The sequence below is a fragment of the Rhizobium sp. NLR8a genome, assembly GCF_019685235.1.
GTDB lineage: Bacteria > Pseudomonadota > Alphaproteobacteria > Rhizobiales > Rhizobiaceae > Rhizobium.
On sequence record NZ_JABDWI010000002.1, the window covers coordinates 451780 to 508373 of the forward strand.

Below are 56594 nucleotides of genomic sequence, written 5' to 3' on the forward strand. Positions count from 1 at the left end.
TCCGTGAAAAGCTGAACCGCTCTTTGATCGCGTGGAATTAGGCCGTTTCTGTCTTAATGAGATGTCGGCATTACAGGCGCGGCGCGGCGATTTTCATCACCCCATACCCCACCACGTCAGTTCGCCGCGCCGGGATGGTTGACCACCGCATCGATATGCCCACGCCTCCGTCGGCGGCATTTGCTCCAAAGCCGAATTGTTTCTGTCGCAGGTTACGACCATCACTTGTCTACTAATTCTCAATGCGCTAATTTATGCAATAATGAGTTGCATCCGTTTGTGCCGGGTCCCCTAGCGACGGATGGCTGCAGAGCGATACCTTCGGATGACAATATGATCTGGAACCATCGCATCACACGCATCGTCGTCGGCCTGTTGCTGCTGGCACTCGTGACCGTCCTGTCATTGCCGACGATTACCGGCTTTACGAGCCTTGATGGCACAGTCAATGCCCGGTTTGCTGTCGTTAATGCCCCAATCGACGGCACGATTGCGGAAGAACCCCTCAAGGTCGGCAGCCCGGTCAAGGCGGGGCAACCCCTCGCAGAAATCCGAAATACACGCGTCAATCGTGCAATCCTCGCTTCGCTCGAGGCAGATCGCAACACGGCACTCGACCGCGTCGCGGCACTTAAAAAGGAGCGGGAGGAGCTCTCCGCACTTCGCGAGGAATTGTCTGCCAGATTGGAAATCTACAGGCAGACCACCATTGCCAATCTCGAGCGCGAAGTCGAAATCCTGCGGAAAAAAGTCGAAGTGTCGCAAGCTCAGGATCTGGTCGCGCAGGTCGACCTGAATCGCCGGATGGAGCTCGAGTCAAAAGGCATTCTAACGCAGAAGCTGGTTGAGGTCGCGCGGGCCGCCGGAGCTGCGACTGGCGGCGAGGTCGAAATCAGCAATTTGACTGTCGATCAATTGGAACAAAGGCTCAATGCGGTCCGCCAGGGTATCTTTGTCTTCGGCGACGGACAGAATGACGTGCCTTATTCGCGACAGCGTGAAGACGAGGTTGTCGTTCGCATCAACGACTTGAACTCACGCATCGCGGAAAATGAGACACGAGCCACCGAAGTTCAAAAGCAGCTGGTCAAAGAGGCAGATCGCGTCAGCAGCCTTGAATCCGCGACCGCAATAGCGCCGTTCGACGGCGTTATTTGGACCAGGAGCATCGTCGACGGTTCCAACGTGGTGCTGAACGACGAGTTGATGCGCCTCCTCGACTGTCGAGAGCTGTTTGTGGATATCCTTGTTCCCGAGGTCAATTATGACGAGATCTATCCGGGGCTTGTTGCGCAGGTGCGCTTGTTCGGCCGCAGCGATGTCTTCCAAGGCACCGTCATTTCTGCCAGAGGCAGTTCGGCTTCGGTCGAGGCCGATTCCTTTGCCGCCAGTTTACCGCCGTCGACCGAGCGTAATGCCCGCATTCGCGTTCGCCTTGATCCATCTTTCATGAACGACGATTTTGCGAACTCCTGCCAGGTGGGGCGCACAGTGCAGGTACGGTTTTCCAAGCACGGCATCGACGTATCCAACTGGGTCAAAAGCCTGTGGTTCAGTATCTTCTAGCGCTGGTTCCGACCTTTCTCGTTATGGCCTTCTTCTTTCTGGGGCCGTTCAATTGGTCGCGGCATCACACCTGGACACGGGCGGTAACCTGCGCGTTCGTCGCAGCATTCGCCTTGCGATACATGTACTGGCGCTTGACCGAGACGGTGCTTCCCTATCCGAACGACGGTGCGAGTTTCTACTGGGTCTGGATCCTCTTTGTCGTCGAGGTTCTCGCCTGCGTCGAAGTCATCCTTTTTCTGGTATTGATGAGCCGCTATGTCGACCGGAGCGCGGAAACCGACAGGTTGGGTCGTGTTTTCTTTGCGCGCGACAAGCGTGAGCTGCCGACAGTCGATGTTTTCATTCCCACCTATAACGAGCCGCTCGATGTTCTCGAGCGAACCATCATCGGCGCCCGCTCGCTGGATTATCCTGCGGACAAATTGAATGTGTATGTGCTTGACGATCAACGCCGGGATTGGCTGAAGGCCTATTGCGAAGAAAAGAACGTCATCCACGTCACGCGCGGCGACAACAGCCATGCCAAAGCCGGCAATATGAACAATGGGCTGAAGGTCAGCTCGGGCGAGTTTATTGCGATTTTCGATGCCGATTTTGTTCCCTATCGACACTTCCTTCGCCGGACCCTGCCCTTCTTTTCCGACGAAAGCATCGGTATCGTCCAGACACCTCAACATTTCTTCAATGTCGATCCGGTGCAATCAAACCTGGGCCTGGAGAATATCTGGCCGGACGAGCAGCGTTTGTTCTTTGACGAGATCGCGCCCAGCCGAGATGCCTGGAACGTCAGTTTCTGCTGCGGGTCATGCTCGATTGCCCGCCGCCAGGCCGTCGATGCAATCGGCGGTTTTCCGACGGAGTCGATCACAGAAGACCTGCTGACAACTCTTTCGATGCTCAACAAAGGCTACAAGACGCGCTACCTGAACGAGCGGCTATCGATGGGACTGGCCGCCGAAAACCTGACCGGTTATTTCGTGCAGCGCGAACGATGGTGCCAGGGGGGTATTCAAACCCTGTACTTGTATAATGGCCCGCTGCGCGGCCCGGGATTGACGCTCTTTCAACGGATCATGTTCCTGCCGGCATCATGGCTGGTGCAGTATCTGGTCCGCTTCACTATATTGCTTGTCCCCATCGTCTATCTCTGGTTCGGCCTGCTTCCGCTCTATTTCACGGATATGGCCGATTATGTATCTCATCAGGTGCCGCTGCTGGCGGCGTATTTTCTGCTCATGCTGTGGATCACGCCGACGCGCTATCTGCCTGTGGTTTCCAGCGCCGTCGGTACCTTTGCGACATTCCGCATGTTGCCGACCGTGGTCTCCAGCCTGGTGAGACCATTTGGCAAGCCTTTCAGGGTGACGCCAAAGGGCAGTGGCAACGAGGCGAACCAGTTCGACCGCTACAGCTTCGCCTGGATCGCAAGCATGATCACGATCACCGTGGTTGGTCTGCTGGTCAACATCGTACCGGAAACGTCGCATGTACAAGGCCAGTTTTCGCCGGTCGCGGCATGGTGGTCAGGGATCAATATTGTCGTCCTGCTGATTGCGTCACTCATCTGCTTTGAGAAACCCCGGCGCCTGTTTCATGCGTTCAAGCTCGATGAACCCGCCATCGTCAACGATGTCCCCGGCCAAGTCGTCAGTCTCGCACTCGACAAGGCGGTCGTTGCAGTCCCGGACATGGCCCGATTTCAATCCAAATCGGCGATGCTGAAACTCTCTGGCTTCGCCCCGATCAAAGCGGAGCTCGGACAGATCACCCAACGACGAAGGAGCGTAAGTCGCGGCGGCGACAAGCAAGCCTATTACCTGCACTTGTATTTTGAACTCAGCGGCTCTGCTCGCGACAGCATGATTGTAAAACTCTACACCGGTCGATATTCGCGGGACGTTCGCGACATCGACAAGGTTGCCGTCTCTCTTAATCTGCTGTTGCGGTCATTCGGGCGAACGCGCACGTTGTAGCCCGGCTCGTGAGAGAGGTTGTCGCGCTTCTTCAACTTATTGCCCGGATCGTTCGTCGAGGATGGACAGCGCGTCCTGCAGTCTGAGCGCCGCCAGCGCTTCCGTTGCCTCGTCCGGAGACCATCCTGCTTCGAGCGCTGCAGAAAGAACCAGCGATTCCGTTTGAAGTTCGAGCTTCTCATAAAGCGGCTCGATGGCTTCGCGTGCGGTGACAACGTGCTGATCGGGCGGAGTGATGGGCGTCGCGGCAACCGTAGGCATGATGCTCCTCCTTTTAAACGCTAAGGTTCGAAACCCAATTGCAGGCATGCTTGTTCCGTTCACAATCGCATTTAGCCGGATCACGGCTGACGGACACTGTTCCGAAGCTCTGGCGATCGCAATTTCGCCCGTCCTCGGCATCTCTGGGCTCCCAGCGAAAATCTCCGCTGGATGTGAACGAACGGACAGGCTACCGCACAATTGCCGAAAGCGGAAGCGACTTGCGGTAATCACCGTTGCCGCAGAAGCGCGCCTAACGAGGACCGTCGCCACATCTGCCGAAATTTCCTCCATTTCAGAAGCGCCCTGATGACGAGGGCCGACGGTATCTTCTCGTGGTCGCCGACGGTCCCCTGCTTGGCGACCGGTGCGTTTGCGTAGAGGAGAAACGCGATCAGCGTGGCTGGATCCTTGGCCTCGAGGTCGAGGCGGGCATCCGACAGATGCAGTCCCTGCTCGCCGTCCATGAAGGTCTGACCATCAACGGTGATCGAGCCATGGAAGACATAGAAGTAGAGATCCCTGCCCTGCTTGCGCGGGAATTCCGACCGCGCACCCGCTTCCAGCCGGATGTCGAAGATGTCGACAGCGCTGCGGACATAAAACGGCGCGCCCTCCCCTTCCGGGCCGACCAGGTGTCGCCAGACATTCGCCGCGACCGTGGGGATCGGGCCGTATTGAATTTTGGGCTGCAGATCGACCGCACGCGGACGAATGAGGATCTGCACCATTCGCAGCGGCGGATCGGTCACCAGCGTCTCCTCGGAGTGCCAGAAGCCTTTCCCGGCATTCATCACCATCAGATGATGGCGGTCGATCAGCAGCCAGCCTGTGGCTCGGTTCTGGTGACGCATCACGCCATCAGGCACCCAGGAGACGATCTCGTCGTTTCTGTGCTCGTGCATCGCGATCAGCCGGCCAGGGTCGAGAATGGATTCGACGACCATGGCGAGAGGGCCATGGCCGTGGTCCGTCGGCTTCGGCTTCAACCATCCCGGCATATTGATGTGCGCGACAAAACCGCCAGCATCCCGCACCAGGAATGTCCGTTCGCCTTTGAGCAGCATCGCGTCCTCCATGCCTGTCAGGCTATGACGACACGTCTTGCTGAGGATGCCGATGAATGGCCTTAGTGGCAATTTGAAAAACATCCGCCGCAATCGATTCGCATACGGGATCTCCAATGACCATCGACGCCGCACGAAATCCGCATCCGATCTACTTTGCCGGCGCTTTTGCCACGGGTGGGCTCCTGACGTTCATGGTGCATCTCAATGGCGAGCTGGCACGGTACGGAAATCCGCTTTTTTCTTCCTGGACCGCTCACGGCACCGGCATCATCGCCGCCGTCATTCTTCTCCTGCTGGTTCACCGGCGGCGAATGCCAAGGCAGGAAAAGATCTTGAAGGCGCCCTTATGGGCCTATTTCGGCGGCATTTCCGGCGCGGCAACGGTCATGCTGACCTCGACCGCGGTCAACTCACCGCTCGGGCTCTCCGGCACCTTGGCTCTCGGCCTGGCAGGCCAGGTCGTCTTCAGCGTCGCGGCCGACAGCTGGGGGCTGTTCGGCCTGCAAAAGCGGCATCCCGATACTCGCGACATCGTTGCGCTCGGCCTGGTCGTTGCGGGAGCGGCGCTGATCATCCTGTTCGGGCGAGGCGCGGCATGACGCTCTTCATTCTCCTCGCTTGCCTCGGCGGCGTGCTCGTCGGCCTCAGCCGTCAGCTTAATGGGCGGCTGAGCATCTCGACGACGCCGCTGATCGCATCCTTCTGGAATCACGCGATAGGCTTTGCCGTCCTCACCTGCCTCGGTGTCGTCGTCGGCGGCCTGCTTCCTGCGGGGGCTGCCGAGGCGCCCTGGTATGCCTATCTCGGCGGTCCGCTCGGCGTTGTCTTCGTGGCGGCCGGCAGTTGGGCGATTGCGCGGATCGGCGCAGTCAACTCGGCTCTGCTGATCATCGGCGGGCAGATGGTCACGGGGGTGGCGTTTGATTATCTCAGCGCCGTGCCGGCCTCCTTCTGGGCGAATGCCGGCGGGATTGTTCTCATCATAGGCGGAATGATGGTCAGCCGGGGACGGCGCAGGGCCGGCGCTCCGAAATAACCCCGGCGTCCGGCGGGAACGCCTCCCCGCCGCCGGATCACCAAGCCGCTGCATTCTCAAGCGAGGTATTTGGTAAACCAGTCGACCGTCCGCTGCCAGGCCAGCTTGGCCGCCGCCTCGTCGTAGCGCGGCGTGGTATCATTGTGGAAGCCGTGATTGACGTCGGGGTAGATATAGGCCTCATAGGTTTTTCCCGCGGCTTTCAGCGCCGCTTCATAGGCCGGCCAGCCTTCGTTGACGCCCGTGTCCAGCCCGGCATAGTGGAGCAGCAGCGGCGCCTTGATCTTCGGCACGTCTTCGGCGCGCGGCTGCCGGCCGTAGAACGGCACGGCTGCGGCCAGTTCGGGATAGGCGACCGCCGCGGCATTGGCCACGCCGCCGCCGTAGCAGAAGCCTGTTATGCCGACCTTGCCGGTGGTGAGGTCACCCTTCATCAGGAACTCGACCGCCGCGAAGAAGTCGTTCATCAGCTTTTCCGGATCGACTTTCTGCTGGAGCTCCCGCCCCTTTTCGTCATTGCCGGGATAACCGCCGACCGAAGTGAGGCCGTCGGGCGCCAGCGCGATGAAGCCGGCCTTCGCCACGCGCCGCGCCACATCCTCGATATAGGGGTTGAGGCCCCGGTTCTCGTGCACGACCACGACGGCGGCGACCTTGCCGGTGGCGTTTTTGGGGCGGACGAGATAGCCGCGCACATCGCCATTTCCTTTCGGCGAGGGGTAGGTGATGTATTCGGCGGCGATATCCGGATCGGTGGCCTCGACCTGGGTCGCCAACGCATAATTCGGGCTCAGCGACGCCAGGATGGCGGCCGCGGTCACGCCGCCGACGGCGAATTTGCCGGCGCGGTCGAGAAACTCGCGCTTGGTGATCCTCCCATGCGCGTAGTAATCATAGAGTTCGAGCAGTTCCTGTGGGAAATCCTTGGCTGTCATGCGGGTCATGATGGCTCCTCCTGGCCTCCGGTTCCCATCCATCCTACACAGGCCAGCGTGCTCGACTTTTCAACATTTCGCGAGTTCTGCGTGAGCTTGCCGGCGAAATTGGCGTCAGTTGCAACCATTCGGCGCTTCCGCATCCGGTCGTCGACCGCATGAAAATCGAAAGCCGCCTGCCGGTTTATGAAAATTAATTTCATGGCCGTGGCGTGAGGCCCGTTTTCTATTGACGCCCTCCAATTTTTGTCTCAACTTAAAGAAAATAAATTACTTAGTTGGGAACTTGATCGGCATGAAAGTGGGCATCATCGGGCTCGGATTCCGGCTCGGCTACCTCGGCTACGTCTTCAAGGCGATCGATAGCAGCTTCGACATCGTCGGCTACGTGGATCCGGATCCCGCCGGCCTTCCCGGCTTGACGGAAAAGGGTATTTCCGCCGGCAAGGCCTATGGTACGCCGGAAGAGCTGCTCGCCTCGGAAAAGCTCGATCTGCTGATGATCGGTTCCCCCAATCACCTGCATCTCGACCACATCCGGCTCGGGCTCCAGTCCGGCCTCAAGGTGTTCTGCGAAAAGCCGATCGTCACGACCATCGCCGAGAGCATCGAGCTTGCCCATCTCCTGGCGAAGTTCGGCCACGAGCGGCTGATGGTCGGTCTCGTGCTGCGTTATTCGCCTCTTTATAAGGATCTGCGCGCCATCCAGGCCGAGGGCAAGCTCGGCCAGATCGTGTCGATCGAGGCTTCCGAACATATCGAGCCCTATCACGGCGCCTTCTTCATGCGCGACTGGCGCCGCTATGAGCGCTATTCCGGCAGCTTCGTGCTGGAGAAATGCTGCCACGACCTCGACCTTTACAATGGTGTCGTCGGTGCGCGGCCGGAGCGCGTCGCCAGTTTCGGCGGCCGCAAGAGCTTCATTCCGGCCAACGATCCGACGCGCGAGGGCATCAACGACCTCGAGCTTTTCCATCGCAAGCCGAGTGGTTGGATGGGGTCGGACAAGGTGTTCGACAGCGATGCCGATATCATCGACTATCAGGTGGCGATCGTCGAATATGCCAATGGCGTCGGCATGAACTTCCATACCAATCTGAACGTACCCGACCAGTTCCGCCGCTTCGCCATCATGGGCTCGCGCGGCATGGCCGAAGGCGATTTCGTTCGCGGCTATCTCAACGTGCACGAACAGCTGACCGGCAACAAGGTGGTCGCAAACACTTATGCTGCAACCGAACTGTCCCAGCATTACGGCGCCGACGAACAGATGGCGAGCGACCTCCTGGAAAGCGTGCGCACCGGCCTCGAGCTTCCGGTTTCGACGCTGAATGCGCTCGAGGCCGGCATCCTGGCCCTTGCCATGGACGAAGCGAGGATGAAGAAATCGGTCGTCGACCTGCGTCCCGTGTGGGACCGCTTCGACGAGGCCCTTCACGCCAGAGCGGCTTGAGGAAGGCGGCAAGATGAGTGTTCAAAGAAGCGCCTTCATCTTCGCCTGGATCCTTCTTCTTCCGGCCGTTCTTTATGTCCTCGCCATCGTCGCCTATCCCCTCGTCGATACCTTCATTCTCTCCTTCACCGATGCGTCGCTGAAGAAGACCACCAATTGGGTCGGCTGGGTCAACTATGAGAAGATCTTCAACGCCACATTTGCGGAGGTCATTCTCCGAACCTTCGTCTGGACCTTCTTCTCCGTCGCGCTGAAAATGGTGATTGGCACATTCGGCGCCTGCATGCTGAATGCCGCCGTGCCGGGCCGCTCGCTGTTCCGGCTTTTGACCATGCCGCCATGGATCGTGCCGATGGCGATCGGCATCTTCATGTGGGGCTGGATGTATAATGGCCAGTTCGGGATGATCTCGGGCCTGTTGCAGCGCTTCGGCCTCGTCGACGGCCCGGTTGCCTTCCTCGCCTATGGCAGCACCGCCTTCTGGGCGACGATCGTTACCGACGTGTGGATCGGCGTGCCGCTGGTGACGATCTATTTCCTGGCGGCGATCCAGTCCATTCCGAAGGATCTCTATGAAGCCGCCTGGACCGATGGCGCCGGCCGCTGGTACCGCTTTCGCCGCATTACCCTGCCGCTGATGGTGCCTGCCATCATCACCATGTCGATGCTGTCGCTGATCGCCACCTTCAACTCGTTCGACATCATCTGGATCCTGACGCAGGGCGGTCCGAGCGGCGAGACGACGACGATGATCATCGACACCTATCAGACCGCGATCGGCTCGAAGAAGTACGGCGAAGGGGCGGCGCGCGCCGTCCTGATCTGCATCTTCCTGTCGCTCTTCTGCTTTGCCTATTTCCGTGTCACCCGCCGCCTCAACCCGGAGAAGCGCGCATGAGCAGTGCCGCCATGATCGACCGTTACCGCTGGTGGGAAATCATCCTGATCTATTGCGGCATCGCGGTGTTCCTGTTCTTCGTGCTGGCGCCCTTCGTCGAGGGCTTCCTCGTATCGCTGAAGCCGCTTGCCCAGCTTTTCTCCTCGCCCTATCGCTTCTGGCCGGAGAACGGCTCGTTCGAAGCCTACCGGACGATGTGGATCAGCGTGCCGGGTTTCGGGCGCTATATCTTCAACTCCTTCTTCATTTCGATCATCGTCACGCTGATCGTGCTCTGCCTCGTCATTCCGGCGGCCTATGCCTTCGCCAAGTTCGAATTCAAGGGCATGGGCATCCTGCTCGGCGCCTTCCTGACGGTGAACATGTTCTCCGGCGCCGTGCTGCTCATCCCACTCTTCCGGCTGATGCGCAGCATGGGCGTGCTCAACACCTATCTCGCCATGATCGTGCCTGGCGTCGCCTTCCTGATCCCCTCGGCGATCTGGCTGCTACGCACCTATATGATCCGCATTCCCCAGGAGCTCAACGAAGCTGCCTTCATGGATGGCGCCAGCCACTTCTACACGCTGCGCCGCGTCATCCTGCCCATCGCGATGCCGGGGATCATCGTCGTCGCCATCACCACCTTCATCGGCGCCTACGCCCAGCAATTCATCTTCGCGCTGACGTTCAACTCGAAGAGCGAATACATGCCCTTGCCGGTGGGGCTCTTTGCTTACTTCGGCAAGCAGGAGGTCATCTGGAACGAACTGATGGCGGCTTCCTTCGTCGGCATCGCGCCGGCGATGGTCGTCATCTTCTTCCTTCAGCGTTACCTCGTCGGCGGTCTGACCGCCGGTGCGGTGAAACAATAAGAGCAATAATCAGTGAACAGCTAACAACCACATTGGGAGTCACAACGTGAGCATAGCAATCAAGACAGGCCTTATGGCGCTCGCCCTGCTCGGTTCGACGGCATTGACCGCGGTCACTGCCCATGCGGCCGACAAGGAAATCAGCTGGATCTATTGCGGCGACACGATCGATCCGGTCCACACCAAATACATCAAGCAGTGGGAAGAAAAGAACGCGGGCTGGAAGGTCACGCCTGAAGTCGTCGGCTGGGCGCAGTGCCAGGACAAGGCAACGACGCTCGCCGCCGCCGGCACGCCTGTTGCCATGGCCTATGTCGGCTCGCGTACGCTGAAGGAATTCGCCCAGAACGACCTCATCGTTCCGGTGCCGATGACCGACGACGAAAAGAAGGCTTATTATCCGCACATCGTCGACACGGTGACCTTCGAAGGCAACCAGTGGGGCGTTCCGATCGCCTTCTCCACCAAGGCGCTCTACTGGAACAAGGATCTCTTCAAGCAGGCCGGCCTCGATCCCGAGAAGCCGCCGAAGACTTGGGCCGAAGAAATCGAGATGGCCAAGACCATCAAGGAAAAGACCGGCATTCCGGGCTTCGGTCTCTCCGCCAAGACCTTCGACAACACCATGCACCAGTTCATGCATTGGGTTTACACCAACAACGGCGCGGTGACGGATGCCGAAGGCAAGATCACGCTCGACAGCCCGCAGATTCTCGCCGCGCTGAAGGCCTACAAGGATATCGTCCCCTACTCCGAGGAAGGCCCGACGGCCTATGAGCAGAACGAAGTCCGCGCCATCTTCCTCGACGGCAAGGTTGCGATGATCCAGGCAGGATCCGGCGCTGCCTCCCGCCTGAAGGAAACCAAGATCAACTGGGGAATCACGACGCTGCCGCTCGGTCCCGACGCCAAGGGCCCCGGCACGCTGCTGATCACCGACAGCCTGGCGATCTTCAAGGGCTCCGGCGTCGAAGACAAGGCGACGGAATTCGCCAAGTTCATCACCTCGCCGGATGTGCAATCGGAGTACGAGCTGCAGGGCGGCGCCGGCCTCACCCCGCTGCGGCCCTCGAAGAAGGTTGACGAGTTCGTCGCCAAGGATCCCTATTGGAAGCCCTTGATCGAAGGCATCGACTATGGTGGTCCGGAACCGCTCTTCACCGACTACAAGGGCTTCCAGAACTCGATGATCGAGATGATCCAGTCGGTCGTCACAGGCAAGGCCGAACCGGAGGCCGCGCTGAAGAAGGCGGCTGGCGAAATCGAAGCCTTCAAGTAAGCTTGCTTCGCGCCTTGGGATCGTGGAGGCAACAATCCGCGATCCCTCCCCTGCAGCGTCACGCGTCTTATCGGATGCGTAACGCTGCAGCACCTTGCCTGTGCAGTAATGATGATCGAACGTGCGACAAAGACCGCCGGCGGAGACAGATTTTTGGGACAGCTTCTTCTCAACAAAGTTCAGAAGTTCTACGGCGATTATGAAGTGCTGAAGGGCGTGCAGCTCGAGGTGAGGAATGGCGAGTTCGTCGTCTTCGTCGGCCCCTCCGGCTGCGGCAAGTCCACGCTGCTGCGGATGATCGCCGGTCTCGACGCGACGACGGCAGGCGACATCATCATCGACGGCGTCAGGGTCAACGACCTGCCGCCCGTCAAGCGCGGCATCGCCATGGTGTTCCAGTCCTACGCGCTCTATCCGCATATGACTGTCTTCGAGAACATCGCCTTCCCGCTGCGCGTCGAGAAGATGGATGAGGCAAAACTCAAGGCCAAGGTCGAAAACGCCGCCCGCATCCTGCACCTCGACCAGCGGCTGCAGCAAAAGCCCGGCATGCTGTCCGGCGGCCAGCGCCAGCGCGTGGCGATCGGCCGCGCCATCGTGCGCGAACCGAAGATCTTCCTGTTCGACGAGCCGCTGTCCAACCTCGACGCGGCGCTGCGCGCCGACATGCGCATCGAACTTGCCAAGCTGCACCGGGCGTTGAAGGCGACGATGATCTATGTGACGCACGACCAGGTCGAGGCCATGACCATGGCCGACCGCATCGTCGTGCTCGACGCCGGCAACATCTCCCAGACCGGCGCGCCGCTGGAGCTCTATCACAAGCCCGCCAACCAGTTCGTCGCCGGCTTCATCGGCAATCCGAAGATGAATTTCCTGCCGGTGTCCTGCAAGGGTGTCAGCGCCAACGGCGTCGAAGTGGATTACAAGGGGCAGACGGCCGTTCTGCCGGTGACGCCGCGCGACGGCATGGTCGGCAAGACCCTGACGCTCGGGATCCGGCCGGAGCACATCCAGCTCAACGGCGGTGACATCGTCTTTACCGTGACGCCGACGGTCATCGAACGCCTCGGCGCCAATACTGTCGCTTACGCCTCGCTCAACGGCGAGGCGGAAAATTTCTGCGCCATGCTGCCCGGCAGCGTCGGCATTCGTCCCGACGCACCTGTTTCGACCGGCATCAACGCCGCCGATTGCCATCTCTTCGACGAGGCGGGGATTGCGTTTGAGCGGCGGGTGGAATTGACGGAAATCGATATGAACGTGATTAATCCGACGGCGGCTTGAGCTGATCCAATACCTCGACAGTGAAGCATGCACGTTCCAGCGCCAATCCGGACGACCGACGGCCAGCTGTTCGCGAGCGGTCTGGGGTGATGAAATACATGGAGGGCGGACCGCCCGAGACAGGGTCCGACTGGCGTCGCATGGCCTACACGCTCCGCGAGCTGCATCGGTTGACACAGGGCAGCGGCCGCCTAGGGAGAAATCACAACAAGAGCCGTCGAGATTGCCTCGCCTTCCCGGCGGTAACTGTGCGGAACGCTTGAGTCAAAATACATAGCGTCGCCCGCATCCAGCGCTGTCTCCTTGCCGTCCACAATGACGACAAGCCGACCGCTGAGCACGTAAATGAACTCGGCGCTGCCATGTTGATGCGGCTCCGAGGGCGGCGAATCGAGCGGGAATTCGGCGTAATACGCCTCCATGCGGCGGTCGGAAGCGGGATAATCGAGGCTTTCGAAGAGGAAGGCTGGGTTCTTTTCGCCCGGCGGGCTTGGAAGTTTGAGACGCTCGTACTTTCGGACGATCGCGATGAGCGGCTCCTCCTTGTCGGATTTGAAGAAGTGATCGAGGCCGACCCCGAAAACCATCGCGATCCGAAGCAGCGTGGGCAGCGTCGGAAACATCTGCCCGCGCTCGATCTTCGAAAGCATCGCAGGCGAGAGCCCTGTATGCCCCGCCAGCTGCACCAGCCCCAGCTTCTTTCTCAGTCGCAGTGTCTTGATACGCGGGCCGATCGCGTAGCGCTGAAGCTCATTGGACAGCGTGTCGGAGAGCACTCGTAAACTCCTTTTCGTTACGGGAAACTATCATAACGACAATTTTCATTACAATATAATTCCGTTTCCGCTCACGAAAATTTGAGTGGCAATAAAATCTGTGTTCTCCAAATGAAAGATGCGAGGTGCAACGCGCACCTGTCATCGAGAGGAGAATGACATGAAGTTGAGAAGCCTTTTAGTCGCTGCAGCAATCACGCTCGGCAGCAGTTTCAGCGGGGTCGCCGCGGAGAAGGATGTCGTCGAAACTGCCGCGGAGGCGGGTAAATTCAAGACGCTGGCGACCGCGCTCGAAGCGGCAGGCCTGGTCGCCACTCTCAAGGGAACGGGTCCGTTCACGGTCTTTGCTCCGACCGATGAAGCCTTCGCCAAGTTGCCGGCCGGTACCGTCGAAAACCTTCTGAAGCCAGAAAACAAGCAAAAGCTCACCGCGATCCTCACCTACCATGTGGTCGCGGGCAAGATGATGGCTAAGGACGTGGCGGGTATCGATGAGGCGAAGTCGGTCAATGGCCAAATGATCGACGTCAACGTCGAGGGCTCCACCGTCAAGGTCAACGACGCCGCCGTCACCGCCGCCGACATTGCTGCCTCCAATGGTGTCATCCATGTCATCGACAAGGTGATCGTGCCGCCGGAAGGCTGACCCTCGTCCCCTCAACTGGAGAAGAACCATGAAGTTCATCAACATACTAACGCTCATCCTCGTCATCGTAGGCGGCCTGAACTGGGGGCTGGTCGGGCTATTCGGCTCTGACCTCGTGGCCGCCATTTTCGGGGCCGGCTCGGTTATCGCCCGGATCGTTTACGTCCTGGTGGGGCTGTCAGCCGCCTGGCAGGTCATCCCGCTGTTTTCTGCAATGGGTTCCGGCGAGTTCGCTGCTCGCCAAAACCAATAGGGCCTTTGGAGGGACCCGCTTGCCGCGTCGGCGGCTCCCTCCACCTTTTGTCGGATGGACATGCATTCCCTTCTTGTGATGGTCGCCTTTCAGGCCGTGAGCTTTGCTGCGGTGGCCACCGGCGTGATTTTTCGGCCAGGCGACTGGTACAAGCAGCTCGACAAGCCAGGATGGCGCCCGCCCGATTGGCTGTTCGCCCCGGTCTGGGCGGTACTCTATGCCTCGATCGGACTGTCGGGCTGGCTCCTGTGGCTGGAGGCAGGCATTGCCGGTGCAGAATTCCCGCTCAGTGTCTATGCAGTCCAGCTTCTGCTCAATGCTGCGTGGTCGCCGATCTTTTTTGCCCTTCACCGACCCGGGCTGGCAGCGGTGGAGATCATCCTGCTTTGGGCTGCGATCCTGGCGACGATCATCCTGTTTTATCCCGCGAATTCGGCTGCTGCCCTGCTCCTCGTTCCTTACCTCACGTGGGTGAGTTTCGCGGCGGCACTCAACGTGTCCATCTGGCGGCGTAACCGCCCGAAACCGCTGTCGGAGGGCGGCCGATGAAACCCCGGTGGATCGTCGTGAATGATCGGATGCAGCAAGGCTACCGATACGCTCTCGCTGCACCAAGTGGCCGCAACTTTCATCCCGACTTCCGGCCAGAGCTGACCCCCGCCGAGATGCTTGCGCTCGGCGTGTTCGGCGGCAAATACATGACCGATTGTCGTAACGAATTCCCGGCAAGCTGGTTTGCAGAGGCCCGTCTATCGCCGCTGCGAAAGGATCCGTCACTGAATTGCTTCGGTGTCGACGCCAGCCAACCCCTTAGCGTCTGGCGAGCCAAGGGATGGATATATCCCGACGATCCGCGTGGCTGGTTCCAGTGGTACTGCCGCTATTATCAAGGTCGCCGCATGCCCGGCGAGGACGAGCGACAGATCGCCCGCTGGAAAGCCATTCGCCGCCATGTCGCTCAGCTTCGCCGAGCCTGCGAGCCTGGAGATTGTTGGTGCCGGCCGCGCCAGCGCCAGGCTCTGCTGCATTGGGCATATGACAGCCGCTCGATCTAACGGCCGCTGCTGCGCCGATGTGCGCATCGAGCTTGCCAAGCTGCACAGGGCTTTGAAGGTGATGATGATCTACCTGACGCACGACCAGGTCGAAGCTATGACAATGGCTGACCGCATCGTCGTGCTCGACGCCGGCAATATCTCGCAGACCGGCGCGCCGCTCGAGCTCTATCACAAGCCGGCGAACCAGTTCCTCGCCGGCTTCATCGGCAACCCGAAGATGAATTTCCTCCCCGCGACCTGCATGGCGTCAGCGCCGCCGGCGTCGAAGTGGATTACAAGGGGCAGACGGCCGTTCTGCCGGTGACGCTGCGCGACGGCATGGCCGGCAAGACCCTGACGCTCGGCATCCGCCCGGAGCATATCCAGCTCAACGGCGGCGATATCGTGTTCACCGTGACCCCGAGGGTCATCGAGCGCCTTGGCGCCAATAGGGTCGCTTACGCCTCGCTCAATGGCGAGGGAGAGAATTTCTGCGCCATGCTGCCTGGCAGCGTCGGCATCCGCCCCGACGCACCTGTTTCGACCGGCATCAATGCCGCTGATTGCCATCTTTCGACGAGGCCGGCATCGCCTTCGAGCGGCGTGTAACCGCAGGAATTTTTCGTCATGGCCTTCCTCAATTCGCCCTCAACCGGAAACGCCCCTACCAGACAAGACCGCGAGCCGCGACCTCTTCGACGCGGGTCACCACGCCAGCCCGATGAAACACCATCGTATCGAACAGGTTGGACACCACGCAGGTGTGGTTCGGGATGATGAAGAGCTTTTCGCCGATCTGCGGCCGGGGGCCGGTGCAGTTCGACAGATCGATCACGCCGTGTTCTTCCGAGAGGCTGGTGATGCGTGCCTGGGGATAACCGACGATCAGGCCGTAATCGCTGAAGCCCTGAAGATCCGATGTCAGCGCCTTTGAGCCGGCATCGATGACGGCGCGGTCGGCGTTGGGGCGTGACACGACCGTTGCCAGCACATGCATGGCGCAATCGTCCTCGGTGCAATGGCCCATGCGCACCATCTGGCGGTCGTTGTAGATATAGGTGCCGGCGCGGTGTTCGGTGGCCGATGCGACGAGATGCGCCTCGAACAGGCTTGGCGTTCCGCCATTGCTGACGATCGGGCAGGTTATGCCTTCGGATTGCAGGCGGCTCACTGTTTCGGCGATGAAGGCTTCCACGGCGGCGGCCGATTGCGGCTTCGGATAGGTGACGATGCCGCCGAAGGTGAGGCCGTCGGCTGCGGCTATGCGCTTGGCGAGCGAGGCTGCTTCCTCCGGCGTCTGCACGCCGCAGCGGCCGGCGCCGGTGTCGCACTCTACAAGCACCGTCAGCGGCTTATGTCCGGAAAAATGTGCGGCGAGCCCGTCGACCGTCACTTCGCTGTCGGCGACGACTTTCAGGGCTGGAATGCGCTCGTTCAGCCTGGCCAGGCGCTCGAGCTTCTGCTGGCCGAGGATGTTGAAGGTGATGAGGATGTCGCCGAAGCCGGCTTCGGCAAAGACCTCGGCTTCCGTCACCTTCTGGCAATTGATGCCCTTGGCGCCGGCGGCAACCTGCGCGACGGCGAGCGCCGGAATCTTGTGCGTCTTGATATGCGGGCGGAAGTTCAGGCCGTGCTCGTCCATATAGGATTGAACGCGGGCGATGTTTGCAGCCAGCCGGTCTTCGTCGACAATAGGGCGCGGCGTCGAGAGATCGGCGATCCTCTCCCCTGCCTTGGCGACGACGGCGAAGCTGTTGTCATGCATCTAGGCGGCTCCGCGTTGTAGCCCGTGTGGATCGGCCACCATCGGCCAGATGGTCTTCGGCGCTCGCCGGTACGGCGTCGTCGCAGGATTATTGGGATAAGGCGTTCCGGCGGAGCAGTAAAGGATTTCCGCGGCGATCCTCGAGAAGGACGCGAAGAAGTGGTTGGTGGATTTGATCACCAGGATCTTCTGCTTCGTCGGATCGATGCCCATCACCGAAAACAGGCTCGGATCGAAGCTCTGGGCGCGCGTCGAATTCAGGATGATGTCGATGCCGTTAAGCACGATATGGGCGGCATCGCCGAAGGGCACCAGGCTCTCGCCGAACCGCATCTCGGCATTCCTGACCAGCTTGACGATCTTGACGGTGCCGTCGATCGGGTTGCCGGTGCCGGGCGCCGACTTGGCGCCGAAGCGCAGCGGAATTTCCGCGCCCTCGCCTGCCGCAAAGCAAATCTGGACGGCCATCGGATCCCAGATGGTGCCGACCGCCGCACTCGTGACGCCGCGGGCCATCAGTTCTGCGAGAATAACAGTCGCATCCCCTGCCGTGCCGCCACCCGGATTGTCCCAGACATCGGCGATGACGACGGGCCATGCGGTTGCGGCGATTGCGCGCGCGACGGCTTGCCTCTCGTCGATTTGCGGCACCATGAAGGTGCCGCGCTTGGAAAACAGTTCGAGGCCGAGTTCGCGCGCCAGCGCCGCGCCCTTTTCCGGTCTGTTGTCGGTCACGACAAGCAGCTTCGTTCCCATTTCGGGAACGTCGCCGACCATGAAGCCGTGGACCACCGAAATCGACAGGATCTCGGGGTCGTCCTTTTCGATCTGCATGATCTTGTCGACGAAGGAGCGCATGGGTTCGCGCGAGGTCGGGAAGACATCGATCATCCGGCAGTCGAACACCGACATGACCGGCTTCACCCGGCCTTCCAATGTGTCGACGGTGATGCGCCAGAGGTCCTCGGCGCGGTCGACGAAGTCGGTATGCGGAAATTCCTTGAAATAGACGGCGAAATCGAGTGCGGCGATGCGTTTTGCCGTGAGATGGCTGTGTGGGTCGAGTTCGGCTGAGATGAGCACGTCAGGTCCGACGATCTCGCGCATGCGCTGGAGAAGATCGCCTTCGGAATCCTCATATCCCGCCGCCACCATGGCGCCATGCAGGCCCATGACGACGGCATCGACAGGCATTGCCGCCCGGAGTTGGCCAAGGATTTCGTCGCGCAGTTCCTCATAGGTGGCCCGGTTGACGAGGCCGGCGGGGTCGGCCCAGGTGGCGGTTCCCTCGATCAGCTCCCATCCCTTCTCTTTGGCGACGCGCCTGCCGACGGTGATCGGCGCGGTGCAGAGCGTCGGCGTTTCGGGATGCTGGCCGGGCGGGGCATAGAGTGAGGCTTCGAAGGCGCGGCGATCCACGCAGATCGGGGAGAAGGTGTTGGTCTCGGTCGCCAGTGCTGCCGTGAAAATGCGCAAGAAAGTGGCCTTCTTCTTATCGGCTCCGCTTCAACCCATCGGGTTCGGCAGGTAGCCGGTGAAACCTGAGATCTTCCAGCGTCCCTCGTGCAGCCTGCAATAATAGAGTGTCTGCCATTGCAGGACATCGCGGGTGCCGTCCGCCTTGGTAATGCCGCCGTCGAATTTCTTGCGAACCAGCGCCGTGTCGCCTTCGATCTCGATATCTTCGAGCGTCGTCGTGGTGAAGATCGCTGTGCGCGCATCTTCAGCGAAGCTCTGTTTGGCGAAATCCTCCGCCTGCCTCAGCCACTCGTCGCGATAGGCTTTGAGCGTCGGGAAAGCGAGCCGCCATTTGTCGGGGTTTGTCTCCTTGCGGCCATCGATGCCGATGAAGCCATCTTCCACGAAGTCATGCTCCACCATCGACCAATCAGCGGCCAGAAAGGCATCGATATCGCGGGGAACGAGCATCTCCCAGATCGCGTGGCGGGCGCTATCGGATGGGAAAGGATTCTGGAATGGATCGCGCATGGTTGCCCCGGATTGAAATTCTTTTCATAAAACGCGTTTTTCACTGGTCAAATTCTGCTTTCTATGGTCACTTGTCAACTTATCAAGAAAATAATTTGCAAGGACTTTGAATGCCAATCAAGCGCTATGGCACTGTTCAAACCGGCGCCGGCGGCAAGGCGCTGCCTTTCGCGCGCGCCGTCGAAGCTGACGGATGGCTCTATGTTTCCGGGCAGGTTGCGATGGAAGATGGCGAGATCATCGACGGCAACATCATCGCCCAGACCCACAAGACGATCGCCAATGTTCTGGATATCCTCGAGGAAGCCGGTTACGGCGTCGAGGATGTCGTGCGCGTCGGCGTCTGGCTCGATGATCCCCGCGACTTCTGGACCTTCAACAAGATCTACCAGGAATATTTCGGCGAGCATCCGCCGGCGCGCGCCTGTGTGCAATCGTCGATGATGGTCGATTGCAAGGTTGAGATCGATTGCGTGGCCTATAAGAAGAAGGGCGCGTAGCGAACAATCGGAGGGAGGCGGTTTGGATATCTTTTCGACATTGCAGGAAGATAAGAGCCGGCTTTCTCCTTCGGAAAACCGCATCGCGGAGATCATCGTCAACGATTTCGAGTTTGCGGTGAATGCCTCGATCATCGAGCTCGCCGAACGCGCGGAGGTCTCGCCGCCGACTGTCACCCGCTTCTGCCGGCGGCTCGGCTGCGAGAGCTTTTCCGATTTCAAGGTGCAGCTCGCCCGCACCGCCCATATCGGCGTGCGCTATCTGAAGCCGGAATCGAAAAGCACCGATCCGGCCGATGTCGCCCAGGATATCATCACCAAGGCGCAGAACGCGCTCTTCCTCCTGCACCGCTCGCTCGATCTCGCGGCAATCGAAGCGGCCGTTTCGTTCATCGCCAAGGCCGATATGATCTATGCCTTCGGCTCGGGCGGCAATTCGTCGATGATCGCCGACGAGCTGCAGAACCGCCTCTTCCGTCTCGGGCTTCGCATCACCGCCAGTTCCGACCACAGCATGCAGCTGATGATGGCGGCCGCGGCCAAACCGGGCGACGTGCTGATCGGCTCGTCCTTCTCCGGGCGCAATATGGAGCTGGTGCGGGCCTTCGAGCTTGCCCGCGACACCAAGGTGAAGACGATCGCTTTGACCCAGACGGAGAGCCCGGTTGCCAAGGCCGCCGAAATCGTCGTGCCGATCGATCTTCCCGAGGGCAACAATATCTATCGCCCGACTTCGACGCGCATCGCCTACATCGCCATGGTCGATATTCTGGCGAGCCTGGTTGCCTACGCCGTTCAGCCGAAAGCGACGGTGACCCTGCGGCGCATCAAACAGCAGCTCGTCCTTCACCGGGACGGCGACGACCGGCAATTGCTTGGAGACTGAAGCATATGAACGGGAGCGACAATCAATGACTCAATCGATCGCCATCGTGACGGGCGCTGCAGGCGACATCGGCGCGGCGATTGCCGCGCGTCTCGCCGAGGACCATGATGTCGTTCTGCTTGCCGATATCGATGCGGCTGCTGCCGCCGCCGCGGCTTCGAAACTCGGGCCGGCGGAGCGTTTCGTCGCCGTCTGCTGCGATGTGACCAGCGCGGCGAGCATTGCCGAATTGGCAGAACGCGCTGCCGGCAGCGGCGTCGTCCGAACCCTCGTCAACAATGCCGGGGCCGCCCGCGCCACCAGCCTGCACGAGACGACGCCCGAGATCTGGCGGGCCGACAATGCGCTCAATCTCGAAGCGGCATTCTTATGTTTCCGCGCCTTCGAACCGATGCTGAAGACCTCCAAGGGTTCGGTCGTCAACATCGCCTCGGTCAACGGCCTGCATGTCTTCGGCCATCCGGCCTATAGCGCCGCCAAGGCAGGCCTCTTGCATTTCACCCGGCTGGTCGCCGTCGAATATGGCAAGTTCGGCATCCGCTCCAATGCGGTGGCGCCCGGCACGGTGAAGACGCAGGCCTGGGAAGCGCGCGCCGCCGCCAACCCGAACGTGTTCGAGGAGGCGCGCCGCTGGTACCCTCTGCAGCGCGTCGTCGATCCCAAGGACGTCGCCAATGCCGTGGCCTTCCTTGCCAGCCCATTGGCCGCGGCCATTACGGGCGTCTGCCTGCCCATCGATTGCGGCCTGACGGCCGGCCAGGCCGAGCTGGCGCGAACCTTCTCGCAATCAGAACATTACTGACCGAGATAGATGCGCCGCCTCTTTCCCGACGTCTTCCGCAATCCGGCAATCCGCGCCAGCATGATCGCCATATTCACTTTCGGAATGGCGGGGGCGATGACCGCGCCCTATCGCTCGATCGTCGGCATCCGCGAGTTGGGGCTGAGCGACGGTCTCTATTCCATCCTGGCCTTTGCTTCGGCGGCGGTGAACGTGGTCGTCAGCGTTCTGCTCGGCAATCTCGCCGACCGGCTGGGCGAGTACCGTTCGGCGATGATCGGCGCCTGCATTTTCGGCATCGTCGGCTACGGCGTGGTCTATGCCTTTCCGAGCGCGGCCGTCTTCGTCGGCAGCGCGCTGCTGCCACTTCCGATCTACGGCGCGCTGAATTCACTGCTTTTCGCCAATGCGCGGGCGGCGATGCAGGGCATGAACCGGGAGGACATGGTGACGGCGAACTCGGGCGTGCGCGCCATGATCTCGCTATCCTGGGTGCTGATCCCCGGCATGACTGGCCTTCTGCTTTCGGGCGCATCGAGCATGCTGCCGGCCTATCTCTTTGCCGCCCTCTCCTGTCTCTTATGCCAGGGCATCATCCTCTTCGCCCTGCCGAAGCGCGCGGCAACGGAGATCGACACCATCGACCATCTTTCCCATCTCGGCGCCCTGCGGCAGGTGATTTCGCCGGGGATTTCGGCGCACATCATCGGGGTGGCGCTGATCACCAGCACGCTGCATCTCAACGATGCGCTGCTGCCGTTGATCGCTACCGGCGCGGCGCATGGTGCACTCAGCGATGTCGGCATTCTGGTCGGGATCGTCGCCTTGCTCGAGATCGTCTTCATCATCGTCTGGTCGCGGATAGCGCGGCAGGCCGGTCAGATGACCGCGCTTGCCGCCGGCACGATCGTCTATGCCGTCTTCCTCGGCCTTCTCGGCTTTGCCTCCGCGCCGTGGCATCTCTACGCGCTCACCTTGCTCGCCGGTATCGGCGCGGCGGCGATCATCAGCATCCCGATCACCTATCTGCAGGATCTCATCGCCGACCGGCCGGGGCTCGGCAGTGCACTAATCTCCGTCAACGTCTTTGCGAGTGCGGGCATCGGGGCGCTGGTCTTTGCCGCCGGCACCTATGTGACCGGATACTCCGGGACCGCCATGCTGAGCGCCGTCACCGGATTGTCGGGGATTACGATCCTCGGCCTGCTGCAGCGACGAAATGCCGTTGCGCCTGTCGACGCCGAGCTTCGATAAATCAGGCGAAGAATCCCGCTTTCATCGCCATCCGTCTTGTGACAAGGGTGATGCTTCACTTGCTTCGAAGGCGACATGAAGGCGATCTCCGGCACGAATCTCGAGCAGGCCAAGTCTCACAACCGGCGCGTGGTGATCGAGGCTGTGCGCACCCACGGTCCGCTGTCGCGGGCGGCGATTGCCCGGATGACGGCGCTGACGCCGCAGACCGTCTCCAATATCGTCGAGGAGCTGGAGAGCTCGCAGCTTCTCGTTGCGGCCGAGGCTCAGAAGCTGGCGCGAGGCCAGCCGATCATTCCCTACAGCATCAATCCGCATGGTGCCTATTCGATCGGCCTGGAGCTTGGCCGTCGACGCGCCAGCGGTGTGCTGACGGACCTCTCGGGCGCCGTCTGCGCCCGCATCGAGCACCAGGTCGAACAGGCCGATCCGCAACAGGCCATGCCGGCGCTGCAAACAATCGTCGAGGATCTTCAAGAGGCTTTCGTCTTCGATCGAAACAGGCTGCTCGGCGTCGGCATCGCCCTGCCCGGCCGCTACGCCGATGGCGGCACCACGTCTCTCAGCCCGCACAGCCTGCCGGGCTGGCAGGATTTCCCGGTCGGGCATGCACTGGAACAACGGGTCGGAGTGCCGGTCCTCGTCGAGAACGACGCGACGGCGGCCGCAATCGGCGAGCGTCTTCACGGTGTCGCCCGCGGCCTCGGCAGTTTCGTCTATCTGTTTCTGGCCGGCGGCGGCGGCATCGGCGCCGGAATGTTTCTCGACGGCCACCTCTACAAGGGCAGCCGCAACAATGCCGGCGAGATCGGTCATATCATCGTCGAGCCGCATGGCAGGCTCTGCAGCTGCGGCAAGCGCGGCTGCCTGGATCGCTATCTCTCGCCCTCGGTCGCCTACGAATTCATGGGCATCGCCAATGCCGGGGAGCTTTCCCCCGACGATCTCGATGCGCTGATCGCCGAGGGACGTGAAGGCCTGGATGCGTGGCTCGATCAGGCCGTCGAGCCGCTGCGCCAGACCGTCGATTTTCTGGAGCTCGCCTTCGATCCGCAGACCATCGTGCTTGGCGGCAGCATCCCGACGTCACTGATGCGCCGGCTGGCCGAACGGCTGGAGCCGCTGCATGATCCGCTCGATCCCGGCCGGAAGCGGACGCTGCTCCGCATCATGATCGGCATGACCGGCAAGGATACGGCGATCCTCGGCGCAGCCGCCCTGCCGATCTTTTCCGAAACCAATCCGCGCTTCGACGTCCTGCAAAAGCCGGTCGGCTGACGCCCTTACCCGTCTGCCGGCAGCCTCGCATCTGCTTGGAGCGCGCGACGGGCCAGAGGTCGTGCAAAGATGACCACGTTGCCGAGAAGCGTCAGCGCCAGGCCGATCAGGCCGAGGCTGGTCCAGTGGTAGCCCTCGAAGATCGTCGACAATGACAGGGCGACGATCGGGAACAGGACGGTGGCATAGGCGGCGCGTGAGGAGCCGATGCGGGAGACCAGCATGAGATAGGCGGTGAAACCGATCACCGATCCGATTGCCGCGAGATAGAGCAAGGCGGCGAGATAGGTGATGTCAGGCGGCGTCACGATCGGCGTTTGCGTTAGGGCAATCAGCAACAGGAGAACGACCGCGCCATAGGTCATGCCCCAGCCATTGGCGGTCAGCGGTGAAATTCCCGCCGCGCTGTTTCGACGCGAGGCCATATTGCCGAGCGAGAAGAACAGCGTGCCGAGCGCCGCGAGCCCGATCCCTTTCAACGTGCCCACATTGAAATCGACGACAACCTCCTCTGCGAACAGCAGCAGCAGGCCGGTGGCGCCGAGCGCTGCCGCGAGCAGCGTGCGGCCTGTAATGCGGTCGCCGAAGAACAGGCGCGCATTGACGGCATTGTAGATCGTTGCGAGCGAGAAGATGACGGAGATCAGCCCGGACGGGATGAAGCCGGCGGCGTTGTAGAAACAGATGAAATTGAGGCTGAACAGGCAGAGCGCTTGCGCCAGGATGAAAGGTTGGTCACGCAAGGCCGGCAACTTCAGCTGCCGCATGAAAGCCAGGATGGCAACGAGGATCACGGCTGCGAGCGCAAATCTGTAAAAGACCGAGACCAGGACCGGCACGGGACCGACCTGGATCGCAATGGCGATCCAGGTCGTGCCCCATATGAGGACGGTCGCGATGAAGAGAGCGGCATTTGCCATGGAGTGATCCTCGTTTTCTCCATGAATAGGCGAACCGTGAGCCGGTCTCTTGCAGATTCTTGCTGTGAAATTCTTAGCCCCGGAGTTCCCGCTCGCCACGTCGGCCGTCCACCGCTATTGTTCGCAAGACGTCACGGGTGTGGGAAGAATTGGTGAAAGACAGCCGCCTCTCTGTTTTCAGGTTTTTGTCCGCATCGCCCTCGGCGCGGATGTCGCAGTCGATCGATCTGGGGCTCGGGCGATCTGCGGCCCTCTGGAGCAATGGCAGCGACAGGATGAGCTATGAGCGGCCGGACGGACATACGTTCAGCCTTTATCTCAACGGAGGCGCCGGAACGCGCCGTCTGGACGGCAGCCCCGCCGCGCGAGGACGGCCCGGGGCCTTGTGTGTCATGCCACAGGGGCACTCGTCCGAATGGGAAATCACCGATCCCTTCGACTTCGTCCATCTCTATGTTCCCGACGATCAGATGCGCCGGATGTTTGCCGAGACGTTTGACCGCGATGCGCGGTTTATGGCTGTTGCCGAAGCGACCTTCGCCGATGCACCCGTCTTGGCGCATACGCTTCGGCAGTTGACGGAAGCGATGTTGGCGGGGGATCATCTGCTGGCTGAAGAAGCGATGACGCAGACGATCAGTGATTTTTTGGTTGATCCGCGTTATGGAGGGATGCGCCCTTGCGCGATCAGCGGCGGGCTCGCGCCCCATGTGCGCCGCCGCAGCCTGGACTATATCGAGGCCCATCTCGGCGAGACCATCCGCTTGCAGGATCTGGCGACGATCGGCCAGCTCAGCGCCTTTCATTTCCAGCGGATGTTCCGGGCAAGCTATGGTGTGTCCCCGCATGGCTGGGTGGCTCACCGGCGTGTCGAGCGCGCCAAATCGATGCTGCGCGGCCCGGACCCGATCGCACAGATCGCTTCGGCCTGCGGCTTCAGCAGCCAGAGCCACATGACGCGGGCTTTCAAGTCGGCCACAGGCGTCACACCCTCTGCCTACCGGCAGCGGCAGTGACGCGGCTTCTCCGAGCGCTACGACTCCTGCAATCCATAGAGCAGCGGCATCAGCCCCGCGAGCGCCTTGAAACGTTCCCATGACTTGGACGAGGGTTTCGTCCAGCCGGTTTCGGCAAGTGCCGAAAGGCGCGGGAAGACGAGACGGTCGAAGACGGCGCGATCCGTCATCGGCTCGGACCAGATGCAGGCCTGGATGCCGAGCAGTTGCTGTTTCTGGCTCGCTGTCCAGCCGCCGACGGGATCGAAATTGTAGAGCTTTTCCGCGTCGGAATTTCCTGCCCAGCTGGCGCCGGGCTCATCCCAGTCCGTCCTCAGCGCCATGTCGAGATAATAGACCTGGCCCGGGCAGACGACCATCTGATAGCCGCGTTCGGCGAGTTCGGCCGAAACCTCAACATTGCGCCAGCTGCAGAGATAGCTCTTCGACTTGTCGATGACGTCGCCGTGCGCGGCTTCCTCCCAGCCGCCGGTGATGCAGCCCTTGCTCGCGAGGAAGCGCTGGACACGCTCAAGGAATTCCGCCTGCAGGATGGCGGCGCCCGAGCCGTGAATGTCGTCGGCGCCATGGGTGTTGGTGACGACGTTCAACCGTTTGGCATGCGCATCGGCAACCTCGTCGCCGGCGATGGCGCTGAGGCGCGCCAGCGCTTCCGGCGAGCCGGACCATGCGCCGAGGGGAACCTCGTCGGCGCCGAGATGGATCGTCTTGAACGGAAAGAGCTCGATGAGTTCGGAGAGAATGGTCTCGACGATCTGGTAGGTCTGTTCGCGCGCCGGATTGATGCAGTTGTCGGGAAAACCCTGAACCGAGTAATAGCTGGCTTTTTCGGCCGGGTCGCGCAGCTCCGGTATCGCCTGTTGCATGGCGTAACAATGTCCGGGCATATCGATCTCCGGCACGATTTCGATGCCGAAGTTCTTTGCGAGGGCGACGATCTCGCGGATGACAGGCTTGGTGTAGTAGCCGCCCGTCCGCGCCGGGCTTGAACCCAGAAGCGGCGGCACGGCGAGACCGTGGCCGCGCCATGCGCCGATCTCTGTCAGGGCCGGGTAGGCATCGATCTCCACGCGCCAGGCCTCGTCGTCGGATAGGTGCCAGTGGAAGCGGTTGAGCTTGTTCCAGGCCAGCACCGCCAACAGCTTCTTGACCTCGGCCGCGCCATAGAACTGGCGTGCGACATCGAGATGCAGACCGCGCCAGCCCATCGACGGCTCGTCGACGATCTCGCCGGATGCGGGAAACTGGAAAACTTGGGGGTGCAGCCTGGCGCCGCGCCAGATCTGGCCGAGCGTGACGAGGCCGTAGAGGAAGCCGGTGCGGCTGCTTGCCTCGATCGTGATCGCCTCTTCTTCGAAGCTCAGCCGATAGGCCTCCGGCCCGAAGCCGGCAGCCTCCTTCAGGCCGACACGAACCGCGCCTTCGGCCTCGGTTCGCACGATGCCTTCGACCGCGAAGAGATGCTCCGCCAGCGCCGCGAAGCTTTTTGCCGCCGCCTCCCCTTCAGGGCTCTGCGCCTGCGGCGCAAAACCCGCCGGCAGCGGGCGGCGCGATGCGACGGCGACGCGGTTCGGCCAGGGGATGATCGACACCGGAACGGGCGCGTTGACGGGAACGGGATAGATCTCGGCACCGCGCTTCAGCGGCGCATTGCTGACGGAAGAGCGTGTCGGCCCGACGCCGAGCACGATGGTGCTGCCATCGGACAATGCGAGATAGGCACTCGTCGCGCCGTCCGTCCAGTGGCGGAACTGCCAGCTGAGCGCATAGACGGAGATCGTCCAGGTTTCGCCTGCGCCGAGAACGAAGTTGGCCGGCGGCTGGAATTCGGTGAAATTAGAAAGCCGTTGCGACACCGTTGCGCCTTCCACGCGTCCGGCGGGGTCGACGCGGCCCGGACCGCTGACGCAGAGGGAAAAACTCGAAAGCGGCTCGCTGCCTAGGTTCTTGAGGCGCAGGACATAGGAGAATTCCTTGCCCTCGGCAGGCGGATTCCAAATGGTTTCAAGCCGCAGGGCGTTCGGTCGCGGTGTCGACATTGGTCACTCTTCCTTTGAGGAAAACGGGGCTTTTGGACGTTCCGGCACGGCCACCGGGATCGGAGCGGCGATTGAAGTCAATCAAATTGATTTAATAGTGATAGCCAGTTTCCCGCCGGACCGTCAATCGGCCACCCGGAATTTCTGCCGCCCGGCACTTAAGCAAATCCCCCCGATGACATCGCCGGGGTGTCGCAATGTGGGAAATAATATCGGCTTGCCCATTTGCGTTAATATTAAGGTACCGTGAGCGACCAACGCCCGGCTGGTGGCGATCTCCTCGGTCTGCGCGCGCTGGATCAATTCTTCGCCGCAGCGTGGCGGTTGCCATGCCGGTCGTTTCGATCGCAAACATGAAAGCCCTAGATTTCTCACCGATCGGACGATGCCGCGCTGGCGGGATACTCGCATGTCGGAACGACTTGAAGCTGCTCGTCCTGATGGAAGGCCCGCCATAGTCTGGTTCGGCTTCCTGGCCATGTGCGTCGGCATGTTCATGGCAATCCTCGACGTTCAGGTGGTGGCGACATCGCTGCCGACCATCCAGTCGGCGTTGGGCATCGATCCGGATCAGATGAGCTGGATACAGACGGCCTATCTGATCGCCGAAGTGGTCGCCATCCCGCTGACCGGTCTGCTGACGCGGCTTTTGACGATGCGTTGGCTGTTCGTCGTCGCCATCAGCCTGTTCGTGACGGCGTCGGCCGGTTGTGCGGCGAGCGGCAGCTTCGGCGCGCTGGTCGCCTGGCGGGTGCTTCAGGGCTTTTCCGGCGGAACGCTGATCCCTTCGGTGTTTTCAGCCGTGTTCATTCTGTTTCCGAACGAGCGGCAAGCGCTTGCGACGACGATTGCCGGCGTGCTTGCGGTGCTTGCGCCCACCGTCGGCCCGATCGTCGGCGGATGGCTGACCGAAACCTATTCCTGGCACTGGCTGTTCCTGATCAACATCCTTCCGGGGCTTGCCTCGGCAATCCTTGCGGCCCGCTTTCTTCCCAGGCAGGAGGCCGATCGGTCCGAACTCAGGCATCTCGACGGGCTGTCGCTCCTCTTGATGGCGGCAGCGCTGACGGCGCTGGAACTCAGCCTCAAAGAGGCGCCGACCAGCGGCTGGACCTCGGCCTACGTCCTCAGCCTGCTGGCCGTCTGCCTTCTCTCGGGCGGCGCGTTCATAACGCGAACGCTGCGCCGACGCCGGCCGATCGTCGATCTTGGCAATTTCGGCGATCGGAATTTTCTCGTCGGCTCGGTTCTGAGCTTCATCCTCGGCATCGGCCTTTTCGGCTCGGTCTATCTCATGCCGGTCTTTCTCGCTTTCATCAGGGGACACGACGCCCTTGAGATCGGCGTGACCATGCTGGTCACGGGCATCGCACAGCTGGTCACTGCGCCGGTCGCTGTCGCGCTGGAGAAACGCATGGATGCGCGGCTGCTGTCGGCCGCAGGTTTCGCGCTGTTTGCGATCGGCGTCGGCATGAGCGCGTTTCAGGATCCGCGCTCGGATTACGACGCGATGTTCTGGCCCCAGGTGGTGCGCGGCGTCGCCATCATGTTCTGCCTGCTGCCGCCGACCCGGCTGGCGCTCGGCACGCTTCCGGCTGATCGCGTTCCCGATGCGAGCGGGCTTTTCAATTTGATGCGCAATCTCGGCGGCGCCATCGGCATCGCGCTGATCGACACCATCATCTACACACGCTCGGAGCCGCTGGGACAAGACCTCTGGGCACATCTTGAGGCCGGCGACATCGAGGCGGCCACGTTTGTCGGCGCGCCTGCCGAGATCATATCGGGACATAGCGGCAGCTTCGATGCGGATACCATGGCGACGCTCGATCCGCTGGTCCAGACCGCGGCCAGCGTTCAGGCGATCAACGAAGCCTGGATGGTCGTCGCCGTCCTGACCGGCTGCGCCCTGCTCTCGGTCCCTTTCGCCAGGCGGCCGGCGCCGGCATGAGACCCGGGCAACGATCCGACTCGACTATCTTCTGCGGCAAATATCAATCGGACACAGAAACGTCGATCCATCGACCGGTTCCTTGGTCACCGTAGATATCAACGTCAATCCATACATTGCCACGCAGGATCATATTGGCGGCCCCTCGCGTCATCGTTCCCGTTCCGAAGCATCTGCTCCAGAGCTTGGCGATTTGCCGGATCGGCAAAGAATGAGTCCGATTGATCGTCATGATCGCGCACATGGTACTGATGGAAATTCGCCCTGTCTTGTCGGATGATCTGCCACGGCTGGGTAAGTCTAGCCCCATTTGAATTGTAAAGATCAGCGTCGCCGATATACGCGCGATAGCTTTCGATCAGGCGATTGCTGTGGGTGGCCTGAACTCTCGCTTGAGCGTGCGCTGTTCCCGCCACGATGACTGTGCTGAATAGAATCGATAATAATTTCCGCATGTTGCCCTCTTTCAAAAAGAGCGGTCTTACTGAGCGTTAAGCCAATTCGCCAGCCAAAAAGTGTCTTTTTGGCATAGCGAGGCTCCAGCGTGTGAGGGAACCGCCGGCGGCCGCCAAAGTTTAGCCTTTTGAAGCCATTGGCGGAGATGAGTTCAATGGCAGACGCACCGAACTCGCTCACCAGCACCGATGGCTCGCAGATTATCCTGTTGAGGCCATCATCGCCTACCGTGGGAATTCAGCATGAACACCGAGACGATTATTTTCGATGAGAGCGACTGGGTTCCGAACAACCCACGCCTTCCTGTATTGCTTTACCGGGATGTCTTTGCCGACGGTGGACCTCGCGATTTCAAAGATCGCTTCGCGGCAAACGGTTGGACCGGCATCTGGACGAACGGTGTCTTCGATTATCAGCACTACCATTCCGGTGCTCATGAAGTGCTGGGCATTGCACGTGGCAGCGCCACGCTGCTGATCGGCGGTCCCGGCGGTCGAGCGCTCGAAGTCACGGCGGGAGACTGTCTGGTGCTTCCAGCCGGAACCGGGCACCAAAACCTCGGCTGCACGTCGGAGTTCGAGGTCATCGGGGCTTATCCCAAGGGGCAGCATGCCGACATTCAGACTTCGGCTGCTTCAAGTGAAATGCTGGCGAAAATCTCGTCAGTGCCCCTGCCCGATACCGATCCCGTTCAGGGACCATCGGGATTTCTCATCGAGAAGTGGCGATAGCCATTTGCGCACCCTGATATCTTTCGCTTTCTGTTCCGCTTTGAGCCGGTTTTTGCAGCGTCCTCATGTGCGTTCATCAGCTGCGGCACCTTGTCGACCTTCCCATCATCGGTAAGATTTCTCTCAATCTTTTTGCGCCATCCTTTGATTCCCCTCTGACATCAATCGACGAGATCTTTATGGCCCCGAACCTCAAGCGCAGTTTGCAAATGCCACGACGCGAAGAGCTGGGTCTCGTTGCGATCAGCAACGGTTCCGGCCTGTCGATATCGGCTTTGCCGAACGGCACGTTGTTTGCCATCGAATATGCCGACGACAAAGGGGCGGTGCAGATCAATCAGATCCAGGGCTCGCCGCTCTACGGCGGCATCGGCCGCCTTTATCTGCGCATCGGAGGCGCCAAGCCTGATGTCGTCGAGATCGTCGGCCCTCGCGCCGATGGCCGCTTCGGGCACGATGCGACTGGCTTTTCCTGGAGCGGCAAGGCCGGCGATATCAGCTACACCGTCCGCCTCGAGCTGCATCCCTCCGAGACGGCCTGGTTCTGGCGCGTCACGTTCAAGCATCCGAAGAAGGGAGCGCTGCCGGTGGATCTGGTGCTCGTCCAGGACGTCGGTCTCGGCGATCGCGGTTTTCTGATGAACAGCGAAGCCTATGCTTCGCAATATGTCGATCACCATATCGCCGATCACGAGACATATGGCCCCGTCGTCATGAACCGGCAAAATCTCAAGCAGTCGGGCGCCCGCAATCCCTGGCTCATCCAGGGGTGCTTCGATGGCGCGGCCGCCTATGCCACGGATGCGATCCAGCTGGTGCAGGCGAAGCATCGGCAGGGCGACCTTCTGGTTGGTTCCTTCGGCACCAACCTTCCGAGCGAACGGCGGCAGCAGGAGACGGCCTGTCCGGCCATTCAGTCGAAATCCTTCTCCGTACCGGCAAGCGGTGCGACTGCGAGTTTCTTTGCTCTGTTCGCCGCCGATCACCCCGAGGCCTCGAGCGATGCCGACCTCTCGCGGCTCGACGGGTTCGCGGCGCCGGAGAGTGCAGCCGCCGATCCGGAGGCGGCCGCGGCCGTTCGCAGCCTGCTCCAGGATGCGCCCCTGCTGGAGGCCGAGGCGCTGGACCTGAAGGCGATCCGAAGGCTCTATCCGGAGCGGACCTTGGAGGAGCGCGCGCACGGAAGGCTTCTTTCATTTTTCGTGCCGGACGGCGTTCTCAACCGTCACGTCGTCCTGCGCGACAAGGAATTCATCGTCGCGCGGCGCCATGGCGCCATCGTGCGAAGCGGTCAAAACATGCTGCTCGACGATTCAACCCTTGCCGCCACCTGCTGGATGCAAGGGATTTTCGCCGCGCAGCTGACGATCGGCAATACATCTTTCCACAAGCTTTTTTCCGTCTCCCGTGATCCCTACAACCTGATGCACGCCAGCGGATTGCGCATCATGGCCGATCTCGACGCAGGCTGGCGGCTTCTGGCGGTGCCATCGGCCTTCGAGATGGGACTGAGCGATTGCCGCTGGATCTATCAGTGCCGGGATCGCAGGATCATCGTCACGGCGATCGCTTCCGGCGAGGATGCGGCGATGCAGTGGAGCGTGTCGGTGGAGGGCAAGCCGTGCCGCTTCCTGGTGTTTGGCCATGTCGTGCTCGGGGAGCGCGAATATGACGCCGGCGGGCAGATCGAATTCGATCCCGGCCGCAAACGCATCTCTTTCCGGCCGGACCCGGCCTGGCTCTGGGGCGAGCGTTATCCCGATGCCGTTTACTGGCTGGTGAGTTCGACGCCCGACGCCATCGAGGAGATCGGCGGCGACGAGCTGCTCTATGCCGATGGCGCTGCACGCAACGGCGCCTTCATCGCGCTCAAGTCCCGGCCGACGCTGGCGCTCTCCTTTGCCGTCGTCGGTTCGATGACCGATGCCGAAGAAGCCGAACGGCTGGCGCGCCGTTATGAGGCCGGCGTCACCGATGAGGCCATGCTTGCGCCGGCATCGGCATTCTGGCGCAACGTCGTGCGCGGCATGAGGATCGACAATCCTTCGCCCGATCTCGCTGCCCAGACGACCCTTCTGCCCTGGCTTGCGCATGACGCCATCGTGCATCTCAGCGTACCACACGGCCTGGAACAATATACGGGTGCGGCCTGGGGGACGCGCGATGCCTGCCAGGGGCCGATCGAATTCCTGCTCGCTTACGAGCACGACCGCGAAGCCAGGGAGGTGGTGAAGACCGTCTTCAGCGAACAATATCTGGAAGGAGGCGACTGGCCGCAATGGTTCATGCTGGAGCCCTATGCCAACATCCGGGCGGGCGACAGTCACGGCGACGTCATCGTCTGGCCGTTGAAAGCGCTCTGCGACTATATCGAAGCGACCGGCGATCTCGCCATTCTCGACGAGAAGGTTTCCTGGCGCGATGAAAAGACCATGCAGAACGCGCCCGAGGCCGACGCCATCGCCTCTCACGTCGAGAAGCTGCTCGATACCGTCCGCACACAGTTCATCCCGGGAACGCATCTGATCCGCTATGGCGAGGGAGACTGGAACGATTCCCTGCAGCCGGCCGATCCGCATCTGCGCGACTGGATGGTCAGCAGTTGGACCGTTGCTCTGCTCTATGAGCAGTTCGTCCGTTATTCCGCCATCCTGCGCCGGCGCGGCCAGAGCGGCAAGGCAAAGGCTCTGCGGCAGATTGCAACCGCGATGCGCCGGGATTTCAACCGTCATCTCGTGCGCGACGGCGTCGTTGCCGGCTACGGCATCTTCGATCCCGCCCATGACGGCGTCGAATTGCTGCTGCATCCGAGCGACAAACGCACAGGCCTTTCCTTTTCGCTGATCTCGATGACGCAGGCCATGCTCGGCAAGCTGTTCACGCCGGCGCAGAGGCGGCATCATATGCGGCTGATCGAGGAGCATCTGCTCTTCCCCGATGGCGTGCGGCTGATGGAAAAGCCGGCGAGCTACGCCGGCGGGCCCGAAACGCTGTTTCGCCGGGCCGAATCCTCGTCCTTCTTCGGCCGCGAGATCGGACTGATGTATGTGCACGCGCATCTGCGCTATTGCGAAACGCTCGCGCTGGAGGCTTCGGCAGAGGAGCTGTGGAAGGCGGTCGCCATCGTCAATCCGATCGCCGTCACGACGGTCTTGCCGCACGCTTCACTGCGCCAGCGCAATACCTATTTCAGCAGCAGCGACGCGGCTTTCCACGACCGCTATCAGGCGGCGGATGACTGGGCGCGCGTCAAGGCGGGCAAGATCGCCGTCGACGGCGGGTGGCGCATCTATTCAAGCGGACCCGGCCTCTACACCAGGAGCTTCGTCGAAAATATCCTGGGTTTCAAACGACGCTTCGGCCGGCGCCGCCGCAAACCGCTTCTGCCGGCGGCGCACGCCGCCGTCGCTCTGCAAACGGATCATAGCGCCTGGCGGTTGAGGAAGCCGAAGATGAAAATGGCGTTGAGAGAACCCTAAACAACGGCAAGAGAGAACGGCTGGAGAGCATCCTATGCGGCCCGTGTTCCTCGGCAGGACGAGGGTTTCCGCGCCTTAGCTTGCGCAGCCCGCCCCCGGGGCCGCTATCAGCAGATCCGAGCGACAGGGTTTCTTATGACAGGCAACTCCTCACAAAGCAAAATCCTGAAACACAGGGCACGGTCCGATGCCGAAAAGGCGCGTATTTGTGCCGCTAACAATGCAGATCTGTATCAGGCGGTTTTCCGTGCCCATGGACTGCCTGATCAACGAACCAACGCATTTTGGTCAAGCGACGCGATTGCACCGCCATACTATTCCAACATGACAACACTTGACCCGGATGCAACGGAGGAACAGCTGGTTGAAATCGGTTGGCTGACAGATCGGCTGGGACGGCGCCCCGGTTTCAAAGACGGGTTTTCCCGGTTCAATCTCGTCGACAAAGGGTTCCAGTTGTTGTTTTCCGCATCGTGGATTTGGGCCGAACCTCACAAAATTTCAGCGCGTGCGCCCCAGGAGTGGGTACGCATTCGCGATGCGGCGGCCCTGCAACGCTGGGAACATTCGTGGAAAGAGTCGGGTAGCCCCACAGATGCCGACGTCTTCACACTGGGTCTGCTTTCCGATCCGGACATACACATCTATGGCCGATGGGCCGACGACGGCTTTGACGCGGGCTGCATCGTAAATCGATCACCCGAGGCTGTCGGGATCTCCAACATCTTTAGCTTGGCTGGCACGCCGCAGGTCTTCCGGGATGCCGTCTCCTTGGCCACTGTCGCCTTTTCACCCGATCTGCCGCTTGTCGGATACGAGCGTGGTGCAGCACTGGACGAAATGACAAAACTGGGTTTCAAGCCGGTCGGCCAATTGCGCATTTGGCTATCTGATGAAGGCGGCATGTAACGCTTTTCTTCATTTGCGTTGTTCAGCGGGAAATCACGCAACGCCCTCAAGATGCGAACGTTCAGGACAGGCCGGTCGCGTCGCGCAGTTCCTCGAACCGGGCAGCACTCTTCGACAGATGGCTGCGGATGGCACGGCGCGCGGCCGCTTCGTTGCCGTCGCGGATCGCCGTGAATATGGCGTGGTGTTCCCTACGCATACGAGCGGCATGGCGCTTGCGCTCCGCCGCGGTCATCTTGTCCAAGCGTGCCCATTGCCGCGGCACCATGATGTTGCCGAACGTATCGAAGAGGCGGCCGTAGTAGGAATTCTGCGTCGCCACCAGGATCGACCGGTGGAAGGCGTAATCTTCCTCTGCGCCATATCCACCCTCTTCGAGCGCCCTGTCGAGCGCATCGAGCCGGTCCTGCATACGGTCTATGTCTTCCGGCGTGCGCCGCAGCGCGGCAAGACCGGCCGCCTCATATTCGACCCCCATGCGCAGCTCCAGCACCCGCAGAACCTCATCGATCGACTGCAGGTCATTGGGAATGATAGAGAAGGATCTCGGTGTCGGATCGTCCGAGACGAAAGCCCCGAGCCCCTGGTGCGTGGTGATCAGTCCTTTGGCGCGCAGGGTCGCGAGCGCCTCGCGCACGATCGTGCGGCTGACGCCGGTCGCCGCCATGATCGCCTGTTCGGTCGGCAGGCGCTGGCCCGGCTTGAGGTCACCGGACTCGATCTGCGCCGTCAGCGTATCGGCAAGGTTGCTGCGCAGGTTCGACGGCTGGCGAATGGTGGTGAAGAGCGCGTTGTCCTTGTCCGTCATTCCTTGTCATATCCTGCCTGTCGGGGCGGCTGCGCCGGCCGGTATGCTTTTGCTAGCGCATGCCGGCCGGAAAGGCAAAACGACGCGGGCCGAGACGCTGTGTTTCGCCGGTCGACGAAAGCGATTACCGCGCCAGCCAGCCGCCGTCGACGGGCAGCACCGTCCCGTGCACGTAATCGGATGCAGGCGATGCCAGGAACACGGCGGCACCTCCAAGTTCGGACGGCGTTCCCCAGCGTCCCGCCGGAATACGGGCCACGATGGCGGCGTTGCGATCGGGATCCTCACGCAGCGCCGTCGTGTTGTTGGTGACGAAGTAACCGGGGGCGATGGCGTTGACGTTGACGCCCTTGCCGGCCCATTCGCAAGCGAGCAGCTTCGTCAGTCCGGCAAGCCCGCTTTTCGAGGCGGTATAGGACGGGATGCGAATGCCGCCCTGGAAGGAGAGCAGCGACGCGATGTTGATGATCTTGCCCCTGCCCTTCCCGACCATATGGCGGCCAGCCGCCTGCGACAGGAAGAAGGCCGTCTTCAGATTGACGTCGATCACCGCGTCCCAATCTTCCTCGGTGAAGTCGAGCGCATCGGCACGGCGGATGATGCCGGCATTGTTGACGAGGATGTCGAGGCCGCCGAAGGTCTGGATCGTCTCGGCGACGATCCCCTTGACCGGTTCGATGGTGCCAAGATCGGCCTTAATGACATGGAAGCGGCTTCCGGCCTGCTTCACCAGCGCCTCGGTTTCCTCCATCGAGGAGCGCCCAACGGCGACGATCGCCGCACCGGCCTCGGCCAACGCCGCAGCGATCGCCTGGCCGATCCCGGTATTGGCGCCGGTGACGACGGCGGTCCGGCCGGAGAGGTCGAAGGGATTTGCCACGGTGCTCACCTCAGATCCGCGATGGCGATATGATCCATGTCGGTAAAGCTCTTGTTGTCGCCGGCCATCGCCCAGATGAAGCTGTAATTCTTGGTGCCGGCGCCCGAATGGATCGACCAGGGCGGCGAGATGACCGCCTGCTCGTTGGCGACCAGCATATGCCGGGTCTGTTGCGGCTCGCCCATGAAGTGGAAGACACGCTGGTCGGATTCGAGATCGAAATAGAGATAGGCTTCCATGCGCCGGTCATGCGTATGGGCCGGCATGGTGTTCCAGACGCTGCCCGGCTCGATCATGGTGAAGCCCAGGGTGAGCTGGCACGACTGGCAGACTTCCGGGTGGATGAACTGGTAAATCGAGCGCTTGTTGGCCGTCGCGGCTTCGCCGGGCGTCAGGTGACGAGCCTTTTCGCGGGTGAGCAGCACGGTCGGGTGCGTTTGATGGGCCGGCGTCGAGACCAGATAGAATTTCGCCGGATTGGCGGCATCCAGGCTTTCGAACCGGATGTCCTTGGCGCCCTTGCCGGCATAGAGGCAATCATATTTGGCAAGGTCGTAGCTCGTGCCGTCGACGATGATGCGGCCGGCGCCGCCGATGTTCAAGGTTCCGAGTTCACGCTCGGCGAGGAAGGTTTCCTGTCCGATCGCCGTCGGCGCCGTCAGCGTCAGCGCGACACCGAGCGGCGTGGCGCCGCCGATGACCATCCGGTCGTAATGGGAATATGTCAGCCGGATCTCGCCGCCTGCGAAAACGGTCTCGACCAGAAAGTGACGCCGCAGCGCTTCGGTGTCGTATTCGCGCACGGCCTCGGGATGGGAGGCGTGCCTCACGTCGATCTGCATGTCAATTTTCCTTCAGCTTCGTTGTCGTCACGCATCGTCGCTATTGCGCAAGCCGATCCATCAGGCGTCCTCCGCTGCGGCGGTATCCGTCTGGTTACATAGTTGTACGACAAGTTTGGTGTCAACACGTTTGTCCGGGACTTGGCTGAGCAGACGTGAAGGGATCGTAAGGGGCCGCTTTCGGCGCGGCCGCACATTCCTCGGCCAAAACGAAAAAAGCCTGCCGCGGGAGGAGGTGCGGCAGGCTTTCGATAAAAACCGAACGACAGCTGGGAGGAGGAGTGCTGCCGTTCCCGCAAGCGACCCTGGGAGGAGGATGGGGCGCCTGCATGGTCGAAGGATGCGGGAGGAGGTGCACCGCTTCGATGAAATAATCATACTTATTTTCTGCTCAGATGATAGGCATTTCTTTGCAGGGCAGCTATGCGTTATGCGAAAAGCGGGCGGCTCGCCATCTGACGGGCAAGCCCAAAAAGCAAAGCGCCCGCTCGGGAGGAAGCAGGCGCTGGCCAAATGTCGAAGGTGGTGGTCTGTCTGGCCGTTAGCGGGCGATGGCCGCACGGGCGATGGTGCGGATTTCGCCGCGGCCGATGCCGAGGTCGTCCAGTTCGCGCGTCGACATACGGCCCAGTTCAGCGACCGTCTGACGGTACTTGCGCCAGTTGTTGAAAGAGCGTGCTACGTTCATGATGATCCCCTTTCCGTGGGCTTTCGAAGCCTAGCTGCCAGTCTTTGGCGCTTCGGTTGCTTCGATGAGTTCTATATAATACGGGACCCCCGGTTGTTGCAGCGCCAATGCATCACTGCACCTATGCGATAACTGCATGGGTTCTGATGGGCCGCGGCCGATCTCAGGCTTTGAAGCGATCGAAGGCCGTCAGCCGGACGAGCGGCGGATCGGCCTCCTTCCACCGATAGATTTCCGAACGCAGATAGGAAAGCTCGTCGCCGAGATCGTCCTCGCCGACTTCGATCCACCAGGATTTCAGGCGGCCATCGCTTCCATCAGACCAGCGGTAGCCCCTTGCCTTCAGGTGGTCCTTCATCTCGAACGGGCTGTGTTCGGCAAAGATGCGGACGCGGCAGCGTTGGCTGGCGCGGTACAGCTCGGCGAAGGGGCTTTCACCGTCGCCCTGCTGTCGATCCAGGATCTCCAGGAGTGCGTGGCAGTCGTCCACCGCGCGGTGGCCTTCATGGAAATAGCCGGCCTGGCCGACGAGGTAACCGAGCTTGGTGCCCTCGAAGCCGCGGGCGCTCCAGTCGATCTCCGAAACCGAGCACGCCCAGGCCTTGCCGGTGAAGATGGGTGAGAAGGCCTCGCAGAACGGCCGGTCGAACCCGGCATTATGGGCAATGATGAGGTCCGCCGGTTCGATCAGTGCACTCAGCGACGGCATGTCGATCATCTGTCCTTCGACCATGGCATCGGTAATGCCGGTCAGCCTGGTGATGTCGGGCGGGATCGGCCTGGACGGCTGCTGCAGACCGCCATAGATGCCGACCACATCGCCGACCGCGCCGTCATCGTTGAAGGTGAAGGCGACGGCGCCGATTTCGATGATTTCATCGCTGCGGTAGTTGAGGCCCGTCGTCTCGGTATCGAGGATGACGCCGAGCCGCGAAAACTGCGGCTGTCTCGCTGCCGCGACCGGCCGGGCGGCAAGTTTCCTCAGGATGCGATAATTGCCGCTCTCCTCGAGCGCGCGCGCCATGTCTTCATCGCAGCGGGCCGCCGGCGGTGACGGCCGCCGGCGCGCCGGGCCGCGTGCCTCGGCCATTGCGGGCGATGGCTTGGCAAACATGTCGAGTTGCGAATCTCTGTGCACGCTCATCGAACTTGTATGTCACGGAGGCGCGGGCGAATCCATCGCCCGCGGCGCGCTATGCCCAGCCCTTGCCTTTCATGGACAGGAAAGTTTAGCTGAGTGTCAGCGGCGGAAGGAGAAACCATGCCTCGTGACGACTTCAAGGACGCGGACGAAGACGTCGTCATCATCGGCGCCGGTGCTGCCGGTATTGCCGCTGCCCGCCGCCTGCTGGCAATCCGTCCCGGTCTTTCCGTCCTCCTGCTCGAAGCCGGCGACCGTCTCGGTGGCCGGGCCTGGACGGTCGGGCTGCCCGGAACCGGCGATCTCGGTTTCGATCTCGGTTGCGGCTGGCTGCATGGGGCGCGGACCAATGCCTGGACGGCGATTGCCGGTGAGGTCGGATTGACGGTCGACCGCTCGCCGGCGCCCTGGAACGGGGGGCGGCGGCTTCAGCGGGACGATGCGGAGAGCCAAGCCGCGCAGCAGGCGATTGGCGCTTACTTCGAACGCCTAGAAAGCCACGAAGGCAACGATCGCGACATGGCAGCAAAGCTACAGCCCGGTAGTCGCTGGAACGGCCAGATCCGGGCAATCGGCACCTATATCACCGGCGCCGAACTGGAGCGTTCGTCGATCGTCGACTACAACAGATATGATCCCGGCGCCGGTCCCGACTGGCGGGTGCGGGAAGGCTATGGAACATTGATCTCGCTCTATGGCGCGCCGGTCCGGACAAGGCTTGGAGTCGAAGCAAGGCGCGTGGATCACCGCCATGCCGGCCGTATCAGTATCGACACGAACAAGGGGATGATCACCGCCGGGACGGTGCTCGTCACCGTTTCGACGAATATGCTTGCCGCCGGCAGGATCGCGTTCGATCCTCCCCTGCCCGACAAGATTGAAGCGGCAGCTCGTTTGCCGCTGGGGCTCGCCGACAAGATTTTCCTCAGCCTCGCCGATCCGGACGCGTTGCCGGCAGATACGCATATGCTCGGATCGGCCAGTCGCGGTGCGACCGGCACCTATCAGCTGCGGCCGTTCGGCGCTGCCGTCGTCGAGGCCTATTTTGCCGGCGATCTCGCGCATGATCTGGAGCGGGCAGGGAAAGAAGCCGCCTTTGCCTTCGCCGCCGATGAGATGGCGGGGCAATTCGGCGCGGACATCCGCAAGCAGTTGTCGCTGGCGGCGATCTCGGCCTGGGCCGCTACACCCCATATCGGCGGCTCCTATTCCTATGCCGAGCCCGGCGCCTCCGATTTGCGCGCGATCCTCGCCGCACCGCATGACGAACGGATCTTCTTTGCCGGCGAAGCCTGTTCGCATGCGCGTTATTCGACGGCGCACGGCGCCTACGAGACCGGCGTCGCCGCAGCCGAGCTGCTCGCCGCCTCGTTTTCGAAAAATCCGTAACCGGCGCCCGCCCGCGGGAATATGTTTTCCCACTTGTGGCACGGGCGGGATTGGTTATGCTGCCCTCGCCCCTGCGCTGGATGAGCCCAGGGCGCCATACGTCATCCGGCGGCAAGCGGCCGCCTCAAGCTCGATATTGTCATTGGATTGCGGAAGCCCCGGCTTCTACCCCGGCGATTTTGCGCGTCGGCTGCGGGCGCCCGCATGAGGAGGAAGAAATGGATTATCGCAAGCTCGGTCCCAGCGGGACCGTCGTTACCGCCTATTGCCTGGGCACCATGACCTTCGGGGCGGAGGCCGACGAAGCGGCCTCGCACAAGCTGCTCGACGATTATTTCGCCTGGGGCGGCAATTTCATCGATACCGCCGACGTCTACAGCGCCGGCAAGTCGGAAGAGATCATCGGTCGCTGGCTGAAGGCGCGCCCGACCGAGGCCCGCCAGGCGATCGTCGCGACCAAGGGCAGGTTTCCGATGGGCAACGGGCCCAACGATATTGGCCTGTCGCGCCGCCATCTCGGTCAGGCACTCGACGATTCGCTGCGCCGGCTCGGCCTCGAGCAGATTGACCTCTACCAGATGCATGCCTGGGACGCGCTGACGCCGATCGAAGAGACGCTGCGTTTCCTCGACGACGCGGTTTCATCAGGCAAGATCGGCTATTACGGCTTTTCCAACTATGTCGGCTGGCACATCGCCAAGGCTTCGGAGATCGCCAAGGCGCGTGGTTATACGCGTCCGGTGACGCTGCAGCCGCAATACAGCCTGCTGGCGCGCGACATCGAGCTCGAAATCGTCGCCGCCTGCCAGGATGCCGGCATGGGCCTGTTGCCGTGGTCGCCGCTCGGCGGCGGCTGGCTGACCGGCAAGTACAAGCGCGACCAGATGCCGACCGGCGCCACCCGCCTCGGCGAGAACCCCAATCGCGGCAGCGAATCCTATGCGCCGCGCAACGCGCAGGAACGCACCTGGGCGATCATCGGTGCGGTCGAAGAGATCGCCAAGGCCCGCGGCGTCAGCATGGCGCAGGTGGCGCTCGCCTGGACGGCGGCGCAGCCGGCTGTAACCTCGGTCATCCTCGGCGCCCGCACGCCCGAGCAGCTCGCCGACAATCTCGGCGCCATGAAGGTCGAGCTATCCAAGGAGGAAATGACGAAGCTCAACGAGGTCAGCGCTCCTCAACCGATGGACTATCCCTACGGCAAGGGCGGCATCAACCAGCGCCACCGCAAGATCGAAGGCGGCCGCTGAGCCCTCCGGCCGCAACTGAACGAAGCCTGTCTGCTTCATGCCGAAGCGGACAGGCTGTCCGGTCCGAGGCCTATTGACTCGTTCTTTGGGCTGCTGGTCGGTCGCCGGCGCTGCCGAATGTCTTCAGGTAGATTGACAAAAGCTGCGTCTGCGAGGAGATGCCCAGCTTGCGATAGACGTTGCGGCGATGGACCTTCACCGTGCCCGTCGAGATGTTGAGCCTGAGGCCGATCGATTCCGAGGAATGTCCTTGCAATACCAGATCGACGATCGCGGTTTCGCGGCTCGTCAACTTGAGGTCACGCCAGACAGTGTCGGCCGGCTGCAGCGCCTGCGCCGCCGCACCGCTTTTCCTCCCCTTTCTCAAGCCGGCATCGCGTTGCGCGTCGAAGCGGACGCCGAGCCCCGGCCAGAAATGCCGGACAAGGCTCGCCACCAAAGGTTCGGCCTTTTTCAGAAGCGCGAATTCAGCCGGTGGAAACGGGCCGGTCTTTTCCCGGCGCATCAGCGACAGCACGACGGTGATGTCGTCGTCGAGTGTCACGAAGAAGCCGATCTCCTCGGCAAGTCCCGTCTGGACATAGTAGCTCCGGTAATATTCGCTGGAGAAGAAGCGGTCGGGCGCGAGTTCGCGCATGCGGAAGACCCCCGGACGGCGTGCGCGGGCGGTATGGTAAAATGGATCGAGCAGGTAGGGACCGACCTGATAGAGGGTGACGAAAACGACGTTTTCGTCTGGATCGAAGGTGCTATAGAGATCGATCGGTCGCTCCTTGCCGCGATAGGCAAAAACCACGACATAATCGAAGCGCACCAGCGCCGCCATCATCCGGCGGAACGTCTCTCCAAACTCCGCATCCGCCATGGCGGCCTTTCCGACAGTGACGTCGAAAGCCTGAAACAGCGCCTCGAGATCGATGCTCATCGATAGCCTCCCCAAAACCGCTCTGCAGGAATACTCTGAGTTTCATATACACCTTCCACGAAGAGATGTGAGGCAGAATACCTCTTTCGGGGTATATACCGCGCCGAGGGCCCGGGCTTACTCTTTGTCCAACGACGGTGGCAAAAAGGCAGCGCTAGACTGCCCATCCCAACCAACCGCAGGGAACAGACGCGTGGCATCCGCTTCGACGAACGATATCGAATTCCGTTCGGTCACCAAGAATTATGGCGCGGTGACCGCCGTGACCGACATAAACCTGAATGTACCGAAGGGCGCTTTCCTCGCTCTGCTCGGCCCGTCCGGCTGTGGCAAGACCACGTGTCTGCGCATGATCGGCGGCTTCGAGCAGCCGAGCGAGGGCTCCGTGCTGATCAACGGGCGGCAGATGAACGGCGTTCCGGCCTATCGCCGCCCCGTCAACATGGTCTTCCAGCATTATGCTCTGTTTCCGCATTTCAACGTCGAACAGAACGTCGCCTATGGCTTGCGGCAGATGCGACCAAGGCTTGCGGAGGCCGAGATCAATCGCCGCGCGGCAGAGGCGCTCGAGATGGTGCGTCTCGGCGGGTTCGCCAAGCGGCGCATCCACGAGATGTCCGGCGGCCAACAGCAGCGGGTGGCGCTGGCGCGCGCGATCGTCAACCGGCCTTCGGTACTGCTGCTTGACGAGCCGCTGGCCGCGCTCGACAAGAAACTGCGCTCGGCCATGCAGATCGAATTGCAGACGCTGCAGCGCGAGCTCGGCATCACCTTCGTGCTCGTCACCCACGATCAGGAAGAAGCGCTGTCGATGGCGGACGTCGTCTGCGTCATGAGCGCCGGCCGCATTCGTCAGCTCGGCACGCCGCAAGAGGTCTATGACCGCCCGGCCGATCTTTTCGTCGCCGATTTCGTCGGCAAGACCAACCGGATCGATGCGACGCTGGAAGCCGGTGGCACGCTGCGCCTTGGCGACGGTTCGGCGCTTGCAGCCATCGCCCGCCCTGGCCTTACGATGGGCGACGTCATCGTTGCGATCCGTCCCGAGGCAATCCGGCTTACGCGGGCTGCGGTCGGCAGCACGTCCTTTGCCGGGACGGTCACGCACCGCATCTTCCTCGGCTCCTCGGCCGAATATGCCGTGACTGTTCCAGGTCTCGGCGATTTCCTCGTCACCGCCGACCGGCGCGGCATGAAAGAGAGCGATCTGGTCGAGCCAGGTGAAGCGGTCTTCCTCAGCTTCGATCCTGATATGGCCCACATTTTTCCAGGCGAGGCTTCTTCGCCCCAAGTTTCTTCAGCATCGAATGCAAAAACCAGAACAAGGGAACAGCATCATGAGCAAGGACTACAAGGATCATCTGCCTATTACCCCTGAAGGCTTCATGGACGAGTTCATGCGCCTGAAACGCGGCTCCGTCAGCCGCCGCCACTTCCTCGGCGTCACCGGCCTCGGACTTGCGACCGCCGTGCTGTCGCGTTTCCCCGGTGCGCTGTCGACGCCCGCTTACGCCGAGGACCTCGGTACCCAGATGTCGATCGCCACCTGGCCGAATTATCACGACCCTGCGACCTTCGAGAATTTCAAGGCGGCGACCGGCGTTGCCGTCGAGGTCAACGTCTTCGGCTCCAACGAGGAAATGCTGGCCAAGCTCCAGGCGGGCGCCTCCGGCTGGTCGCTCTTCGTGCCGACCAACTACACGATCTCCACCCACCACAAGCTCGGCCTGATCGACGAACTCGATCTCTCCAAGATCCCGAATTTCAGCCCGGCGACGGAAAATCCGCGCTTCACCAGGGAAGGCATGATCGACGGCAAGACCTACGCGGTGCCGAAGAACTGGGGTACCACCGGGTTCTCGGTCAACACAGCGAAGATCAAGACCAAGCTTTCGAGCTGGAAGGATTTCTTTGATATCGCCCAGACGGAAGCCGACGGCCGCGCCATGGTGCACGACTATCAGTTAACGACGATCGGCAGCGCGCTGGTGTCGCTCGGCTACGATTTTAATTCGATCAAGGCAGACGAACTCGCAAAAGCCGAGGAACTGCTGATTAAAGTCAAACCGCATCTTTTCGCCATCAACAGCGACTACCAACCGGCCATGCGCGCCACCGACGCCTGGCTCACCATGTGCTGGACCAATGACGGGGCGCAGCTCAACCGTGACGTTCCCGAGATCGCCTATGTGCTCGGCACCGACGGCGGTGAGATCTGGACCGACTATTACGCCATCCCGAAGGACGCGCCGAATAAGGCGGCGGGTTACGCGCTGCTCAACTACCTCATGGATCCGGCCAATGCCGTCAAGGAGCACGTCGCCAACGGCGCACCGACGACCGACAGCCGGGTCATCGCACTGCTGCCGAAGGAGATCACCGCGAACAAGATCGTCTATCCGGACGAGGCCTCATTGACGCCGCTGGAATTCGGCGCGGCGGTGACGTTGACCGATCCCGGCCGGGCGGAGCTGATGGCGCGTTTCAAGTCGGCTTGATCGCCGTGCCCAACTCCGGCCCCGCCGCCTTGGCGCGAGGGGCCGGTCTCGTGCTTAGAATCGGCGGATAAAGAACCTTTCGATGCCTTTTACTCCTGCCACAAATCGGCGCCTTGTCACCGCGGCTCTTGTCGGTCCGGCCAGCATCTGGCTGTTCGTGTTCTTGGTGCTGCCCTTCATCGCCATCATCGTCTTTGCCTTCGGAGAGCGGGCGCCAGAAGGTGGTTATCAGGCGGCTTTTACCTTTGCGCAGTTTGCCAATCTCGGCTCGCGCACCGCAGCCTTCAAGAACACGCTGATTCTTGCGCCGATCGGCGCCTTCGCCTGCCTGCTCGTCGCCTATCCGGTTGCTTATTACCTGGCCGTCAAGGCGAGCGCCAAATACCGGCTGCTGCTGGTCTCCCTCGTCGTCGTGCCCTTCTGGACGAGCCTTCTCGTGCGCACCTACGCCTGGATGTACATCTTGGGCGCGCGCGGCATTCCGCATCTCTTGGAGATGGTCGGCATCGAAGACGTCAGGCTGCTGAACACACCGGGCGCCGTGCTGCTCGGCATCGTCTACGGCTACCTGCCGCTTATGATCATGCCGATCTATGTCAGCCTCGAAAAGCTCGACCGCCGCCTTCTGGAGGCCTCCGCCGATCTCGGCGCGCGGCCGCTTTCGACCTTTTTCGGCATTACGCTGCCTCTGTCGCTTCCGGGTGTGATGACCGGCATCGCCCTCGTCACCATCCTGCTGCTCGGCGAATATTTGATCCCGCAGTTGCTTGGCGGCGGCAAAGTCTTCTTCATCGGCAATGCGCTGGTCGATCTCTTCCTGCAGTCGCGCAACTGGCCGTTCGGCTCTGCAATCGCTGTCACTCTCGTCGTTGTCGTCGTCATCGTGCTGTTGATCGCCATGCGCATCGCCTGGCGTGTTGCCGGTACCCGCCAAGTGGATCTCGTCTGATGCGCGCGCTGGTCACCGCAGTCTACCTGTTCCTCTACATGCCGATCGCGCTTGTCGTGCTGTTCTCCTTTAATGCAGGCCGTAATGCCAGCGATTTCACCGGCTTCTCGACGCAATGGTATGGCAGGGCGATTGCGAACACTTTCCTGATGGAAGCGCTGCAGAACAGCCTGACCATCGCCTTTACCAGTGCCGGGCTGGCGGCCATTTTCGGCACGATGGCGGCGATCGGCATGGAGCGGCTCGGCGTCCGGGCGCGAGCGGTCTTCGACGGGCTGTTCGCTGCGGCGATCGTCGTTCCCGGCGTCGTCATCGGCATTGCGACGCTGGTGGCGCTGGTCGAGGTCTTCGGCTTCGTCAATCCGCTGATTGCCGCCGTCTGGCCAGGCGAACAGGCGCCGAAGCTATCACTCGGCTATGGCTCGATCATCGCCGCCCACGGCCTCTTCACCATGGCGCTGGTGACAATGATTGTCAAAGCACGCATCGCCAGCCTCGGCCGTGACATCGTCGAAGCGTCGAGCGACCTTTACGCCACGCCTTTCACCACTTTTCGCCAGATTGTGCTGCCGCAGATCCTGCCGTCAATCCTGGCCGGTTTCCTGCTCGCCTTCACCTTCTCCTTCGACGATTTCATCATCGCCTTTTTCGTCGCAGGTTCGAACACGACACTGCCGATCTATGTCTTCGCCTCGATCCGTCGTGGCGTGACACCGGAGATCAACGCCATCGCCACGATGGTGCTTGTCGCATCGCTGGGACTGATCCTCATCGCGCGCTTTCTGATGCGCGAGAAAACAACAAACTGAACGGGAAACACCAATGATTCTTGAAAATCGCGTCGCGATCGTCACCGGAGCGGGCTCGGGCATCGGCCAGGCCGGCGCGCTGATCATGGCAGGAGAAGGTGCTTTCGTCGTCGTGGCCGACCTGAATGCCGCCAGTGCCGCCGAAACCGTCGACCGGATTGAGGCCGCCGGCGGCAGGGCTGAGTGCCTAGTTCTGGACGTCACCGACGACAGGGCGCTCGAAGCGGGCATTGCTGCGGTCGCCGAACGTCATGGCCGGATCGACATCCTCCACAATCATGCCGGCGCACAGGTGGCGGGCGATCTGGAACAGGTGGCTGTCGAGGGTTTCGACAGGTCATGGAGCCTGAATGTCCGAGCGCATTTCATGGCGGCTCGCTTCGTCATGCCGCTGATGAAGAAGGCGGGCCACGGCGTCATCCTCAACACCTCTTCCTCGTCGGGCGTACTCTACGATCGCGAGATGATCGCCTATACGACGACGAAACATGCGGTCATCGCGATGACCCGACAGATGGCTGGCGACTACGCCAGGTTCGGCATCCGCGTCAACGCGCTCTGCCCGGGCTGGGTGGATACGCCGTTCAACGAACCCTTCATCGCCCAGATGGGCGGCCGTGGCGCGATCGAGGCCTATGTCGCCGAGAAGGTGCCGCTCGGACGCTGGGCCGATGTCTCCGAAATCGCCGAGCCCATTCTCTTCCTGGTCTCGGACCGTTCGTCCTACATGACCGGTCAGATTCTCGTCGTCGACGGCGGCGAGACCATTGTTTGACGGTGGTGGAATGGTTTGCCCCCTACTAGGTCGGTTCGGCTAACCCTCATCCAGATCAAATCCCAGAATCAGGGCATGAAAAAGCCGCCATGTTTCCATGGCGGCTTGGCGGCTTTTCTGCTTGGGAGGCTATTCAAGCCGGGAGCTGGAAGAACCAGTTGGCGATCAGTACGATCGCGAGGCCGCCGACAAGTGCAAGATAAGGGAGCATGCCGGCTTTCCTGACGCCGAGATCCTGGCCGATGAGGCCGAGATCCTCCATCGCGCCGGCCGGGAACTTGCCGCCGTCGCGCACATAGTGGCGATAGGCGAAGACGGGCAGGATCAGTGCGGCGAAGATGAATCCGACCCAGAGTGCGTTGGAATAACCCCAGACCTTGGCGCCGGCGCCGAGGAAGAGCGCGTTGACGAAGGCGAGCACGGTGTTGAGGCCGATCAGCCAGCTCGGCGCCTTCCAGGGCCGTTCGATATGGCCGGAATCCACCCGGTGGATCCAGCCGGAATTGAGGTTCAGGAAGTTGAAGATGATGTAGCCGACATTCGAGACGGCGAGTACGAAGAAGTAGCCGCCGACGTCCGATGCGATCGCCAGAAGGAAGAGATTGAAGGCGAAATCGGTCCACATCGCCCGTGTCGGGGCGCCATGCTCGTTGGCGTGGTCGAGATATTTCGGCAGCCAGCCGTCTTTCGAACCCTGATAGAGCGTACGTGAGGAACCGGCCATTGCCGTCATGATGGCGAGGAAGAGCGCCAGGATCATCAATATCACGAGCAGTTGGGTGATGACCCGGCCGGCGCCGATCAGGCCGCCAAGCGCTTCGGCAACGCCCGTGCCATCGACGATGCCGGGGGCCAGCATGCCGGCGTGGCCGAGTACGCCCTGGAAGGCGAAGGGCACCAGGAAGAAGAACAGGCAGCAGGCCAGGCCGGAATAGAAGATCGCCTTGAAGGTGTCTGTCTTCGGATTCTTCAGTTCGCGGGTGTAGCAGACCGCCGTCTCGAAGCCGTAGGTCGACCAGGCGGCGATATACAGGCCGCCGAGAAACAGCGTCCAGCCGCCATTGCTCCAGCTGCCGTCGCTGGCGGCATAGGCCGCCGTCGGCGGGACGAGGCCGGTGACATTTGCGGAAACGATCTGGCCGCTGACGATCGGATAAAGGCCGATGATCAGCAGCGGCACCAGCACGATGATCGCCAGCCATTTCTGCACGCTAGCCGTTTCCGAGATGCCGCGATGCTGGATCGCGAAGATGATCAGCATCAGGATGCCGCCGATGAAGAAGGTGGCGTTGATGTTGGCGGTGGCGAGGTAGGGAATGCTGAAGCTTGCCAGCGACCAGTTGCGGATCGCCGGCGTCAGAGCGGCAACACCGTCGGCGCCGAGCAGCGCCTTGACGGCATCGTCAGGCGTCGTGCCGGCGTGGGCTGCGATATATTCGGCGACGCGGGGGCTGTCGGCCGTGACGGAAGCGGCATGCGCGGCGATCCAGTCGAGGACCATTTGCGAATCGGCTGCCGGAATCGGGAAAAATGCATTGAGAATGTAGCCGGCGGCGATGGCACAGCCGAGTGAAAGCACCGGCGACCAGGCAAACCAGTTGCACCAGACCGACAGCGGCGCGATGAATTTCGAATAGCGCAGCCAGGCGGTGGCGCCGTAGACGGAGGCCCCGCCGGATTTGTTGCCGAACATGCCGGCGATCTCGGCATAGGTGAAGGATTGCAGGAAACCCATCACCATCGAGATGATCCAGACGACGAAGGCGAGCTTGCCCGTCGTGCCTGCGATGCCGCCGATGGAGAAGAGAACGAGCGGCGGCACGCCCGCGGCCACCCAGAATGCGCCCTTCCAGTCGAGCGCGCGTATAAGCTTACCTTCGGTGCCGGATGCAATTCCGGCCTCCACAATATCTGTCATCGGCGAAATTCCCCATTCGATTGTTCCGGACGTATCTCTGTACGTCTCCCTGAACGTGTCTCCCTGACGGTCTCGAGCGCGCTCGGATGATTTTGGCGATCCGCGCTCCCGACGGATTCTCCGAGCCTGAACTCTTGATGCATAGTGAAGATATTTTCTTTTTAGTCAATATGACTTTACTTTCCATAGGCATTTTGTAACCTGTATGGGCGTATGCTGAAGGGCATGCCGATCCCCCATGAGGGTAGAATGCGAGAACTTCATCCTGTCATGCCGGGCCCTCGAACGATCGTTCCGAGCCTCGTCCATTACCCCGGTGTTGCTCTGCCGGCGGGCACTGAACGCTACCGGGCAAAGGGTGGCGGATCGGTCGTAGTGCGCGTTGAGGCGGGCGACCGCGTGAGCGTCATCGACAGCGAAGGCGGGCAGATTTGTGAGCTCTCCTTCCTCGACGAAAAGGGGCGCTTCCAGGCAGCCGGTCTCGGCGCGGCATTCAGCAATTCAGCCGAGGGTTTGAAGGCCATTCTTCAGGCAGAGGATGAGAGTGCTGCCCGCATGCGCGCGGCACTTCAGCGGCGCGGCGCCGATCTCGCAGCGGCCGGAGCGCTTCGCATCTTCGGGGCAGGATCGACGCCGGGCAGCCTGGCGGAGTTCACGATTGCCGTGAAGGGCCTGCTGATCGTTGCGGCACCCGCCGGCGCCATGTCGCCGGAGGCGCAGGACACGGCGACGCCGATCGAGATCCGGATCAAGCGCAGCCTGCTGATCCGCGACTATGCCTCCGCCCTGCCGGAACCGGCGGCCGATCCGATCGAGGATATCCGCATCCGGGCGGCGAGCGCCGCCGCTTATTTCGTGCGCGCCGGCGAATTTATCCAGATCATCGATGTCTATGGGCGCCAGTGCACCGATTTCCAGGCCTTTGCCGCCCGCAAGGTCGACAAGGGCCTCGATCTGGCGCTCGATTCGACCGTCACTCGCACGCTGCTCGGTCGCAGCTATCCCACGCCCGGCATGCCGTCCAAGGCCTTCGATCGCGACTTCGAGCCGCTGGTCGAGATCGTCCAGGACACGGTCGGCCGCCACGACGCTTTCGCAACTGCCTGCAATTCACGCTATTACGACGACATGGGTTATCCCGGCCACGTCAACTGCACGGACAATTTCAACGCGGCGCTGGCGCCTTATGGCATTGCCGGGCGCAAGGGCTGGGAAGCGCTGAACTATTTCTACAACACCAATATCGACCACAACAACCAGCTCTATCTCGACGAGCCCTGGTCGCGTCCCGGCGATTACGTGCTGATGCGTGCGCTGACGGATCTCGTCTGCGTCTCATCGTCCTGCCCTGACGATATCGATGCGGCGAACGGCTGGGATCCGACGGATATCCACGTCCGCACCTTTTCCGGAAAAGAGAAATTCTCACGAGCGGTAGCCTATCGCATGACCCCAGATGCCGAAGCCGAACTGACGCGCGAAACCGCCTTCCATCCCCGCCTTTCGGCGTTGACGCGAGACTATACGGAATATCGCGGCTACTGGTTGCCGAACCGCTTCTCGTCCGAAGGACCGGTCGAGGAATACTGGGCCTGCCGCGAGCGCGCCGCCGTCATCGATCTCTCGCCCTTGCGGAAGTTCGAAGTGACGGGTCCGGACGCCGAGGAACTGCTGCAATACTGCCTGACGCGCGACGTGCGAAAACTCTCGACCGGCCAGGTCGTCTATTCCGCGATGTGCTACGAAAACGGCGGCATGATCGACGACGGCACCCTCTTCAGACTCGGCGACAAGAACTTCCGCTGGATCGGCGGCGATGATTTCAGCGGCATATGGCTGCGTCAGCAGGCCGAGAAGAAGGGTTTCAAGGCCTGGGTTCGCTCATCGACCGATCAGTTGCACAATATCGCGCTGCAAGGGCCGCGGAGCCGCGACATCCTGAAGGAGATTATCTGGACGGCGCCGCGCCAGCCCGCGATCGGCGAGCTCGAATGGTTCCGCTTCACCGTCGGCCGCATCGGCGGCTTCGAGGGGGCGCCGGTCGTGATCTCGCGCACGGGCTATACCGGCGAGCTCGGCTACGAGATCTTCTGTCATCCGAAGGATGCGCTGGGGGTGTTCGATGCCGTCTGGGAGGCAGGCCAACCGCACGGGCTGAAGCCGATGGGGCTGGAGGCACTCGACATGGTCCGCATCGAGGCGGGCCTGATCTTTGCCCACCACGAATTCACCGACCAGACGGATCCGTTCGAGGCCGGCATCGGCTTTACCGTGCCGCTGAAATCCAAACAGGACGATTTCATCGGCCGCGAGGCGCTGATCCGGCGCAAGGAACATCCGCGCCATCTGCTCGTCGGCCTTGATATCCAGGCGAACGAGGCGGTCGGCCATGGCGATTGCGTCCATATCGGCCGGGCCCAGATCGGCGTCGTCACCAGCGCCACGCGCTCGCCTGTTCTCGGCAAGACGATCGCGCTCGCCCGCATAGACGTGATGCATGCGAGCCCGGGCACCGAGGTCGAGATCGGCAAGCTCGACGGCCACCAGAAGCGTTTGCCGGCGACGATCGTGCCGCTTTCGCATTACGATCCGCAGAAGACGCGCCCGCGATCGTAACCCACTTCGTGTTCGGGAGACGACGATCGGTTCCGTCCGTCGTCCCCCGGATATTGCCCTCAAGCGGCCTGTACGGCTGCGTTCAGCGGGATTTCGACGTCGATCTCAAGAGTGGAGACAAACTCGTTGCGGTCGATCGTCACCTGCACCTTGTCGTGGTCGAGCTCAACATGTTTTGCGATGACCGCAAGGATTTCCTCGCGCAGCAGCGAAACAAGGTCCGATCCTGCCGATGAGCGTTCGTGCGCAAGGAGCACCTGCAAGCGTTCGCGGGCGGCGGGTGCCGTTCTCTGCTTGTTGAAAAGACGGAAGATATTCATGCTGCCCTCCGTCCGAAGATCTTGCCGAATAGATTTCGCTTTTCCTCGGGGATCGTGATCGGCAAGGTTTCGCCGGCGAGCCGGCGCGCGGCATCGAAATAAGCCATCGCAGCCGCGCTGCGGCTTTCCGCCAGCGTGACCGGCGCACCGATGTTGGACGCCCGCAGCACATCCATGCTCTCCGGCACGATGCCGAGGAGCGGGATGGAGAGGATCTCGAGGACGTCGTCGACCTTCAACATGTCGCCGCGTTCGGCGCGGTTGGCGTCATAGCGGGTGAGCAGCAGGTGCTTTTCCATCCGCTCGCCGCGTTCGGCCTTGGCGGTCTTGGCGTCGAGCAGGCCGATGATGCGATCGGAGTCGCGCACCGACGAAACCTCCGGATTGGTGACGACGACGGCGACATCGGCATGGCGCATGGCAAGCGTTGCGCCGCGCTCGATCCCGGCGGGGCTGTCGCAGATGATCCAGTCGAAATAGCGCTTCAGATCGTTGATGACGCGTTCGACGCCCTCGGCCGTCAGGTTGTCCTTGTCGCGGGTTTGCGAGGCCGGCAGCAGGAACAGCGTCTCCAGCCGCTTGTCGCGGATCAGCGCCTGGGTGAGTTTGGCGTCGCCCTGGATGACGTTGATCAGGTCGTAGACGACCCTCCGCTCTGCGCCCATCACGAGGTCGAGATTGCGCAAGCCGACGTCGAAATCGACGACGACGACCTTTTCATTGCGTTGCGCCAGCGCCGCTCCCAATGCGGCGGTCGAGGTCGTCTTTCCGACCCCGCCCTTGCCTGACGTGACGACGATCACTTTCCCCATTTCTCTCTCCTTTGCCGTGGCCGCAGCCGGGTCAGATCAGTTTTTCCGCCATGATCGCGTCCTCTTCGAGCCAGAGCTGAACCGCTTGTCCACGAAGATTGGGGGCCATGTCTTCCGCCATTTTGTAGATGCCGTCGATCGCCACCAGCTCGGCTTCGAGCTTGCGGCAAAAGATCCGCGCCGATGCGTTTCCGATGGAGCCCGCCATGGCCCGGCCGCGCAACGCGCCGTAGATATGAACGGAGCCGCCGGCGATCACCTCGGCCCCGGAGGCGACCGAGCCAACGATGGTGACGTCGCCTTCGGGGAAGATCACCGACTGCCCCGAGCGCACCGGTTCCCTGATGACGATGGATTGCGTTGTCGTTACCGGGCGGGTCTCGGTTGCCGTTGGTTTGGTGACCGGATCGGCAGGCTCATTCGGCTGAACCTCGACGTCGGAGGCGGAGCGGCCGCCCTTCAGCGCCGGAGGCATGCCCGCGCCGAGAATCGACGGCCGGGCGCCCTCGATCCCCATAATGCTGACATTGCGCTTGGCAAGTTCGGCGATGAGGTCCTTCAACTGCGGCCGGTCGATTTGCAGGTCCGTCAGATCGAGCACGACAGGCCGTCCGAGGAAGAAACCGGCCGAACGGGCAGCCAGATCGTCCAGTCTGGTCAGCCAATCATCGATCGGCAGGTCCGGGGACAGCATGACCGCCAGGAAAGAGCGGCCCTTGATGCGGATAGAGCGAGCGTCTGTTAGCACTTTGGTCATCTATGTGAAGAAATCGTTGACCATGTCTACCGCCGGTATGGTTAACAAAAAGTTAACGCGGCTCTAACAATACCGATAATGCGACGAGATTTTTCAACCGAGGGAGTTCCGCAACCTTTTGAAAAGAAATAATATTAGTCCCGCGCGGGACGGTTAATGATGCGGATTTTTCGATGTGAGCCGCAATTCTGCCGCTGCTTCGTAGCGCTCAGCCTTCCGGCTTGCGTTGCGCGTTGGAAATGGCGCGTGCGGCCTCTTCCGAGGAGTTGGCGAGCGTGCGCATCTCGGCGGCAAGCACGGCAAAGCCTGACCCTGCCGTGCCGGCACGGGCCGCCTCGATGCCCGCATTGACGGCGAGCAGCTTGAGATAGCGCAGCGACTGCAGGATCTCATTGGTCTTCGAGGCTGTGACGCGCATGTCGGCGGTCTGTTCGTCGATTCGCTGATAGAGCGATTCGATATTGATGATGCTGCCCTCGAGATAGAGAAGTTCACCCTTCTCGTCCCAGATTCCGCCACCGGTCTCTGTCACCCAGACGAGATGACCCCTGGCATGACGTATACGGTATTCCATCGTCCAGTCCGTCCGCTTCTCGAGCGCCCTCCCCACTACCTCGTCCATCAAAGGCACGTCTTCCTCGTACATGATCGAGGTGAAAGTCCGTGTCCTGTTGCCGATGATTTCGTCGGCGGGGTAACCGAAGATGCGCTCGATGCCGTTGGTCATCTCAAGCATCGTGTAGTTTTCGTCGGCGCGGCAGCGGTAAAGAAAACCGCTCATGCGCCCGAGAATGCTTGTTTGAAAATCCACGAAGGCCTCGCTCGAAAGGAGGAGTTGCAAATTGGATTACTCACTTCACTTTAAACGTTGGATGGAGCCGCAACGAACGGCTCTCTTCCTACCATGCGGCGCCGTAGCACCTTGAATCTGCAGCATGATTCTATCCCGAAATCGATTCGGATCTAAGAAATTATGCGGCATCCGCCATCAGTTGCGCAGATATTCCTCCATGGAATCGTCGAGCGCTTCGACCCAGGGCGTGTGATGCTTCGGTGACATGTTGCCGGTCATCAGCGATCGGTAGGCATGGTCGCGGAAGCCCATGATGTTCTCGGCCTTGTGATGTTCCCACTCCATGAACGTCCGGTTGGTCCCCTCGATGTCGAAGGAGGGATAATCGGTCTCTGCGAGCAGTTCCTTCACATAGTCGCCCTGATACCAGATCATCTGTTCGGCATCCTCGAGCGTCTCCTCGCGGGCGCGCCACATGTCGAAATTCGCCTTCAGTTCTTCTTCCGGCGGCAGGGTGATGCGGCCCATCATCACGTCGCGCGCCCACCAGGCCTGAACGTCGAACATGTTGAAGGTATAGAACTGGTCCTGCATGCCGATATAGAAGAGCTGCGGGTTCTTGTCGAAGATCACGCCCTTGTAGAGGCTGTCGGCCCACAGGCGGTTGGCCGTCTTCAGCCGGAGGTCGTCGGGCAGGAAGGGGAAATGGTGCTGGTATCCGGTGCAGAGGATCAGGGCGTCGACTTCCTTGCTCGACCCGTCGAGGAAATGCGCCGTGCGGTTTTCGAGCTTGGTCAGCAGCGGCCGTTCTTCGAAATTCTCCGGCCATTTGAAGCCCATCGGCTTCGAGCGGTAGCTCGTCGTCACCGATTTCGCGCCGTATTTCCAGCATTGCGAACCGATGTCTTCGGCCGAATAGCTGCGGCCGACGATCAGGATGTCCTTGCCCTTGAACTCGAGCGCGTCGCGGAAATCATGGGCGTGCAGGACGCGGCCGTTGAAGGTCTTCACGCCCTCGAAATAGGGCACATTCGGCGTCGAGAAGTGACCGGTCGCGACGACGACATAATCGAATTCCTCGTCGTACATCCGGTCTTCGATGCGGTTATGCGCCGTCACCGTGAATTTCTTCGTGGCCTCGTC

General features: G+C 61.5%; 52 protein-coding genes and 3 pseudogenes (1 of these 55 running past the window's edge). 33 read left to right on the top strand and 22 right to left on the bottom strand.

Annotation, left to right across the window (positions count from 1 at the left end; genetic code table 11):
- Positions 1-333 precede the first annotated feature (333 nt).
- Positions 334-1566: an HlyD family secretion protein gene (locus HJC04_RS05395; RefSeq protein WP_210632384.1), complete on the top strand. Its 1233-nt coding sequence runs from the start codon at positions 334-336 to the stop codon at positions 1564-1566.
- The gene (locus HJC04_RS05400) at positions 1548-3542 is read left to right on the top strand and encodes a glycosyltransferase (RefSeq protein ID WP_210632385.1); all 1995 of its coding nucleotides are present in this window, start codon (positions 1548-1550) and stop codon (positions 3540-3542) included. Before HJC04_RS05395 ends, HJC04_RS05400 begins: the two co-directional genes overlap by 19 nt.
- A 36-nt stretch (positions 3543-3578) precedes the next feature.
- Here the strand turns inward: HJC04_RS05400 and HJC04_RS05405 are convergent, their stop codons facing one another.
- Together HJC04_RS05405 and HJC04_RS05410 are read right to left on the bottom strand one after the other, a co-directional pair.
- A complete protein-coding gene (locus HJC04_RS05405) occupies positions 3579-3803 on the bottom strand; it encodes a hypothetical protein (RefSeq protein WP_064695708.1) in 225 nt (74 codons plus the stop codon).
- Positions 3804-4033: 230 nt separating this feature from the next.
- Entirely contained in the window at positions 4034-4870 is an 837-nt protein-coding gene (locus HJC04_RS05410) for a pirin family protein (protein ID WP_210632386.1), read from the bottom strand.
- A 116-nt stretch (positions 4871-4986) separates the two neighbouring features.
- Here HJC04_RS05410 and HJC04_RS05415 point away from each other — a divergent pair, with 116 nt between their 5' ends.
- Both HJC04_RS05415 and HJC04_RS05420 read left to right on the top strand, forming a co-directional pair.
- Entirely contained in the window at positions 4987-5472 is a 486-nt protein-coding gene (locus HJC04_RS05415; RefSeq protein ID WP_210632387.1) for a DMT family transporter, read from the top strand.
- The gene (locus HJC04_RS05420) at positions 5469-5909 is read left to right on the top strand and encodes a DMT family transporter (protein WP_210632388.1); all 441 of its coding nucleotides are present in this window, start codon (positions 5469-5471) and stop codon (positions 5907-5909) included. Before HJC04_RS05415 ends, HJC04_RS05420 begins: the two co-directional genes overlap by 4 nt.
- Positions 5910-5965: 56 nt before the next feature.
- On the opposite strand, the gene yghX is transcribed toward HJC04_RS05420, so the two are convergent.
- Positions 5966-6853 (bottom strand): YghX family hydrolase, encoded by an 888-nt coding sequence (gene yghX / locus HJC04_RS05425; protein WP_210632389.1) that lies wholly within the window; start codon positions 6851-6853, stop codon positions 5966-5968.
- 286 nt (positions 6854-7139) lie between these two features.
- On the opposite strand from yghX, the gene HJC04_RS05430 reads away from it, so the two are divergent.
- From HJC04_RS05430 to HJC04_RS32205, 6 genes and pseudogenes are all read left to right on the top strand, one after another.
- Positions 7140-8297, top strand: a complete 1158-nt coding sequence (locus tag HJC04_RS05430; protein WP_221145145.1) for a Gfo/Idh/MocA family protein — start codon at positions 7140-7142, stop codon at positions 8295-8297.
- Positions 8298-8310: 13 nt separating this feature from the next.
- Complete coding sequence (locus HJC04_RS05435; RefSeq protein ID WP_097601388.1) at positions 8311-9195, top strand: carbohydrate ABC transporter permease; 885 nt, start codon at positions 8311-8313, stop codon at positions 9193-9195.
- Entirely contained in the window at positions 9192-10049 is an 858-nt protein-coding gene (locus HJC04_RS05440) for a carbohydrate ABC transporter permease (protein WP_004672438.1), read from the top strand. The genes HJC04_RS05435 and HJC04_RS05440 overlap by 4 nt, the downstream gene beginning before the upstream one ends.
- A gap of 73 nt (positions 10050-10122) precedes the next feature.
- The gene (locus tag HJC04_RS05445) at positions 10123-11328 is read left to right on the top strand and encodes an ABC transporter substrate-binding protein (RefSeq protein WP_221145228.1); all 1206 of its coding nucleotides are present in this window, start codon (positions 10123-10125) and stop codon (positions 11326-11328) included.
- Between the two features lie 153 nt (positions 11329-11481).
- Positions 11482-12615, top strand: a complete 1134-nt coding sequence (locus HJC04_RS05450; protein WP_210632391.1) for an ABC transporter ATP-binding protein — start codon at positions 11482-11484, stop codon at positions 12613-12615.
- Positions 12614-12797: pseudogene (locus HJC04_RS32205) on the top strand (aminoglycoside phosphotransferase); the annotation flags it as partial. The gene HJC04_RS05450 and the pseudogene HJC04_RS32205, both read left to right, overlap by 2 nt.
- 9 nt (positions 12798-12806) lie before the next feature.
- Here HJC04_RS32205 and HJC04_RS05455 read toward each other — a convergent pair.
- Positions 12807-13391, bottom strand: a complete 585-nt coding sequence (locus tag HJC04_RS05455; RefSeq protein ID WP_221145147.1) for a helix-turn-helix domain-containing protein — start codon at positions 13389-13391, stop codon at positions 12807-12809.
- Positions 13392-13551: 160 nt separating this feature from the next.
- Between HJC04_RS05455 and HJC04_RS05460 the strand changes: the two genes are divergently transcribed.
- From HJC04_RS05460 to HJC04_RS05480, 5 genes and pseudogenes are all read left to right on the top strand, one after another.
- Positions 13552-14037 (top strand): fasciclin domain-containing protein, encoded by a 486-nt coding sequence (locus tag HJC04_RS05460; RefSeq protein ID WP_221145148.1) that lies wholly within the window; start codon positions 13552-13554, stop codon positions 14035-14037.
- Positions 14038-14065: 28 nt separating this feature from the next.
- Complete coding sequence (locus HJC04_RS05465) at positions 14066-14290, top strand: DUF378 domain-containing protein (RefSeq protein WP_221145157.1); 225 nt, start codon at positions 14066-14068, stop codon at positions 14288-14290.
- 60 nt (positions 14291-14350) lie between these two features.
- The gene (locus HJC04_RS05470) at positions 14351-14839 is read left to right on the top strand and encodes a TspO/MBR family protein (RefSeq protein ID WP_221145164.1); all 489 of its coding nucleotides are present in this window, start codon (positions 14351-14353) and stop codon (positions 14837-14839) included.
- Positions 14836-15345, top strand: a complete 510-nt coding sequence (locus HJC04_RS05475; protein WP_221145165.1) for a hypothetical protein — start codon at positions 14836-14838, stop codon at positions 15343-15345. The genes HJC04_RS05470 and HJC04_RS05475 overlap by 4 nt, the downstream gene beginning before the upstream one ends.
- Before the next feature lie 13 nt (positions 15346-15358).
- Positions 15359-15935 (top strand): annotated as a pseudogene (locus tag HJC04_RS05480) (TOBE domain-containing protein); the annotation flags it as partial.
- A 56-nt stretch (positions 15936-15991) separates the two neighbouring features.
- On the opposite strand, the gene HJC04_RS05485 reads toward HJC04_RS05480, so the two are convergent.
- From HJC04_RS05485 to HJC04_RS05495, 3 genes are read right to left on the bottom strand one after another with little or no spacing between them, the layout of a single operon-like run.
- A complete protein-coding gene (locus HJC04_RS05485; RefSeq protein ID WP_221145166.1) occupies positions 15992-17092 on the bottom strand; it encodes a D-TA family PLP-dependent enzyme in 1101 nt (366 codons plus the stop codon).
- Positions 17093-18568 carry a M81 family metallopeptidase gene (locus HJC04_RS05490; protein ID WP_221145167.1) on the bottom strand — a complete coding sequence of 492 codons (1476 nt, stop codon included), beginning with the start codon at positions 18566-18568 and terminating at the stop codon, positions 17093-17095.
- A gap of 30 nt (positions 18569-18598) precedes the next feature.
- Complete coding sequence (locus HJC04_RS05495) at positions 18599-19081, bottom strand: hypothetical protein (protein ID WP_210632399.1); 483 nt, start codon at positions 19079-19081, stop codon at positions 18599-18601.
- A 110-nt stretch (positions 19082-19191) separates the two neighbouring features.
- Between HJC04_RS05495 and HJC04_RS05500 the strand changes: the two genes are divergently transcribed.
- From HJC04_RS05500 to HJC04_RS05520, 5 genes are all read left to right on the top strand, one after another.
- Positions 19192-19581 (top strand): RidA family protein, encoded by a 390-nt coding sequence (locus HJC04_RS05500; RefSeq protein WP_071091593.1) that lies wholly within the window; start codon positions 19192-19194, stop codon positions 19579-19581.
- 22 nt (positions 19582-19603) lie between these two features.
- Positions 19604-20467 (top strand): MurR/RpiR family transcriptional regulator, encoded by an 864-nt coding sequence (locus HJC04_RS05505; protein ID WP_221145168.1) that lies wholly within the window; start codon positions 19604-19606, stop codon positions 20465-20467.
- Between the two features lie 25 nt (positions 20468-20492).
- Positions 20493-21269 carry an SDR family oxidoreductase gene (locus HJC04_RS05510; protein ID WP_221145169.1) on the top strand — a complete coding sequence of 259 codons (777 nt, stop codon included), beginning with the start codon at positions 20493-20495 and terminating at the stop codon, positions 21267-21269.
- A 9-nt stretch (positions 21270-21278) separates the two neighbouring features.
- Positions 21279-22502, top strand: coding sequence for an MFS transporter (locus HJC04_RS05515; protein WP_221145170.1), 1224 nt, complete (start codon positions 21279-21281; stop codon positions 22500-22502).
- Positions 22503-22577: 75 nt separating this feature from the next.
- Positions 22578-23780, top strand: a complete 1203-nt coding sequence (locus HJC04_RS05520; protein ID WP_210632403.1) for an ROK family transcriptional regulator — start codon at positions 22578-22580, stop codon at positions 23778-23780.
- A gap of 5 nt (positions 23781-23785) precedes the next feature.
- Here HJC04_RS05520 and HJC04_RS05525 read toward each other — a convergent pair whose 3' ends face one another.
- Positions 23786-24700 carry a DMT family transporter gene (locus HJC04_RS05525; protein WP_221145172.1) on the bottom strand — a complete coding sequence of 305 codons (915 nt, stop codon included), beginning with the start codon at positions 24698-24700 and terminating at the stop codon, positions 23786-23788.
- Between the two features lie 275 nt (positions 24701-24975).
- On the opposite strand from HJC04_RS05525, the gene HJC04_RS05530 reads away from it, so the two are divergent.
- Positions 24976-25716: a helix-turn-helix domain-containing protein gene (locus HJC04_RS05530; protein WP_221102534.1), complete on the top strand. Its 741-nt coding sequence runs from the start codon at positions 24976-24978 to the stop codon at positions 25714-25716.
- A 17-nt stretch (positions 25717-25733) separates the two neighbouring features.
- Here the strand turns inward: HJC04_RS05530 and HJC04_RS05535 are convergent, their stop codons facing one another.
- Entirely contained in the window at positions 25734-27755 is a 2022-nt protein-coding gene (locus HJC04_RS05535) for a beta-N-acetylhexosaminidase (RefSeq protein ID WP_221145174.1), read from the bottom strand.
- 409 nt (positions 27756-28164) lie between these two features.
- Here HJC04_RS05535 and HJC04_RS05540 point away from each other — a divergent pair, with 409 nt between their 5' ends.
- Entirely contained in the window at positions 28165-29706 is a 1542-nt protein-coding gene (locus HJC04_RS05540; RefSeq protein WP_221145176.1) for a DHA2 family efflux MFS transporter permease subunit, read from the top strand.
- Positions 29707-29749: 43 nt separating this feature from the next.
- Here HJC04_RS05540 and HJC04_RS05545 read toward each other — a convergent pair.
- Positions 29750-30161, bottom strand: a pseudogene (locus tag HJC04_RS05545) (hypothetical protein).
- Positions 30162-30404: 243 nt separating this feature from the next.
- Between HJC04_RS05545 and HJC04_RS05550 the strand changes: the two are divergent.
- The 3 genes from HJC04_RS05550 to HJC04_RS05560 all read left to right on the top strand — a co-directional run bounded on the left by HJC04_RS05550 (position 30405) and on the right by HJC04_RS05560 (position 35281).
- Complete coding sequence (locus tag HJC04_RS05550) at positions 30405-30893, top strand: cupin (protein ID WP_210632409.1); 489 nt, start codon at positions 30405-30407, stop codon at positions 30891-30893.
- A gap of 179 nt (positions 30894-31072) precedes the next feature.
- Positions 31073-34372 (top strand): GH36-type glycosyl hydrolase domain-containing protein, encoded by a 3300-nt coding sequence (locus HJC04_RS05555; protein ID WP_221145178.1) that lies wholly within the window; start codon positions 31073-31075, stop codon positions 34370-34372.
- A 135-nt stretch (positions 34373-34507) separates the two neighbouring features.
- Positions 34508-35281, top strand: coding sequence for a hypothetical protein (locus tag HJC04_RS05560; protein WP_221145180.1), 774 nt, complete (start codon positions 34508-34510; stop codon positions 35279-35281).
- A 61-nt stretch (positions 35282-35342) separates the two neighbouring features.
- On the opposite strand, the gene HJC04_RS05565 is transcribed toward HJC04_RS05560, so the two are convergent.
- From HJC04_RS05565 to HJC04_RS05585, 5 genes are all read right to left on the bottom strand, one after another.
- Positions 35343-36089, bottom strand: coding sequence for a FadR/GntR family transcriptional regulator (locus HJC04_RS05565; RefSeq protein ID WP_210632411.1), 747 nt, complete (start codon positions 36087-36089; stop codon positions 35343-35345).
- A 124-nt stretch (positions 36090-36213) separates the two neighbouring features.
- Complete coding sequence (kduD, locus tag HJC04_RS05570; protein ID WP_282615087.1) at positions 36214-36978, bottom strand: 2-dehydro-3-deoxy-D-gluconate 5-dehydrogenase KduD; 765 nt, start codon at positions 36976-36978, stop codon at positions 36214-36216.
- Entirely contained in the window at positions 36975-37811 is an 837-nt protein-coding gene (kduI, locus tag HJC04_RS05575; protein WP_210632413.1) for a 5-dehydro-4-deoxy-D-glucuronate isomerase, read from the bottom strand. The genes kduD and kduI overlap by 4 nt, the downstream gene beginning before the upstream one ends.
- A 541-nt stretch (positions 37812-38352) precedes the next feature.
- Positions 38353-38499 (bottom strand): DUF1127 domain-containing protein, encoded by a 147-nt coding sequence (locus HJC04_RS05580; RefSeq protein WP_064695679.1) that lies wholly within the window; start codon positions 38497-38499, stop codon positions 38353-38355.
- A gap of 163 nt (positions 38500-38662) precedes the next feature.
- Positions 38663-39643, bottom strand: a complete 981-nt coding sequence (locus tag HJC04_RS05585; RefSeq protein WP_210632414.1) for a 3'-5' exonuclease — start codon at positions 39641-39643, stop codon at positions 38663-38665.
- 117 nt (positions 39644-39760) lie between these two features.
- Here HJC04_RS05585 and HJC04_RS05590 point away from each other — a divergent pair, with 117 nt between their 5' ends.
- Together HJC04_RS05590 and HJC04_RS05595 are read left to right on the top strand one after the other, a co-directional pair.
- Positions 39761-41029: an NAD(P)/FAD-dependent oxidoreductase gene (locus tag HJC04_RS05590; RefSeq protein ID WP_221145182.1), complete on the top strand. Its 1269-nt coding sequence runs from the start codon at positions 39761-39763 to the stop codon at positions 41027-41029.
- Positions 41030-41247: 218 nt separating this feature from the next.
- Positions 41248-42279: an aldo/keto reductase gene (locus HJC04_RS05595; protein WP_210632416.1), complete on the top strand. Its 1032-nt coding sequence runs from the start codon at positions 41248-41250 to the stop codon at positions 42277-42279.
- A 70-nt stretch (positions 42280-42349) separates the two neighbouring features.
- On the opposite strand, the gene HJC04_RS05600 is transcribed toward HJC04_RS05595, so the two are convergent.
- A complete protein-coding gene (locus HJC04_RS05600) occupies positions 42350-43204 on the bottom strand; it encodes a helix-turn-helix transcriptional regulator (protein ID WP_210632417.1) in 855 nt (284 codons plus the stop codon).
- Between the two features lie 193 nt (positions 43205-43397).
- Between HJC04_RS05600 and HJC04_RS05605 the strand changes: the two genes are divergently transcribed.
- The 5 genes from HJC04_RS05605 (at position 43398) to HJC04_RS05625 (ending at position 48235) form a co-directional block, all read left to right on the top strand.
- Complete coding sequence (locus HJC04_RS05605; RefSeq protein ID WP_221145183.1) at positions 43398-44582, top strand: ABC transporter ATP-binding protein; 1185 nt, start codon at positions 43398-43400, stop codon at positions 44580-44582.
- Positions 44542-45702 (top strand): PotD/PotF family extracellular solute-binding protein, encoded by a 1161-nt coding sequence (locus tag HJC04_RS05610; RefSeq protein WP_207245849.1) that lies wholly within the window; start codon positions 44542-44544, stop codon positions 45700-45702. The genes HJC04_RS05605 and HJC04_RS05610 overlap by 41 nt, the downstream gene beginning before the upstream one ends.
- 82 nt (positions 45703-45784) lie before the next feature.
- Positions 45785-46651: an ABC transporter permease gene (locus HJC04_RS05615; RefSeq protein WP_210632420.1), complete on the top strand. Its 867-nt coding sequence runs from the start codon at positions 45785-45787 to the stop codon at positions 46649-46651.
- Complete coding sequence (locus tag HJC04_RS05620) at positions 46651-47460, top strand: ABC transporter permease (RefSeq protein WP_221145185.1); 810 nt, start codon at positions 46651-46653, stop codon at positions 47458-47460. The genes HJC04_RS05615 and HJC04_RS05620 overlap by 1 nt, the downstream gene beginning before the upstream one ends.
- A 13-nt stretch (positions 47461-47473) precedes the next feature.
- Entirely contained in the window at positions 47474-48235 is a 762-nt protein-coding gene (locus HJC04_RS05625; protein ID WP_221145187.1) for an SDR family NAD(P)-dependent oxidoreductase, read from the top strand.
- A 133-nt stretch (positions 48236-48368) separates the two neighbouring features.
- Here the strand turns inward: HJC04_RS05625 and HJC04_RS05630 are convergent, their stop codons facing one another.
- Positions 48369-50153, bottom strand: a complete 1785-nt coding sequence (locus HJC04_RS05630) for an APC family permease (RefSeq protein ID WP_210632422.1) — start codon at positions 50151-50153, stop codon at positions 48369-48371.
- Between the two features lie 249 nt (positions 50154-50402).
- On the opposite strand from HJC04_RS05630, the gene HJC04_RS05635 reads away from it, so the two are divergent.
- Complete coding sequence (locus HJC04_RS05635; protein WP_221145189.1) at positions 50403-52769, top strand: DUF1989 domain-containing protein; 2367 nt, start codon at positions 50403-50405, stop codon at positions 52767-52769.
- A gap of 59 nt (positions 52770-52828) precedes the next feature.
- On the opposite strand, the gene minE is transcribed toward HJC04_RS05635, so the two are convergent.
- The 5 genes from minE to HJC04_RS05660 all read right to left on the bottom strand — a co-directional run.
- Positions 52829-53089, bottom strand: a complete 261-nt coding sequence (minE, locus tag HJC04_RS05640) for a cell division topological specificity factor MinE (protein ID WP_011428260.1) — start codon at positions 53087-53089, stop codon at positions 52829-52831.
- On the bottom strand, positions 53086-53901 hold the full coding sequence (minD, locus tag HJC04_RS05645; protein ID WP_064684611.1) for a septum site-determining protein MinD: 816 nt from the start codon (positions 53899-53901) through the stop codon (positions 53086-53088). Before minD ends, minE begins: the two co-directional genes overlap by 4 nt.
- Before the next feature lie 31 nt (positions 53902-53932).
- Positions 53933-54658, bottom strand: a complete 726-nt coding sequence (minC, locus tag HJC04_RS05650; protein WP_210632423.1) for a septum site-determining protein MinC — start codon at positions 54656-54658, stop codon at positions 53933-53935.
- Positions 54659-54866: 208 nt separating this feature from the next.
- Positions 54867-55469 (bottom strand): PAS domain-containing protein, encoded by a 603-nt coding sequence (locus tag HJC04_RS32065; protein WP_210632424.1) that lies wholly within the window; start codon positions 55467-55469, stop codon positions 54867-54869.
- Between the two features lie 177 nt (positions 55470-55646).
- Positions 55647-56594: the 3' portion of an NAD(P)-binding domain-containing protein gene (locus tag HJC04_RS05660; RefSeq protein WP_210632425.1), read on the bottom strand. The gene runs 390 nt beyond the window's last position; the window shows 948 of its 1338 coding nt (coding positions 391-1338); the start codon falls outside the window, past its right edge — the gene reads right to left on this strand; it ends in the stop codon at positions 55647-55649.

Excerpts from the sequence above, each read along its gene's own strand:
- HJC04_RS05395 (WP_210632384.1), top strand. The coding sequence starts at position 334 with ATGATCTGGAACCATCGCATCACACGCATCGTCGTCGGCCTGTTGCTG.
- HJC04_RS05405 (WP_064695708.1), bottom strand. The coding sequence starts at position 3,803 with ATGCCTACGGTTGCCGCGACGCCCATCACTCCGCCCGATCAGCACGTT.
- HJC04_RS05410 (WP_210632386.1), bottom strand. The coding sequence starts at position 4,870 with ATGCTGCTCAAAGGCGAACGGACATTCCTGGTGCGGGATGCTGGCGGT.
- HJC04_RS05415 (WP_210632387.1), top strand. The coding sequence starts at position 4,987 with ATGACCATCGACGCCGCACGAAATCCGCATCCGATCTACTTTGCCGGC.
- HJC04_RS05420 (WP_210632388.1), top strand. The coding sequence starts at position 5,469 with ATGACGCTCTTCATTCTCCTCGCTTGCCTCGGCGGCGTGCTCGTCGGC.
- yghX (WP_210632389.1), bottom strand. The coding sequence starts at position 6,853 with ATGACCCGCATGACAGCCAAGGATTTCCCACAGGAACTGCTCGAACTC.
- HJC04_RS05430 (WP_221145145.1), top strand. The coding sequence starts at position 7,140 with ATGAAAGTGGGCATCATCGGGCTCGGATTCCGGCTCGGCTACCTCGGC.
- HJC04_RS05435 (WP_097601388.1), top strand. The coding sequence starts at position 8,311 with ATGAGTGTTCAAAGAAGCGCCTTCATCTTCGCCTGGATCCTTCTTCTT.
- HJC04_RS05440 (WP_004672438.1), top strand. The coding sequence starts at position 9,192 with ATGAGCAGTGCCGCCATGATCGACCGTTACCGCTGGTGGGAAATCATC.
- HJC04_RS05445 (WP_221145228.1), top strand. The coding sequence starts at position 10,123 with ATGGCGCTCGCCCTGCTCGGTTCGACGGCATTGACCGCGGTCACTGCC.
- HJC04_RS05460 (WP_221145148.1), top strand. The coding sequence starts at position 13,552 with ATGAAGTTGAGAAGCCTTTTAGTCGCTGCAGCAATCACGCTCGGCAGC.
- HJC04_RS05465 (WP_221145157.1), top strand. The coding sequence starts at position 14,066 with ATGAAGTTCATCAACATACTAACGCTCATCCTCGTCATCGTAGGCGGC.
- HJC04_RS05470 (WP_221145164.1), top strand. The coding sequence starts at position 14,351 with ATGCATTCCCTTCTTGTGATGGTCGCCTTTCAGGCCGTGAGCTTTGCT.
- HJC04_RS05475 (WP_221145165.1), top strand. The coding sequence starts at position 14,836 with ATGAAACCCCGGTGGATCGTCGTGAATGATCGGATGCAGCAAGGCTAC.
- HJC04_RS05485 (WP_221145166.1), bottom strand. The coding sequence starts at position 17,092 with ATGCATGACAACAGCTTCGCCGTCGTCGCCAAGGCAGGGGAGAGGATC.
- HJC04_RS05495 (WP_210632399.1), bottom strand. The coding sequence starts at position 19,081 with ATGCGCGATCCATTCCAGAATCCTTTCCCATCCGATAGCGCCCGCCAC.
- HJC04_RS05500 (WP_071091593.1), top strand. The coding sequence starts at position 19,192 with ATGCCAATCAAGCGCTATGGCACTGTTCAAACCGGCGCCGGCGGCAAG.
- HJC04_RS05510 (WP_221145169.1), top strand. The coding sequence starts at position 20,493 with ATGACTCAATCGATCGCCATCGTGACGGGCGCTGCAGGCGACATCGGC.
- HJC04_RS05515 (WP_221145170.1), top strand. The coding sequence starts at position 21,279 with ATGCGCCGCCTCTTTCCCGACGTCTTCCGCAATCCGGCAATCCGCGCC.
- HJC04_RS05520 (WP_210632403.1), top strand. The coding sequence starts at position 22,578 with ATGAAGGCGATCTCCGGCACGAATCTCGAGCAGGCCAAGTCTCACAAC.
- HJC04_RS05525 (WP_221145172.1), bottom strand. The coding sequence starts at position 24,700 with ATGGCAAATGCCGCTCTCTTCATCGCGACCGTCCTCATATGGGGCACG.
- HJC04_RS05530 (WP_221102534.1), top strand. The coding sequence starts at position 24,976 with ATGAGCTATGAGCGGCCGGACGGACATACGTTCAGCCTTTATCTCAAC.
- HJC04_RS05535 (WP_221145174.1), bottom strand. The coding sequence starts at position 27,755 with ATGTCGACACCGCGACCGAACGCCCTGCGGCTTGAAACCATTTGGAAT.
- HJC04_RS05540 (WP_221145176.1), top strand. The coding sequence starts at position 28,165 with ATGTCGGAACGACTTGAAGCTGCTCGTCCTGATGGAAGGCCCGCCATA.
- HJC04_RS05550 (WP_210632409.1), top strand. The coding sequence starts at position 30,405 with ATGAACACCGAGACGATTATTTTCGATGAGAGCGACTGGGTTCCGAAC.
- HJC04_RS05555 (WP_221145178.1), top strand. The coding sequence starts at position 31,073 with ATGGCCCCGAACCTCAAGCGCAGTTTGCAAATGCCACGACGCGAAGAG.
- HJC04_RS05560 (WP_221145180.1), top strand. The coding sequence starts at position 34,508 with ATGACAGGCAACTCCTCACAAAGCAAAATCCTGAAACACAGGGCACGG.
- HJC04_RS05565 (WP_210632411.1), bottom strand. The coding sequence starts at position 36,089 with ATGACGGACAAGGACAACGCGCTCTTCACCACCATTCGCCAGCCGTCG.
- kduI (WP_210632413.1), bottom strand. The coding sequence starts at position 37,811 with ATGCAGATCGACGTGAGGCACGCCTCCCATCCCGAGGCCGTGCGCGAA.
- HJC04_RS05580 (WP_064695679.1), bottom strand. The coding sequence starts at position 38,499 with ATGAACGTAGCACGCTCTTTCAACAACTGGCGCAAGTACCGTCAGACG.
- HJC04_RS05585 (WP_210632414.1), bottom strand. The coding sequence starts at position 39,643 with ATGAGCGTGCACAGAGATTCGCAACTCGACATGTTTGCCAAGCCATCG.
- HJC04_RS05590 (WP_221145182.1), top strand. The coding sequence starts at position 39,761 with ATGCCTCGTGACGACTTCAAGGACGCGGACGAAGACGTCGTCATCATC.
- HJC04_RS05595 (WP_210632416.1), top strand. The coding sequence starts at position 41,248 with ATGGATTATCGCAAGCTCGGTCCCAGCGGGACCGTCGTTACCGCCTAT.
- HJC04_RS05600 (WP_210632417.1), bottom strand. The coding sequence starts at position 43,204 with ATGAGCATCGATCTCGAGGCGCTGTTTCAGGCTTTCGACGTCACTGTC.
- HJC04_RS05610 (WP_207245849.1), top strand. The coding sequence starts at position 44,542 with ATGAGCAAGGACTACAAGGATCATCTGCCTATTACCCCTGAAGGCTTC.
- HJC04_RS05615 (WP_210632420.1), top strand. The coding sequence starts at position 45,785 with ATGCCTTTTACTCCTGCCACAAATCGGCGCCTTGTCACCGCGGCTCTT.
- HJC04_RS05620 (WP_221145185.1), top strand. The coding sequence starts at position 46,651 with ATGCGCGCGCTGGTCACCGCAGTCTACCTGTTCCTCTACATGCCGATC.
- HJC04_RS05625 (WP_221145187.1), top strand. The coding sequence starts at position 47,474 with ATGATTCTTGAAAATCGCGTCGCGATCGTCACCGGAGCGGGCTCGGGC.
- HJC04_RS05630 (WP_210632422.1), bottom strand. The coding sequence starts at position 50,153 with ATGACAGATATTGTGGAGGCCGGAATTGCATCCGGCACCGAAGGTAAG.
- HJC04_RS05635 (WP_221145189.1), top strand. The coding sequence starts at position 50,403 with ATGCGAGAACTTCATCCTGTCATGCCGGGCCCTCGAACGATCGTTCCG.
- minE (WP_011428260.1), bottom strand. The coding sequence starts at position 53,089 with ATGAATATCTTCCGTCTTTTCAACAAGCAGAGAACGGCACCCGCCGCC.
- minD (WP_064684611.1), bottom strand. The coding sequence starts at position 53,901 with ATGGGGAAAGTGATCGTCGTCACGTCAGGCAAGGGCGGGGTCGGAAAG.
- minC (WP_210632423.1), bottom strand. The coding sequence starts at position 54,658 with ATGACCAAAGTGCTAACAGACGCTCGCTCTATCCGCATCAAGGGCCGC.